Origin of the sequence: Pedobacter changchengzhani (assembly GCF_004354365.1) — a bacterium.
In the GTDB taxonomy this organism is placed as follows: Bacteria; Bacteroidota; Bacteroidia; order Sphingobacteriales; family Sphingobacteriaceae; genus Pedobacter; species Pedobacter changchengzhani.
The window spans coordinates 57,672-115,342 of sequence record NZ_SJCY01000010.1 but is presented as its reverse complement, the minus strand read 5'-3'; the positions used below and the strand labels follow the sequence as shown (position 1 = coordinate 115,342).

General features: G+C 36.3%; 41 protein-coding genes, 5 tRNA genes and 1 riboswitch (1 of these 47 only partly in view). Of the genes, 16 read left to right on the top strand and 30 right to left on the bottom strand.

Translation table 11 applies throughout. The features are described from left to right. Nucleotides 1-205: 205 nt before the first annotated feature. Nucleotides 206-2,611 (bottom strand): 3-hydroxyacyl-CoA dehydrogenase/enoyl-CoA hydratase family protein, encoded by a 2,406-nt coding sequence (locus EZJ43_RS13950; protein WP_207924631.1) that lies wholly within the window; start codon nucleotides 2,609-2,611, stop codon nucleotides 206-208. Between the two features lie 11 nt (nucleotides 2,612-2,622). Further along, nucleotides 2,623-3,057 (bottom strand): MarR family winged helix-turn-helix transcriptional regulator, encoded by a 435-nt coding sequence (locus EZJ43_RS13945; RefSeq protein WP_133263328.1) that lies wholly within the window; start codon nucleotides 3,055-3,057, stop codon nucleotides 2,623-2,625. Between the two features lie 115 nt (nucleotides 3,058-3,172). Here EZJ43_RS13945 and EZJ43_RS13940 point away from each other — a divergent pair, with 115 nt between their 5' ends. Then, complete coding sequence (locus EZJ43_RS13940; protein ID WP_133263327.1) at nucleotides 3,173-4,135, top strand: hypothetical protein; 963 nt, start codon at nucleotides 3,173-3,175, stop codon at nucleotides 4,133-4,135. 64 nt (nucleotides 4,136-4,199) lie between these two features. Here EZJ43_RS13940 and ggt read toward each other — a convergent pair whose 3' ends face one another. Both ggt and EZJ43_RS13930 read right to left on the bottom strand, forming a co-directional pair. Beyond that, nucleotides 4,200-5,921, bottom strand: a complete 1,722-nt coding sequence (gene ggt / locus EZJ43_RS13935; protein WP_133263326.1) for a gamma-glutamyltransferase — start codon at nucleotides 5,919-5,921, stop codon at nucleotides 4,200-4,202. Beyond that, on the bottom strand, nucleotides 5,899-7,668 hold the full coding sequence (locus EZJ43_RS13930) for an AMP-dependent synthetase/ligase (RefSeq protein ID WP_133263325.1): 1,770 nt from the start codon (nucleotides 7,666-7,668) through the stop codon (nucleotides 5,899-5,901). The genes ggt and EZJ43_RS13930 overlap by 23 nt, the downstream gene beginning before the upstream one ends. 295 nt (nucleotides 7,669-7,963) lie before the next feature. On the opposite strand from EZJ43_RS13930, the gene EZJ43_RS13925 reads away from it, so the two are divergent. Together EZJ43_RS13925 and EZJ43_RS13920 are read left to right on the top strand one after the other, a co-directional pair. After that, nucleotides 7,964-8,440: a hypothetical protein gene (locus tag EZJ43_RS13925; RefSeq protein ID WP_165953178.1), complete on the top strand. Its 477-nt coding sequence runs from the start codon at nucleotides 7,964-7,966 to the stop codon at nucleotides 8,438-8,440. A 224-nt stretch (nucleotides 8,441-8,664) separates the two neighbouring features. Then, complete coding sequence (locus EZJ43_RS13920) at nucleotides 8,665-9,138, top strand: ankyrin repeat domain-containing protein (RefSeq protein ID WP_133263323.1); 474 nt, start codon at nucleotides 8,665-8,667, stop codon at nucleotides 9,136-9,138. A 76-nt stretch (nucleotides 9,139-9,214) separates the two neighbouring features. On the opposite strand, the gene EZJ43_RS13915 is transcribed toward EZJ43_RS13920, so the two are convergent. From EZJ43_RS13915 to recO, 4 genes are all read right to left on the bottom strand, one after another. Continuing rightward, nucleotides 9,215-11,401, bottom strand: coding sequence for a catalase (locus EZJ43_RS13915; RefSeq protein WP_133263322.1), 2,187 nt, complete (start codon nucleotides 11,399-11,401; stop codon nucleotides 9,215-9,217). Nucleotides 11,402-11,407: 6 nt separating this feature from the next. Further along, entirely contained in the window at nucleotides 11,408-11,962 is a 555-nt protein-coding gene (locus EZJ43_RS13910; protein WP_133263321.1) for a YciE/YciF ferroxidase family protein, read from the bottom strand. Nucleotides 11,963-12,357: 395 nt separating this feature from the next. Beyond that, nucleotides 12,358-12,435 (bottom strand) — tRNA-Val (locus tag EZJ43_RS13905). 95 nt (nucleotides 12,436-12,530) lie between these two features. Then, on the bottom strand, nucleotides 12,531-13,256 hold the full coding sequence (gene recO, locus EZJ43_RS13900; protein ID WP_133263320.1) for a DNA repair protein RecO: 726 nt from the start codon (nucleotides 13,254-13,256) through the stop codon (nucleotides 12,531-12,533). A 235-nt stretch (nucleotides 13,257-13,491) separates the two neighbouring features. Between recO and EZJ43_RS13895 the strand changes: the two genes are divergently transcribed. The 8 genes from EZJ43_RS13895 (at nucleotide 13,492) to EZJ43_RS13860 (ending at nucleotide 24,541) form a co-directional block, all read left to right on the top strand. Beyond that, nucleotides 13,492-15,795: an efflux RND transporter permease subunit gene (locus tag EZJ43_RS13895; RefSeq protein ID WP_133263319.1), complete on the top strand. Its 2,304-nt coding sequence runs from the start codon at nucleotides 13,492-13,494 to the stop codon at nucleotides 15,793-15,795. Between the two features lie 156 nt (nucleotides 15,796-15,951). Further along, nucleotides 15,952-16,197, top strand: coding sequence for a DUF6364 family protein (locus tag EZJ43_RS13890; RefSeq protein ID WP_133263318.1), 246 nt, complete (start codon nucleotides 15,952-15,954; stop codon nucleotides 16,195-16,197). Next, nucleotides 16,187-16,603, top strand: coding sequence for a PIN domain-containing protein (locus EZJ43_RS13885; protein ID WP_133263317.1), 417 nt, complete (start codon nucleotides 16,187-16,189; stop codon nucleotides 16,601-16,603). Before EZJ43_RS13890 ends, EZJ43_RS13885 begins: the two co-directional genes overlap by 11 nt. 398 nt (nucleotides 16,604-17,001) lie before the next feature. Beyond that, a complete protein-coding gene (gene thrA, locus EZJ43_RS13880) occupies nucleotides 17,002-19,452 on the top strand; it encodes a bifunctional aspartate kinase/homoserine dehydrogenase I (protein ID WP_133263316.1) in 2,451 nt (816 codons plus the stop codon). A 97-nt stretch (nucleotides 19,453-19,549) separates the two neighbouring features. After that, nucleotides 19,550-20,560, top strand: a complete 1,011-nt coding sequence (locus tag EZJ43_RS13875) for a homoserine kinase (RefSeq protein ID WP_133263315.1) — start codon at nucleotides 19,550-19,552, stop codon at nucleotides 20,558-20,560. 100 nt (nucleotides 20,561-20,660) lie between these two features. After that, complete coding sequence (thrC, locus tag EZJ43_RS13870; RefSeq protein WP_133263314.1) at nucleotides 20,661-21,968, top strand: threonine synthase; 1,308 nt, start codon at nucleotides 20,661-20,663, stop codon at nucleotides 21,966-21,968. A gap of 420 nt (nucleotides 21,969-22,388) precedes the next feature. Then, nucleotides 22,389-23,447, top strand: a complete 1,059-nt coding sequence (locus tag EZJ43_RS13865) for a carboxypeptidase-like regulatory domain-containing protein (RefSeq protein ID WP_133263313.1) — start codon at nucleotides 22,389-22,391, stop codon at nucleotides 23,445-23,447. Between the two features lie 71 nt (nucleotides 23,448-23,518). Then, complete coding sequence (locus tag EZJ43_RS13860) at nucleotides 23,519-24,541, top strand: hypothetical protein (RefSeq protein WP_133263312.1); 1,023 nt, start codon at nucleotides 23,519-23,521, stop codon at nucleotides 24,539-24,541. Between the two features lie 320 nt (nucleotides 24,542-24,861). Here EZJ43_RS13860 and metF read toward each other — a convergent pair whose 3' ends face one another. The 6 genes from metF to murQ all read right to left on the bottom strand — a co-directional run bounded on the left by metF (nucleotide 24,862) and on the right by murQ (nucleotide 32,755). Next, nucleotides 24,862-25,812 (bottom strand): methylenetetrahydrofolate reductase [NAD(P)H], encoded by a 951-nt coding sequence (metF, locus tag EZJ43_RS13855; RefSeq protein WP_133263311.1) that lies wholly within the window; start codon nucleotides 25,810-25,812, stop codon nucleotides 24,862-24,864. Nucleotides 25,813-25,920: 108 nt separating this feature from the next. Beyond that, nucleotides 25,921-26,295 (bottom strand): four helix bundle protein, encoded by a 375-nt coding sequence (locus tag EZJ43_RS13850; protein ID WP_133263310.1) that lies wholly within the window; start codon nucleotides 26,293-26,295, stop codon nucleotides 25,921-25,923. A 99-nt stretch (nucleotides 26,296-26,394) separates the two neighbouring features. Beyond that, complete coding sequence (gene metH / locus EZJ43_RS13845) at nucleotides 26,395-30,099, bottom strand: methionine synthase (RefSeq protein ID WP_133263309.1); 3,705 nt, start codon at nucleotides 30,097-30,099, stop codon at nucleotides 26,395-26,397. Between the two features lie 128 nt (nucleotides 30,100-30,227). Next, nucleotides 30,228-30,345: riboswitch (SAM riboswitch) on the bottom strand. A gap of 118 nt (nucleotides 30,346-30,463) precedes the next feature. Next, a complete protein-coding gene (locus tag EZJ43_RS13840) occupies nucleotides 30,464-31,207 on the bottom strand; it encodes a Bax inhibitor-1/YccA family protein (RefSeq protein WP_133263308.1) in 744 nt (247 codons plus the stop codon). A gap of 36 nt (nucleotides 31,208-31,243) precedes the next feature. Continuing rightward, a complete protein-coding gene (locus tag EZJ43_RS13835) occupies nucleotides 31,244-31,810 on the bottom strand; it encodes a hypothetical protein (RefSeq protein ID WP_133263307.1) in 567 nt (188 codons plus the stop codon). Nucleotides 31,811-31,948: 138 nt separating this feature from the next. Beyond that, complete coding sequence (gene murQ, locus EZJ43_RS13830) at nucleotides 31,949-32,755, bottom strand: N-acetylmuramic acid 6-phosphate etherase (protein ID WP_133263306.1); 807 nt, start codon at nucleotides 32,753-32,755, stop codon at nucleotides 31,949-31,951. A gap of 178 nt (nucleotides 32,756-32,933) precedes the next feature. Here murQ and EZJ43_RS13825 point away from each other — a divergent pair, with 178 nt between their 5' ends. Next, entirely contained in the window at nucleotides 32,934-34,541 is a 1,608-nt protein-coding gene (locus EZJ43_RS13825; RefSeq protein WP_133263305.1) for a S41 family peptidase, read from the top strand. Nucleotides 34,542-35,045: 504 nt separating this feature from the next. Here the strand turns inward: EZJ43_RS13825 and der are convergent. Together der and era are read right to left on the bottom strand one after the other, a co-directional pair. Further along, nucleotides 35,046-36,347, bottom strand: coding sequence for a ribosome biogenesis GTPase Der (der, locus tag EZJ43_RS13820; RefSeq protein ID WP_133263304.1), 1,302 nt, complete (start codon nucleotides 36,345-36,347; stop codon nucleotides 35,046-35,048). A 171-nt stretch (nucleotides 36,348-36,518) separates the two neighbouring features. Continuing rightward, entirely contained in the window at nucleotides 36,519-37,415 is an 897-nt protein-coding gene (gene era / locus EZJ43_RS13815; RefSeq protein WP_133263303.1) for a GTPase Era, read from the bottom strand. A gap of 413 nt (nucleotides 37,416-37,828) precedes the next feature. On the opposite strand from era, the gene EZJ43_RS13810 reads away from it, so the two are divergent. The 4 genes from EZJ43_RS13810 to EZJ43_RS13795 all read left to right on the top strand — a co-directional run bounded on the left by EZJ43_RS13810 (nucleotide 37,829) and on the right by EZJ43_RS13795 (nucleotide 38,461). Next, nucleotides 37,829-37,904: transfer RNA gene (locus EZJ43_RS13810), tRNA-Met, on the top strand. A gap of 69 nt (nucleotides 37,905-37,973) precedes the next feature. Next, nucleotides 37,974-38,045: transfer RNA gene (locus tag EZJ43_RS13805), tRNA-Glu, on the top strand. A 237-nt stretch (nucleotides 38,046-38,282) separates the two neighbouring features. After that, a tRNA-Met gene (locus EZJ43_RS13800) sits at nucleotides 38,283-38,358 on the top strand. 31 nt (nucleotides 38,359-38,389) lie between these two features. Further along, nucleotides 38,390-38,461: transfer RNA gene (locus tag EZJ43_RS13795), tRNA-Glu, on the top strand. 66 nt (nucleotides 38,462-38,527) lie between these two features. On the opposite strand, the gene EZJ43_RS13790 is transcribed toward EZJ43_RS13795, so the two are convergent. From EZJ43_RS13790 to EZJ43_RS13725, 14 genes are all read right to left on the bottom strand, one after another. Continuing rightward, nucleotides 38,528-40,009, bottom strand: coding sequence for a class I SAM-dependent DNA methyltransferase (locus EZJ43_RS13790; RefSeq protein ID WP_133263302.1), 1,482 nt, complete (start codon nucleotides 40,007-40,009; stop codon nucleotides 38,528-38,530). A gap of 107 nt (nucleotides 40,010-40,116) precedes the next feature. Next, nucleotides 40,117-41,226, bottom strand: a complete 1,110-nt coding sequence (locus EZJ43_RS13785) for a HigA family addiction module antitoxin (RefSeq protein ID WP_133263301.1) — start codon at nucleotides 41,224-41,226, stop codon at nucleotides 40,117-40,119. A gap of 54 nt (nucleotides 41,227-41,280) precedes the next feature. Then, entirely contained in the window at nucleotides 41,281-41,601 is a 321-nt protein-coding gene (locus tag EZJ43_RS13780) for a type II toxin-antitoxin system RelE/ParE family toxin (protein WP_133263300.1), read from the bottom strand. A gap of 54 nt (nucleotides 41,602-41,655) precedes the next feature. Continuing rightward, a complete protein-coding gene (locus EZJ43_RS13775; protein WP_133263299.1) occupies nucleotides 41,656-42,999 on the bottom strand; it encodes a restriction endonuclease subunit S in 1,344 nt (447 codons plus the stop codon). 102 nt (nucleotides 43,000-43,101) lie between these two features. After that, nucleotides 43,102-43,527, bottom strand: a complete 426-nt coding sequence (locus EZJ43_RS13770; RefSeq protein ID WP_133263298.1) for a PIN-like domain-containing protein — start codon at nucleotides 43,525-43,527, stop codon at nucleotides 43,102-43,104. 1 nt (nucleotide 43,528) lies between these two features. Further along, nucleotides 43,529-44,206 carry a DUF433 domain-containing protein gene (locus EZJ43_RS13765; protein WP_133263297.1) on the bottom strand — a complete coding sequence of 226 codons (678 nt, stop codon included), beginning with the start codon at nucleotides 44,204-44,206 and terminating at the stop codon, nucleotides 43,529-43,531. Nucleotides 44,207-44,241: 35 nt separating this feature from the next. Then, nucleotides 44,242-47,022, bottom strand: a complete 2,781-nt coding sequence (locus tag EZJ43_RS13760; RefSeq protein ID WP_133263296.1) for a type I restriction endonuclease subunit R — start codon at nucleotides 47,020-47,022, stop codon at nucleotides 44,242-44,244. A 313-nt stretch (nucleotides 47,023-47,335) separates the two neighbouring features. Next, nucleotides 47,336-50,473, bottom strand: a complete 3,138-nt coding sequence (locus EZJ43_RS13755; RefSeq protein ID WP_133263295.1) for a glycoside hydrolase family 2 TIM barrel-domain containing protein — start codon at nucleotides 50,471-50,473, stop codon at nucleotides 47,336-47,338. A 60-nt stretch (nucleotides 50,474-50,533) separates the two neighbouring features. Beyond that, nucleotides 50,534-52,021, bottom strand: coding sequence for a sodium:solute symporter (locus EZJ43_RS13750; protein ID WP_133263294.1), 1,488 nt, complete (start codon nucleotides 52,019-52,021; stop codon nucleotides 50,534-50,536). Between the two features lie 172 nt (nucleotides 52,022-52,193). Continuing rightward, nucleotides 52,194-53,255, bottom strand: coding sequence for a glycoside hydrolase family protein (locus EZJ43_RS13745; protein WP_133263293.1), 1,062 nt, complete (start codon nucleotides 53,253-53,255; stop codon nucleotides 52,194-52,196). A 2-nt stretch (nucleotides 53,256-53,257) separates the two neighbouring features. Beyond that, entirely contained in the window at nucleotides 53,258-54,232 is a 975-nt protein-coding gene (locus tag EZJ43_RS13740) for an alpha/beta hydrolase (RefSeq protein WP_133263292.1), read from the bottom strand. Between the two features lie 16 nt (nucleotides 54,233-54,248). Next, nucleotides 54,249-55,475, bottom strand: coding sequence for a sialidase family protein (locus EZJ43_RS13735; protein WP_243718099.1), 1,227 nt, complete (start codon nucleotides 55,473-55,475; stop codon nucleotides 54,249-54,251). 44 nt (nucleotides 55,476-55,519) lie between these two features. Further along, nucleotides 55,520-57,061, bottom strand: a complete 1,542-nt coding sequence (locus EZJ43_RS13730; protein WP_133263291.1) for an alpha-N-arabinofuranosidase — start codon at nucleotides 57,059-57,061, stop codon at nucleotides 55,520-55,522. A gap of 382 nt (nucleotides 57,062-57,443) precedes the next feature. Then, nucleotides 57,444-57,671, bottom strand: partial view of a DUF1735 domain-containing protein gene (locus EZJ43_RS13725; RefSeq protein WP_133263290.1) — the final stretch only. 330 nt of this gene lie beyond the right edge of the window; the window shows 228 of its 558 coding nt (coding positions 331-558); the start codon falls outside the window, past its right edge; the stop codon is at nucleotides 57,444-57,446.

Below are 57,671 nucleotides of genomic sequence, written 5' to 3'. Positions count from 1 at the left end.
AACGACGTGGCAATCTTTTTTGTGAGAAGCAACAAAAAGTATTTCCACTTCTATCGGGTTTAAAAATTTAGTTCAGTGTTTAGAAACTTAAATCTGCCCCCTCCAAATGGGGAAACCCCTCAGAGTTTTTCAGCCTCGCAATCTTGATACTTGATACTTGATACTCAAATCTCATATCTCATATCTCAAATCTCATATCTCATCACTAATTCCTCAACGGTTTTCCCTTTGTAATTATACTTTGTATTCTTTCTAAAGATTTTCTTTCTCCGCAAAGCGATAAAAATGCTTCGCGTTCTAAATCAAGCAAATATTGCTCGCTTACTTCTGTTGGTGATGATAAATTACCACCACACATTACGTAACCTAACTTTTCAGAGATTTTCTTATCGTGCTCAGAAATGTAATGTCCTGCATACATACTGTTTGCACCAGCATAAACAATTCCTAATCCTTGTTTACCCAAAACTTTGATATCTGTTCGGCGTACTGGCTCGGTATATCCTGCATCTGCCAATTCAATTGCTTTCGCTTTTGCATCGGCAAGTAAACGGTTTGAATTCATCGATATAGAGAATTTACCTTTCTGCAAATAACCCAATTCATACGCTTCATAACCCGAGGTAGAAACCTTTGCCATGCCGATGGTTAAAAAACGGTCTTTTAAAGTATTTTGAACAATTTGATCGTCCCTAAATTCGTCAGATGCACGTAAAGCAAACTCTTTTGTACCGCCACCACCTGGAATTACACCGACACCAAATTCTACCAAACCCATGTAGGTTTCGGCAGAAAGTTGAACATAATCTGCATGCAAACTAAATTCGCAACCGCCACCTAGAGTTAAATTATGTGGCGCAACCACCACTGGAATTGAGGAATATCGAATGCGCATTGATGTGTTTTGGAACATACGAATGGCCATATTCAATTCATCCCACTCCTGCTCAACAGCCATCATAAAAATCATACCTACGTTTGCACCGGCAGAGAAGTTTGCCCCATTATTACCAATTACTAAACCACGATAATCCTTTTCAGCCATATCAATAGCTTTATTAATTCCGGTGATTACATCGCCACCAATGGTATTCATTTTAGTATGAAATTCTACATTTAAAATACCATCGCCTAAATCGATAATAGAAACGCCAGAATTTTTCCAAAGCGTTTTATGCTCGCGGATGTTATCCAAAATAATAAAATCAGCTGTTCCTGGTAACGCCTTGTACGATTTAGATGGAATGTCATAATATTTTTTAACACCCGCTTCTACTTTATAAAATGAGGTATTTCCAGCATCGAGCATTTCGTGGACCCACGCCGCAGCTTTGTTTCCATATTTCTCCATGCCATCAATCGCTTCTTTAACGCCAACGGCATCCCAAAGCTCAAAAGGGCCTAATTCCCATCCGAAACCAGCACGCATGGCATCATCAATACGGTACAATTCGTCCGAAATTTCTGGAATCCGATCTGAAACATATTCAAATAAACCGAAAGAAGACTGGCGAAATAACTCACCTGCTTTATCTTTTCCAACAGCAAAAACCTTCATTCGTTCACGAAGATTTTCGATAGGCTTAGTTAACTCTAAAGTTGCCGACTTTACCTTTTGTTGCGCCTTATATTCTAAAGTTTTTAAATCTAAAACGAGAATTTCAGTTTTGCCTTCAGCTGTTTTAGTTTTTTTATAAAAACCCTGTTTGGTTTTATCGCCCAACCATTTATTTTCTTCCATTTTTTGCACATAAGCAGGAAGTTTAAATAATTCGTGTGCTTTATCATCTGGGCAATTGTCATAAAGACCTTTTGCCACTTTAATCATCGTATCCAAACCAACCACATCAGACGTGCGGAAAGTTGCCGATTTCGGTCTGCCCAATGCAGGTCCCGTAAATTTATCAACCTCTTCTATTGTTAAATCTAATTTATCAACCAAATGAAGCAGGGCCATAATTGAATAAACGCCTACCCGATTGGCAATAAAAGCTGGGGTATCTTTACATAAAACGGTTGTTTTACCCAAAAACTTATCACCATAGTGCATTAAGAAATCAACAACCTCTGGCTTAGTGTAAGGCGTAGGAATAATTTCTAATAATTTTAAATATCGAGGCGGGTTAAAAAAGTGTGTTCCGCAAAAGTTTGCCTTAAAATCTTCGCTTCTACCCTCAGCCATTAAATGAATTGGAATACCAGAAGTGTTGGATGTAATTAAAGTACCCGGCTTACGAAATTGCTCCACTTGCTCGAAAACCTTTTTCTTGATGTCGAGGTTCTCAACCACCACTTCAATTACCCAATCAAAATCCTTAATTTTAGGCATATCATCATCGAAATTGCCTGTTTTGATTTTATTTAAAACACTCTTTGAGTAAATTGGAGAGGGGTTACTCTTAACTGCTGTTTGAAACGCGGTATTTACAATACGGTTTTTTACAGCAGCATTTTCTAGTGTTAATCCTTTCGACTGTTCTTCTGGAGTAAGTTCTTTAGGTGCAATATCTAATAGCAAAACCTCTGCACCAATGTTGGCAAAATGGCATGCAATACGCGAACCCATAATACCTGAACCTAAAACTGCAACTTTATTAATACTTCGTTTCATTATAAATAAGTTTAATCTACAGTATATGCTACTGTAATATCATTCAATTTTATTAATAAATTAATGAATGTTTCTTTCTCTTTTTTCGAGAAATGTTCATCAAGGTATTCATTAAACTTGCGCACAACGCCCTTTGCTAAATGTTTCTTTTCCTTACCAAAATCAGTTAGAAAAATTTTAACCGACCGCTTATCGCCAATGGCTGTTTCACGATAAATTAAATTTGCATCCTCCATATTATTTAACATACGGGAAAGGCTAGTAGCCTTAACACCTAACAAGCCCGCAAGAACAGAAACCGCAGTACCCTCATCGTCGTTTATATTGATGAGCATGTAACCAATAGCTTGGGTAATTCCAAATCCCGAGGCCATTTGATTGTACTTGTTAAACATATTTTGCCACGCAAACTTTACGTGGTAATCTATAGTTTTGGTTTGCTTCATTCTCATTAATTTATTATGCTTGCATAACAAAGCTAATGAATGTATTTTATTAAAGCAAACTTAAATTGCAAAAATTATTTTTATAATTGTGAATAAATTAACCTTATCAGCTTATATGTTTTCAATAAAAAAACTAATCGTAATTGCGATCTATATTTTCTCTTATTTTTCGAGCAAAAGTCAAGTAACATTCTATCCAAAGGATGCAGGAGAAGAAAAAATGGCCACCTTTAAAAGCACAATAACGCTATTTTCCCTTCAGTATAAAGATTATACTGAATTAGAAAAATTTAATCAAGCTATTGCGTCCGTGTGGACAATAACACCATTTTTAATCATTAAACCAGACGAGCTAAGCAAATATATCGATAAGCCAGGTTATACTTACTTTGCTTTTAGTGGTTTTAAAGAGACTAACGGCAAGACTACAGTTATTCGTTTTTTTTACGCTTTAGACCTACCAACGTTTAAAAAAAATGGCAAGAAAGGATCAAATGTAAACTTCGGAAATGTATTAATATATCCTGATGACAAAACGCTATATCAGACGGTGGGGAATACTTTTAAATTTGGAGGTTCAAAAACTAAGGATGTGGATATGATTACATTTTTATACACAGATGCTATTTTATACAACTGGTCTCCGGGCGTACTTAGAGCCTATCTCAAACAAATTAATGATGGACTTTTAACAAAGAAAAACAGAAAAAATACTTTCGAAATGGAAAACAAAATGAAACTTGCTTCTTTATTAAAGGATACGCTTTACGTACCCGAATATGTTAAGTTAAGATTTAGCATGTTTACCATGTCTGAAAAAGTTGATGAGGAAAAAGACGAAAGCCTTGCTGAGGCTTATAAGCTCCCAATTAAATTTGTAAGCACGAAGGAGTTGAATGAACTTATTTTGAAAAAGGGTTCGAACATTAATTATTTGGTTTACACTAAAAGTACTACTGATAAAGTAGTTACTATTTATAATAGTGCTAGCAATGAATTACTTTACCAAGCTTACTCCGCGATATCTTACAATTTTAATGCCAAGGATTTAAGGAAAATCAGAAATCTGATTAAGTAACTTTAAAAACATAAAGCTTCGATAATTTTTAAATCATCGAAGCTTATTTTAATAATTATTAAGGCTAATAGCCAATTGCAACATCATCCCCTCTTGGATCTGCTCCACTTTGGTAGTATCCCCATTTAGTTCTTAGAATCGCATCTACTCTGCCAATCGGCCCACGAGGTGTTATTTTGTAGCCTTTGGCTTCAAGCTTTTTAGTAGTGGTAGGATCTAATGCATCTTTCTCTACAAAAACCTCATCGGGCAACCATTGGTGATGAAACTTTTTGGCCGCTACTGCCTGTTGCATTGTCATATCGAAATCGATTACATTGATAATGGTTTGAAAAACTGAAGTGATTATCGTCGATCCGCCGGGCGTACCCACAACCATAAACAATTTCCCATCTTTTTCTATTACCGTTGGCGTCATCGAGCTTAACATCCGTTTATTCGGCGCTATCGCGTTGGCCTCTCCACCTACTAAACCGTACATATTTGGTGCGCCCGGTTTAACAGAAAAATCGTCCATTTCGTTATTTAAAAGAAACCCTGCACCGTTTACAGTTACCAACGAACCGTAAGATCCATTTAAAGTAGTTGTGATGGATACCGCATTTCCTTCTTTATCAACAATAGAAAAATGAGTTGTTTCTTCGTGCTCTTTAGCATTTACCACACCTGCCAAAACTTCGCTACTTGGCGTGGCGACATTCCAGTTAAAGGTTGCCATTCTATCCTTATTATAACTTTTTTTGATCAATTGATCTTGCGGAACATTGTAAAAATCTGGATCGCCCAAATGCTTTGCTCGATCAGCGTAAACTCTTCTTTCTGCCTCAACAACCAATTGCACTGTCGAATCGGTATTGTAACCCCAACGTTTTAATGGATAAGGCGCCACCGATTGCAATAATTGGATTAACGCAATGCCACCGCTTGATGTAGGTGGCATAGTAATTATTTTATATCCTCGGTAATTGCCAACAACAGGTTTTCTCCACGTAGCGTGATAATTTTTTAAATCATCTTTGGTCATTAAACCGTTGCCTCTTTTCATTTCGGCAACAATATTATCTGCTACTGTACCTTCATAAAAACCTGCTCTACCTTTATCTCTTATTAACTTTAACGTGTTCGCCAACTCTAATTGCACCAAAACATCATCGGGCGCCCACGTACCTTCTAATTTAATAAATGCTGCACCGTTGGGATTAAAAGTTGTAAACTTTTGGTGTAACTCATTTAATTCACCGGCCTGACGTTTGGTAATTTTGAATCCATTTTGGGCAAGATCGATCGCTGGCTGCACCACTTGCGCCCAAGTAAGTTTGCCGTACTTTTTGTGTGCCTCAACCATTCCATCAACCGAACCGGGAACGCCCGCAGCTAAATGCCCATACAAACTTTTATCAACAATAGGATTGCCAGAAGCATCCAAATACATATCCCTACTTGCATTTGCTGGTGCCTTTTCTCTATAATCTAATGCATTAACTTCTCCTTTTGCCGAACGATAAACCATAAAGCCACCGCCACCAATATTGCCTGCATTCGGATAAACCACTGCTAAAGCAAATTGCACAGCTACTGCAGCATCTACGGCGTTACCTCCTTTTTTTAAAATATCAATACCAACCTTCGAAGCTTCCGGATGGGCAGAAACCACCATGCCGTTTTTAAATTCATCGCTATTTTTTTTACCAAGCTGCCCGCTTGCACAACCATACGAAAAACCAATAACGGCTAACAAGCCTAAAGTAAGGATTCGGAAAGTTTTAAGCTTTATAATTCTCTGCATCTTTATATATTTTCTCAATTATAGCGTTATTTTTTTCGGTAATAACTTTTCGTTTTAAACTAAGTTTAGGCGTGAGTTCTCCACCATCTATGGTCCATTCTTTTGGCAACAAAGCAAATCTTTTTACTTGTTCCCACTTACCAAATTCGCTATTAAAACCTTCTAAAACTTCAGCAAATTTAGTTAACACTTTTTCATTTTGAATAATTTCTTCTTTCGTAGTAAAGGCTATTCCATGTCTTTCGCACCACGTTTTTAAAGTAACAAAATTTGGCACAATCAATGCCGAAGGAAATTTTCTATTTTCACCCAAAACCATAATCTGCTCAACAAATATAGATTCTTTGTATTTGTTTTCTAAAACTTGAGGCGCCACATATTTGCCTCCAGCTGTTTTAAACATTTCTTTTTTGCGGTCGGTTATTTTTAAAAATTTTCCATCAATCAACTCACCAATATCTCCGGTATGAAACCAGCCATCGGCATCAATTACTTCGGCAGTTAAATCAGGTTTGTTGTAATAACCCTTCATTACTTGATGACCACGCGTTAAAACTTCTCCATCGGGTGCAATTTTAACTTCCACACCTTCTATCACTTCACCAACGGTCCCGAACATTGTACCGCCAGATCGATTAACGGTAATTACAGGCGAAGTTTCTGTTAATCCATATCCTTCAAAAACAGGCATGCCCGCTGCCCAGAAAATTTTAGCCAACCTTGGGTTTAATGCGGCACCGCCAGATACGATTACAATAATTTGTCCGCCTAAAGCTTCTTGCCATTTTTTAAAAACTAACTTCCTGGCAATACCTAACTGAAAATTATACCATGCACCTGCATCAATTTTATAATTCTCGGCCAAAGCCACAGACCAAAAGAAAATAGATTTTTTGATACCTGTAAGGGCTTTACCCTTCTCCATAATTTTATCATACACTTTTTCTAAAAGCCTAGGCACAGTAGAAAATGCATTGGGTTTTACATATTGGATATCCGCAACGATAGTATCCATGCTTTCGGCATAATAAATTGATGTTCTGTTGAAAATGTACAGGTAAATAATCATCCGCTCGAAAATGTGTGATAGAGGCAGAAAACTGAGCCCTTTATCTACGTTTGGAGGCATAACAACAGCAGAATTTAAAAAATTTGCCACTAAGTTATTGTGTGTTAGCATTACACCTTTTGGTGTGCCGGTAGTGCCGGATGTGTAAATGATCGTTAATATATCCTCCGGAGAAACATTATCTTTATATTCATCGAGGTTGATTTCATCCGCAGTTGCGCCATCTTTTAATAAAACATTCCAGTTTTCGGCTCCGGCCACATCATTAAAAGTATATATTTTAATTGATGGGTTAACAGCATCTATACAAGGTTTAACCTTTTTATATAAATCCTCATCGGCAACAAAAATGATTGATATGTCTGCATCTTTTAAAATAAATTTTATATCATTTTCTGCAAGTGTTGGATAGAGCGGGATTTGATAAGCGCCGATTTGATTTGCCGCAAAATCGGCAATATTCCATTCGGGCCGATTGTGAGACATTACCGCTACACGACCCGCCTTAACGATCCCTTTCTTTATTAGTCCACGACTTAAGTTATCAACTGCGGTACAAAATTCATCAGTGCTGTACTTAGTCCATTTTCCATTTTCTTTACCACAGGCAAAATCCTCTTTAGGCTGCTCTGCACTATATTTTAAAAGATCGAATACTCTTTTTACGGTTGAAGACATAAACAAGAATTTTAATTTTGGCTAGGCAATAACTTAATTCATAACATTTGTTAGGTGCTATAAACCAAATCTAACAAATTATCTTTTCTACTGCAATAGATTTTAAATTTATTCTGCATGCATAGTAATTTATTATATTTTATTGTTGAAATAATGTTTTAACACTCAGCCAACGCGTTGAAAAATATTTTTTTTAGTTAAAAGCAGAAGATTCTCGATGGTTTCATTTGAGAAAATTGCGTAATGTGTACGACAACGGCACAGATATTGCTTTAAAGCAAAAAAAATCATTTTTATGAAAAAATTACTACTTACTATTTTTGGATGTGTAGCCTTACTTACAATTGGTGCGACGAATGTTAATGCGCAGAATTACAAGAATGCGATTGGTGGCCGTTTTGGAAATGCCAACGGAATTACCTTTAAAACTGGGCTGAATAAAGGCGCAATGCTTGAACTTGTAGGTAACTTTAGAAGTACAAAGGGTATAGATTACTTAAGATTAACAGGACTTTACGAAGTGTACAATCCTATAAATGGCGCAGCAGGCCTTACTTGGTACTACGGTGGTGGTGGTACTATCGGATCATACAAGGTAAAGGAATTAGATGGCGATGTGTACTTAGGATTAAATGGTGTTTTAGGTTTAGACTACAAATTTAAAGGTGCGCCAATCAATTTATCTTTGGATTGGATACCAACTCTGCAATTAACACCCGATGCATCTTTTTATAGTGGAGACGTAGGCTTAGGTGTACGTTTTACTTTCTAAAGACAAGTTACAAAGTATAAAAAGAGACTGTTTTAAAAAAAGCAGTCTCTTTTTTTGTGCTTAATGAAGGAAATATTTTAGTAGTGATGTTATACGTTTGCTTCATTTTTGTCGATAATGTAGGAAATCAGGCATAGATGCTCGAACTTTTTGCAGATTATCCTGTTAAGTATTTTATGAAAATCTATACAGAAAAGAATTAACTTAAGATATTATAAATTTAAATGGAAAATATAGAAGCCTTGCTCATACCAGCTGCAAGAAAAGGTGAGAATGAAGTTTTGAAGGAATTGATCCGACGGGAATGCAACATTAATTTTCAGGATGAAAAGGGCTATACACCTTTAATTATAGCTTGTTACAATAACCAATTGGAATCAGCAAAAATTTTGATCGAAGCTGGTGCTGATTTAAATGCATCAGATTTGGGGGGCAATACGGCTTTGATGGGCGCTAGTTTCAAGGGTTATTTAGAAATTGTGAATTTACTAATCAATGAATGTGCAGACCTCAACTTACAGCATGGAAATGGCGGAACCGCACTGATGTTCGCAGTTATGTTCGGCAGAAATGATGTGGCAAAACTGCTAATCGAAAAAGGAGCGAGTAGAAGTTTAAAAGACAATAGAGGCCAGTCTGCTTTAGACCTTGCGGTTATTCAGAATAATTTGGAAGCGATCGCGATTTTAGAAAGCTAAAATCATCTTTTGAGCTGTTTATAGTGATTATAAAAAAAAGGGTATACATTCAGTACACCCCTTTTTTTCTATATGATTATGCTGGAATTTTCCTCGCATTTTCCCTCTCCCAGAACCTGTGCTGGGCAATCATTTTAACAAAGAGGTTTTGGAGCTTCTTTTCATCCGCACCAACTAAAACACCTTCTCTCATCACCGTTTCTTCATCATAATTTTTTGGCAACTTTTTAAAGAAATAAGTGGATTCAAGAACCTGCATCGCATCTTCATGAGTGGCTATAGCTTTACAGTGTTTAAATGCTTGATTTAGAAAATGAACAGCGTTTTCTTCTGCCTCTAGCGTGGCCACACTATTCTTGCCTCCGGGAACATAAACGGCATCATAAAGTACAGATGCTGCAGTCAGGAAACTTTCATCTACCGAAATTTTTATACTTTCTTCACTTATTATTTCACCCAGTTTCGGTGCAATAACATGCACTGTTGCGCCTCCATCAACTAAAACAGCTTTCATACTGTTTAAAGATTTTTCGTTTACGCCATCTGCAGCAAGAATGGCAATTTTTCTTGTTTTTATGGTGTCCTTAATCGTATTTGCCATACTTAAAGCAGGAGATTCTGTCAACTTACTTTCTGTTTGAACAGGCGTATAATCGGCAGGATCAGCGTCAGCTGGTACACTACCATTCATTTCAGGTAGCGGGATTTTTGGCACATGCAACCCAAGTGCAAAAGCAATTTCAGAAGCCAACTTTGGATCTGTATGATTTAACAAGCCCAGCATTCTCTCCCGAATTTCTACACTCTTAACCTTTCCTAGCTCAAAACTAAATGCATCGATAATATGATTTTTTTCCGGCTCGCTCTGACTGTTGAAAAACAATTTCGCCTGAGAGAAATGATCGAAGAAACTTCTACTTCTTGCCCTTATTTTTCTCGCATCAATCCGCTCGTTATAGCTTACAAAACCTCCGTCTTTCGCTTTTGCCTGTTGTGGATCATTATTGGCAATGCCATTTGGGCCATAACTGGTTTTACCTCTATTTATTGTTTGGCGCATAAACCCATCACGTTGGTTATTATGCACCGGCACAACAGGACGGTTGATCGGAATTTCATGGAAATTCGGCCCTCCAAGTCGGATCAGCTGTGTATCGGTATAAGAAAATAACCTACCCTGCAATAATGGGTCGTTTGTGAAATCAATGCCCGGCACCACATGGCCAACATGAAAAGCAACCTGCTCGGTTTCTGCAAAAAAGTTATCGGGATTCCGATTTAAGGTCATTTTGCCAATCCGCTGTACAGGAACAAGTTCTTCAGGAATTAATTTTGTAGGGTCCAAAAGATCAAAATCAAATTTGAACTCATCTTCTTCAGGTACAATCTGCACACCTAATTCCCATTCGGGGAAGGCGCCAGATTCGATAGCTTCCCATAAATCTCTACGGTGAAAATCGGGGTCTTTACCTGAAATCGCCTGCGCTTCATCCCATGCAACCGAGTGGACACCCAAAAGTGGTTTCCAATGGAATTTCACAAAATGCGACACACCTTCTGCGTTAACCAGCCTGAAAGTGTGTACACCAAAGCCTTCCATCATTCTTAATGATCTAGGTATTGCCCTGTCACTCATCTGCCACATAATCATGTGGGAAGCTTCGGGCATGAAAGAGATAAAATCCCAGAAAGTATCATGAGCAGACGCAGCCTGAGGCATTTCGTTATCTGGTTCAGGTTTTACTGCATGAACAAGATCGGGAAATTTGATCGCATCCTGAATAAAGAATACGGGCATATTATTGCCGACAAGGTCAAAATTTCCTTCCTGAGTATAAAATTTTACGGCGAAACCCCTTACATCTCTGGCTAAATCGGTAGACCCCCTAGAACCTGCAACGGTTGATATCCTTACAAATACCGGAGTTTCAATATCTGGATTGCATAAAAAATGTGCTTTTGTAAGTGCAGATTGATCTTCGTAAACTTTAAAAATACCATGAGCGCCTGACCCTCTTGCATGCACCACCCGTTCGGGTATCCGTTCATGATCAAAGTGGGTAATTTTTTCTCGGAGAATAAAATCCTCAAGCAAAGTAGCGCCCCTTTCTCCTGCTTTTAGTGAGTTTTGGTCATCGTTTATTTTAAGCCCCTGATCGGTTGTCATATACTGCCCAGTAGAATCCGCAACATGTTGCTCCAACTGCGTAGCCTTATCACTGATCGGTTTAGGTGTTTCCTTTTTATTTGTTTGCTTAGCCATTATGTTTTAATTAGACTTTTTTTTCGGTTGATCATAAATAGTTTTTTTTGCCACATCACTAAGCTTATCATCAGCTTTTTGTTCTTCAGCTAAACTTTGTGCAAATAATTGGGCCACGTCATCTAAACCCAACTCTAGGGCGAGCTTGTGCAATCCGGTATAAGTGGCAATCTCGTAATGTTCTACTTTTTGCGAAGCAAGAATAATGCCCAAATCTCTTGCATCTGTACCGGCAATAGTACTTTCTATAATCCCTTCGGCTTCTTTTGTTAAGCCTTCCATCGCATCGCACTTTTTAGCGATTGCCTTTTTGCCCAACAGTTCGAAAACCTGCTCTAAGCGAGCCACTTGATTTTTCGTTTCCTGTAAATGATTTGCGATCGCATCTTTCAATTCTTTTGCTCCGGCTTCAGCGATCATTTTTGGCAGGGATTTTACCAAATGGTTTTCTGCCCAATAAATATCGCAGATGCCATCTTCGAATAATGCTTTTAAACCAGAAGAAGTTTGACCGTCAGTTTTTGAACTAAATTTAGGATCTGAGGTTGAATCTTTTTTCATAGCAATTAGTTTTATCTACATTTTAAATAGATAACCTTAAATGCTTTAAATTGGTTTTATGAAACTTAATTTTATATCTGATTTAGCTTAAATTGTCTTGAAAAAAATCGTTCTAAATGTGTGGCGGATAAAAATCAATTTTAGACTAGCACGAATTATTGCATAAAGGAGATTTAAATTTTGGAAAAAATGACTACAAAAATATGGAATATTAAAGCAGTCAGATCTCAGTTCAGAGGTATAGGAGAGATCAATTTTTTCTGTTCAGTGTAACTAAATTAGTTGCTCAGTCCACAAATTTTGGTTGTGATTCATTTTTATGCCCGATTTATATTTTCGAGCATTTCAAGAGATTTTAAAACAAAAAAGCCTCTCATTTTGCAATGAAAGGCTTTTGGTGGGAAATGAGGGGTTCGAACCCCCGACCCCCTCGGTGTAAACGAGGTGCTCTGAACCAGCTGAGCTAATTTCCCTTTTGGTTTCCCTTATAAAAAGATAAAGTTTCTTTCGTTTTGGGAATGCAAATATAGCCCGAAATAATTGCTTTGCAAATTTATTTTTGTTTTTTTTATGATAATAATGTCTCCAGTATCTTATGAGACTGTATCTCTCCGAAAGAAGCAGTATGTAAAGTATAGAAAACCAATATCTTATCGAGTAAAAATCGGCGTTGCTCATTGCTAAATTTTATTTCAATTATTTTTTCCAAAGGGGTATTAAAAAGCGAAATAAACCTTAAAGCATCGTCCAATTCTAAAAAATTTAGATGAAAGGGTTGTCGCGAAACAAATTCACCTTCGTGCAAATCGAAATAATTTTGATCCTGCCTTCTTTTATCATTTGGGTAAAAACCTAAAAATCGCGTTAGCTTTAAAAGAAATGATAGGTGAAAATTTGGGTGCAGTTGTTCTGTTTCATCAAACCAGGCTATTGTATTAAATATATAATCAAACAAACTTTCATCTGCGGCCTGTTGCCTAATACTTTTATAAAGCACTTCATTTAAAAATATAGTTACACTACTTTTAATAATATCGTAGGGAATTGTTTTAAAAACAGGCGTTTGCCTAATCTCCGAAACCCGCTGGATGTTTGCATTTACGTTATGGTACACCACCATATCCAAAAGATGTAAGGATTGGAGCATGTTCATTTTTATTTTGGCCCTCGGTTTTTTTACGCCATTAATTAAGTATGATTGCATGCCAAACTTATCGGTAAAAACCTGCACCACCACACTGGTTTCGCTATAATTTGTAGTTTTTAAAACAATACCTCGTACTTTATGCAACATTAAAATTGGTTTATTTTTGTAATCGACCGTAAACAAAGTACGAAAGAAAATTGCGGAATTTAGCCTAAATAACTCAAAAATAACTGTAATACAAATTGCGATATTTGGAAATCACTTTCAAAAACCAAACATTGTTAATTTTTTTTTGTTAAATGATAGTTAAAATCAGCAAAAAAATAATCTTCATTTGCAAATAAGGTTTAGTTTTGCTGTAAACTTTATAAAACTAAACTCAATGTGGCTTAAGTTATCGCGTTTCATCCTTAAAAACCGAATTGCACTCATATTATTCTTTGTCGTAGGTACAATTTTTATGGCTTTCCAGGCCAAAAATGTTAAATTATCTTATACAGGAAGTAAAATATTACCCGTTACAGATAGTGCTTTTATAAAATACAATAGCTTTAAAAAGACTTTTGGAGAAGACGGCAGTGTAATGGTTATCGGTATCAAATCGCCAGATATTTTTAATAAAGATGTTTATAATAAATGGGCAAAACTATCTAACGAGATTAAAGATTTACCTGGAATTAAGCAAGTTTTATCCACCGGCAAAATATTTCAACTTTATAAAGATACCGTAAACCAAAAATTTAGCTTAAAGCCTTTACCCGCTCAGCCCGTAAAAACGGATGCCGAGATGGATTCAATTAAAACGGCTTTATACAACACACCGTTTTTTGAGGGATTAGTATTTAATAAAGACAATGCAACCTTAATGGCGATTACTTTTGATACGAAGATTTTAAACACCGCAAAGAGAAACCCTATTTTAAAGCAAATTGAAGAAAAAGCAAAAGCGTTTCAAAAATCTACAAAAATCCAAGTTCATATTTCTGGTTTACCTTACATCCGCACTGCGGTAAGCAAACTGGTAAGCAACGAATTTGTACTGTTTTTGGGCTTATCCATATTAGTTTCTGCCATTATTTTATTAATCTTTTTCAGAAAATTTTACGCTGTTTTCTTCCCCATTTTAGTGGTTGTAATGGGCGTAATTTGGAGCATTGGCATATTAGTGCTATTTGGCTTTGAACTTACCATTTTAACAGGTTTAATACCTCCACTGATTGTGATTATTGGTATTCCGAATAGTATTCTTTTATTAAATAAATACCAAAAAGAGCTTAGAAAACATGGCGATAAAGAGAAAGCACTGAGTACAACTATAGAAACAATTGCTGTAACTACCTTAATTGCAAATGTTACCGCGGCAATTGGTTTTGGCGTTTTATATTTTACTGGCAGTGAGGTTTTAATGCAGTTTGGAAGTGTTGCTTCGATTAACGTAATGATTACTTGGTTGATGTGTTTGTGCTTAATACCTATTATATTTAGTTATTTACCTGTACCGAAATTAAAGCCGCAAACAGATATAAACAAAGGTTTATTGCATAGAATTTTGGTAAAAACCGATATTTTTGTGCAGCATAAAAGTGCTATGGTTTACTTGGGCACACTAATCATTTCTATAATCGCCTTTATTGGTGTTTTAAAAATTAATGTAAATGGTTATGTGGTTGATGATTTGCCAAAAAGCTCGACAATATTGCAAGACTTAAGATTTTTTGAGAAAAATTTTGATGGCATTCTCCCTTTAGAAGTTAGTGTAGATACGAAGAAAAAGAATGGCGTGTTAAACCTAACCAATCTTAAAAGGATAGAAAAAATGGAGAAAATGATTTCTGCTTATCCAGAATTTTCTCGATCTATCTCGTTAAATATGGGCTTAAAATATGCTACTCAAGCTTTTTACAATAATGATCCTGCGTATTTCAGACTTCCAGATAATATGGAAAAAAACTTCATCCTTTCATACATCGCCAATGGCGGAAAGGGAAATTCAAGTTTGTTGAGCAATTTTGTAGATAAAGATGGTCAGAAAACGCGCATTAGTTTTCAAATGGCCGATGTTGGCTCGAAACGCCTAGATGCTATTATGGCTGAGCTAAAACCTCGGATTGATAGCATTCTGCCTCCTTCAAAATTTAATGTTGAACTCACAGGATCGAGCGTAATTTTTTCTAAAGGAACAGATTACATGCTAAAACATTTATTTGAAAGTATTGGCTTAGCCATTGTTTTAATTTCATTACTTCGCTTAGCACAGTTTAAAAGTTTGGGTATAATGTTTATTTCACTACTTCCCAATATTGTACCGCTAATTATAACCGCTGGAATTATGGGATATTTCGATATTTCTTTAAAACCATCAACCATACTTATTTTTACAATAGCGTTTGGGTTGGCTTCTGATCAAACCATATACTTTTTAACCCGATATCAACAAGAGCTTAAATTAACAAACCTGAGTGTTTCTACTGTGATTACAGATACGATAACAGAAACTGGCGTGAGTATGACGCACATTGCGCTTATTTTATTTTTTGGCTTTGGAATATTTACAGCCTCAACCTTTGGCGGAACCGTTATTTTAGGCCTATTGCTGTCTATAACCTTATTTGTTGCATTGGTTTTTAACCTGACTTTGTTGCCTGCATTGGTTTTATGGTTGGATAAAAAGAAAGTTAGAAAATAGTTTCTTCTGAAGAATCGGAAAAAATGAAATTGAATTTTCATCATTAATACACCCTTTTATATCAAATTTTAACAACTTAAAGGTACTATTCGTTCGTTTATATAAAAATCAATCGGGCATGCGCATAATAAAAATTTGTGCGTATATTTGGTTATTATGAAAGCTAGAGTTAATTTAACAATCGAGGAAGACTTACTTGTAGAAGCAAAAAAACATGCTGCTAAAATAGGTACAAGTGTATCTGAATTAGTTGAAAGTTATTTTAAAAAAATAACTGAACCAAAAAAGCAGCATGTTAAACTTTTTGAAATGGTAAACAGATTAGAAAAACCAAATATTCCAGAAGATTTCGATTTTAAGAAGGAATATTATCGAGATAGAACCGACAAATATGATTTCTAATATACTATTAGACATCAACATTTTATTGAATTTCTTTTTAAAAAGACGCGATTTTGATGTAGCTGAAAAAGTGTTGATTTTAGCGAAAGATAACGAGGTTAAGGCTTTCGTGGGTATATCAATATTACAAACAACATCTTTCTATTTACAAAAAAGCTATGGAAGCAAAATTTCCAAAGAACTGCTTTTGGAGTTATTATTGATTGTAAATATTATCGAAGCCGATGAAGAAATTGTTTTACAAGCCTTAAATTCCTCGATTGCTGATATTGAGGATGCTGTTCATTTTTACACCGCAACAAAACACAAATTAGACTATATCTTATCTAGCGATATAGCGTTTCAAAAACTAAGCAACAAAAATTTACAAATTACAAGTGCTGAGAAGTTTCTAGCATTATTTTAGGACATACTACAATTTTGAAAATCGCATCGGTAGCTTTTCATTAAAAAAAGTTTATCATGTAAACCTCTTACATGCATCATATTATGTAAGTGCTGAAAATAAACTTTAAAAAACCAACCCAGTTTTTAGTCTGAAAAACTTGTTATTTCAACTATAAAGGCTTATTTACAAAAATTTAAAAATAAATCTTCCAATTTATTTGCTTTTTAAAAAAATTATATTCTACTTTACGGTGTAGAAAGTACACTAAGTAGATATGAATTTCAACTCAACAATTATTACGATTATTATTAACACCACAGGGATAAACCAGCGGGGCTAATTTTGTTGTAAAAAAAATATAAAAACAAAAAAAGCGCCCCGACAATCGGGGCGCTTTTTTTTTAAACTCAAAATAAATGAAAATACTTAAATTCGGTGGCACATCCGTAGGTTCGGCCGAGAACATTAAAACGCTATTAAGTATCGTAGCGAACGAAAAATTACAAAGCAATCCGGTAGTTGTATTATCGGCAATGAGTGGTGTAACTAATTTGCTAACCGATATGGCCGAAAAAGCCGAACGTGGCGAGGATTACAACAATGGCATCAAGGAAATTGAAAACAAACACTTTGAGGTAATTAGAGCGCTTTTACCCGCTGCTTCACAAAATCCAGTATTTACACGCTTAAAAATTTTCTTTAATGAAATTGAAGATTTACTTCAGTCTGTTGCCAACCTACAAGAGCTAAGTTTGCAAACCAAAGATCAAATTCTAAGTTATGGCGAACGTTGTTCTACTTTTATGGTTAGCCATATTGCCACACAAACTATACAAAATGCCATTTACGTAAATGGTGCCGAATATATTAAAACCGATAATAATTTTGGGCAAGCAAAGGTTAATACTGAACTAACAGAAGTACTAATTAACGACTTTTATCAGACCAACAATAGCAAAGTTTTATTTGTTACCGGATTTATATCCAGCAATAGTGCAGGCAGAATTACAACGCTTGGCCGTGGTGGATCGGATTACACCGCAGCAGTTTGGGCAGCAGCACTAAATGCCGAAGAAATACAAATTTGGACAGATGTAAATGGAATGATGACTGCAGACCCACGAATGGTGAAGAAAGCTTTCTCTTTGCCCGAATTGAGTTATACAGAAGCAATGGAGTTAAGTTATTTTGGTGCTAAAGTAATTTATCCGCCAACAATGATTCCGGCGTTTATGAAAAAGATTCCGATTGTAATAAAAAACACTTTTCAACCCGAATTTGAAGGTACGTATATAAAAAGTGATGCAAAATCTTCAAATTTACCTATAAAAGGCATCTCATCGATTGATCAAATTAGCATTATCAATTTAACCGGAAGTGGTATGGTTGGCAAGGCCGGGTTTAGTGGACGCTTGTTTTCATTGTTATCGCGTGAGCAAATTAACGTTGTGCTGATTACACAATCCTCATCCGAGCATAGTATAACTTTTGCTGTAAAACCTACAGATGCAGCACACGCCATTTCATTTATTCAAAAGGAATTTGAGTTGGAGCTTGATGCTAAAAAATTAGAGTTACCTGAAGTGGAAGGAAACTTGGCAGTTTTAGCAGTGGTTGGCGAAAACATGAAACGCACACCAGGTATGAGTGGCCGATTATTTAGTGCTTTAGGCCGAAACGGGATAAATGTGAGGGCAATTGCGCAAGGATCTTCTGAATATAACATTTCGGTAATTATTGGCAAAGACGATTTATCGAAAGCCGTAAATGCGGTGCACGATGCATTTTTTACCGATTTAAAGAGAACATTGAATATCTTTTGTTTAGGCACCGGTAATATTGGCAAAACGCTGTTCAATCAGTTGAAAGAGCAAATGCCGTTTTTGGCTTCGAATAATGATTTACAGGTTAAAGTTGCTGGCATTAGCAATACCCGAAAAATGATTTTCAATACCAACGGTTTATCGTTAGCAGATTGGGAAAGTGAATTGGATACAAATGGCGAACCGGCTGATTTGGCTAATTTTGTAGAAAGAATGAAAGGCCTTAATTTGCCCAACTGTGTCTTTGTAGATAATACAGCTAGCGAAGCGCCGATACAATATTATCAAGGCATTTTTGAGAGTAGCATTTCGATAGTAACCTGCAATAAAAAAGGAAACTCTGCTGATTTTGCTCAATACAAATCTTTTAAAAACGCAGCCCGAAAGTTTGGCGTCGATTTTTATTATGAAACCAATGTAGGTGCAGGTTTACCAATTATTAGAACGCTAAAAGAGTTGATGATGAGTGGCGATAAAGTCGCCCGTATAGAAGCGATTTTATCTGGTACAATTTCTTACATTTTTAATAATTTTAAAGGCGACGCAGGTTTTTACGAAACCGTTAAAGAAGCTCAAGACCTTGGCTATACAGAACCCGACCCGAGGGATGATTTGAACGGAAAAGATTTTATGCGAAAAATGCTCATTCTCGCACGTGATGCTGGTTATCCATTGGAGGCTTCGGACGTTAAGATTGATAATATATTACCAGAAGCTTGTTTGAATGCCTCTTCAGTTGAAGACTTTTATAAAGAGCTCCAAGCAAATGCACCTTACTTTGAAGACTTAAAAAATAAAGCCAAAAATGACGGCAAAGTATTGCGTTATATCGGCAAATTAGAAGATGGAAAAGTAAATATCAGTCTGCAAATGGTTGATGATAGCCATCCATTTTATATGCTTTCGGGAAGTGATAATATTATTTCTTTCACTACTAATCGATATAAAACCCGTCCGCTAGTTGTAAAAGGCCCGGGTGCAGGCGCAGAAGTCACCGCAGCAGGCGTATTTTCTGATATTATAAATGTTGGGCAAAATCATTAGCCCCCCAACCCCTGCCTCTCCGGCAGGCAGGCCCTAAAGGAGGAGCTGAAAAGCAAGGTGGTAAAACAAGAATAAATATAAATTCGATACAACTAAAATGTCAAATAATATAAACTCCAACGAACAATTTTTGAAATCTGAAAAAAACGATGGAAAGGAAAAAGTCCCGACTAGTCGGGATTCAAGGGTAAAAGTTTTTGCCCCAGCAACTGTAGCCAATGTAGTTTGCGGTTTCGATGTATTGGGTTTTGCCGTTAATGAACCTGGCGATGAAGTTGAAATGCAACTAACCGATACACCAGGCGTAATCATCAAACAAATAACAGGCGATGATGGAAGGTTGCCTTTAGATGCAGCGAAGAATACCGTTAGCGCTAGTGTACAGCATTATTTACAGCACATTAACCGTTTGGATATTGGTGTTGAAATTAAACTGCACAAAAAAATGCCAATTGGCAGTGGTTTAGGGTCAAGCTCGGCAAGTACTGTTGCGGGTTTATTTGCGATCAATAAGCTAATGGGCGATTTATTAACGCCAACAGAGCTTGTTCCATTTGCCATGAAAGGCGAAGAATTGGCCTGCGGTTACGGCCATGCCGACAATGTAGCGCCTGCTTTATTAGGTGGTTTTGTGTTGGTTAGAAGTTACGATCCGCTTGATGTAATATCTTTGCCAACTCCGGCTGGAATGTTTGCTGCAATCGTATATCCAGAAGTGGATGTGCCTACAAAAGATGCTCGCCAAATGATTCGCAGTAAAATTTTATTGAAAGATGCTGTTACCCAGTGGGGTAATGTTGCAGGCTTAGTTAGTGGCCTGTTTATGAATGATTTTGATTTAATTGGCAGAAGCATGAAAGATGTTTTAGTAGAACCTACACGATCAATATTAATTCCGGGCTTTGAAGATATGAGAACAATTGCAATGGAAAACGGCGCAATTGGATTTGGAATTTCAGGATCTGGACCATCAGTTTTCTCATTAACTAAAGATGAAGAAACCGCACAAAAAATTACCGAATTACAACAACAACATTTAACCAACTTAAATATAAATAGCAAGGCTTTCGTGTCATCGGTTAACGCCGAAGGACCGAGAGTATTGTAAAATGTGTTACGTGTTGTGAGTTACCAGTTACCTGGCTAGGTGCAAAGCCGGCATAATGAAACTCAAAACACGCAACTGATAACACGTAACTGACAACCCAATGGAATTATATTCAACCAACAATAAAGATTTACGCGTTTCTTTTAAAGATGCCGTTTTTAATAGTATGCCTAAAGATAAGGGCTTGTATATGCCTGTCGAAATTCCTCGATTAGATACTAATTTTATAGAAAATATTGAGGAGTATTCTTTACCAGAGATTGCTTACAAAATTGCGTCAACTTTATTAAAAGACGAAATTCCTGCTGAGGATTTGAAGGCAATTATTGAGGATGCGATAAACTTTGAAGCACCAGCGGTGAAGCTAGATGATAAAACTTTTGTTTTAGAATTATTCCACGGGCCATCACTTGCTTTTAAGGATTTTGGTGCTCGTTTTATGAGTCGTGTAATGGCTTATTTCTTAAAAGATGGCGAGCAGTTATTAGATGTTTTGGTTGCCACATCTGGCGATACTGGTGGCGCAGTGGCTTTGGGCTTTTTAGGCGTGCCAAACACGAGAGTAACCATCTTATATCCCGAAGGTAAAGTGAGCCCGATACAAGAATTACAGTTAACCACCAACGGACAAAACATAAGAGCAATTGAAGTTAAAGGCACTTTTGATGACTGCCAAGCTTTGGTTAAACAAGCGTTTGCAGATGACGAACTGAACGCGAGATTCCGTTTGACATCTGCAAATTCGATCAATATTTCTAGGCTAATTCCCCAAACTTTTTATTATTTCAACACGTATGCGCAGTTGAAAAAGCAAGGAATTAATGAAGTAATTTTTTCTGTACCAAGTGGAAATTTCGGCAATATCGGTGCAGGTTTATTGGCTCACAAATTAGGTTTGCCAGTTAAGCAATTTATCGCAGCAACCAACATAAACGATACCGTTCCTCGCTTTTTAGCAAGTGGTGTTTACGAAACAAAACCATCAACACAAACCTATTCAAACGCCATGGATGTTGGTGCGCCAAGCAATTGGGTGCGTATTATGAATTTGTTTAATGAGGATGTGAATGAACTAAAAAAAGTAATCACATCATACCGTTTTAATGATGAAGAAACGCTAGCTGGCATTAAAGAAATTGATGCTAAATTTAATTACGTGGCTTGTCCGCATACCGCAATTGCTTATTTGGCGATAGAAAAATATAGAAAAGAAAATCCATTGGATGAAAGTGCTGCTGTATTTTTATCTACTGCTCATGCTTGCAAGTTTCCTGATATTTTTCCGGAGGATATTGCTGCTAAAATAGAAATACCAGGGCAGGTAAAAACTTTAGAAAGCAAACCAAAACATGCAGATAAATTGGGGATAGATTTTGAAGGGTTTAAGGAGTATTTGATGACTAAGTAACTTTTAATGTGGATTACAAATCCACAGCTTCTGGGTTGGGATTGCAAATCCTGACCAACACCACAGTTAATGGGGATTTGTAATCCCGATTGTTGAGCTTAGGATTTGTAATCTTATTAACGACCAAGTGCTGTTTCTTAAGATGGATTTGCAGTTAATCGGGATTTGCAATCTCGATTATTGAATTTAGGATTTTTAATCTTATTAACGACCAAGTGCTTTTTCTTAAAATGGATTGCAAATCTATAGCTAAATTAGTCAGGATTGCAAATCCTGACCAACATCATGCCACACCGGATTTGCAATCCCGATTGTTGAGCTTAGGATTTGTAATCCTAAATGTGCTAACTTTAAAAATGGGATTTAGTTACAAAGTCGAAAATCAAAGATTTACCTAAAATTTCCGATATTAGGTCACTTATGAAAAAATTAATATTTCTCATCGTATTTTCGATTGTTTCATTAACCTGCTTTGCCCAAACCATTAAAGGAAAAATTATAGCTACTAAAAGTAAACAGCCAATCCCTTATGCTACGGTAAAGTTAAAGTTAGCTAATCAAACTAAATTAACAACCGAATCTGGAGATTTTAATATAATCGTAGATAAATTAAATCTTAAGGATACAATTTTTGTATCCTGCATAGGCTACTTATCAGCGAAACTGCCAATTGATAAATTACCGAAAGATGGGATTATCTATCTAGACGAAGATGAAAAAACCTTAAAAGAGGTAAGTGTTAGCGTAGGTAAGAAACGTTACGAAATAATTAATGAATTCGCCTATTCCAATATAAAATATACTATAAACAAAGATATTGCACAGTCTTACTTAAGCGCTAAGTTTCCAATTGCTAAAAAATTTACGGCCAATGTTGACAGCTTTAAGCTTGAAGAAATCCACCTCGGTAGATTTGTAGAAGCTAGCAATGAACAAACAACTATATTGACTGAGAAATATGAAATCAAATATATCAGGGCACCTTGGCTATTTTACGAATTAAAAAAGCACAATGAGCGAGCTATTTTTAATTTATATATTATATATCCAGCTGAGAACGGAGAACCCCAGCCATTAGATCAAGCTGTAAAAATACCCATCTCATTAACTAGTGCCATTACCGATACGGAAATTGATGTTCGTAACTATAACATTAGGCCTAAACAACGTAATTTCTATATTGCAATAGAGTGGCTCGCTATTTTGCCCAACCTAACTTACAGCTTAGGCAAACGTAATCAACCTAAGGTATTTAGGCAATTTACATTACCTACACAAACCAAAGATGATAAAGGTCCAGCGATGGCATTGGTTTATGAGATCGGATATGAACCCTATGTAAGTACTTACCGTATTGATAAGAAAAATTCAACAAAGAAATATGTTTGGCTAAAAGATAATTGGGTTACTGTAGAGCCTGATTCTGATGGTAAAATTGATACAGAATTTGCACTGTCTGCCAAAATATCCTACTATTAAAAACAAACACGTTGCAACAATGGAAAGATAAAAATTTGTGGCATATCATTTTTAAGAAAAAATTTATATTGATGAAAAACACCATCTTATTAATCGCATTGCTAAGTATAATTACTCCACTTTTTGCTCAAACTAATTTTAATGCTGAAATTAAGGTCGAGAATCGTAAAAATGGTAAAACCATTTTAAATGCAACATTGGCTGATAAACGCATGGGAAAATTTATCAATGCCGAAAAAGGTGTTTTCGAAATTTACTATAACCAAAAAATGTTAGGGGACACTTTATTCATAGATGCCCAAGGTTTTCAAAAACTGAAAATTCCCTTATATGAACTTTTACAAATAAAAAAAGCAAGCCTGTTACCGCAAGATACATCCATACCAGTGTTAAACTCAACTCACAACAATGTTGATTTAAATGAATATGATACACAAACTGTAAGCCAGTGGATTGGTTTACCATTAGGGGATAAACCTTTCGAATACTTGCAAGTTGGACAAATTTTTGAGAATAAATATACTGGAGCACAACTCAATAACATAAAGCTTAATCAATTATATTTTGACTTGCCACCCAATAACATTTATGATGACGGTTCGATGAATTCGGATAGTAGTATTACCTATGCTAACAAAGGGACTTCGACTGTGCTTATATACCAAGACAAGGATTATATGCATAGTTATGCGCCAAGTTATATACAGCAAAATAAATTTAAGTTAAGGATTTACCAATTGGATAAAAACAACCAACCGGCGGCCGAACTATGCATTACTCCTATATTGATTGATCGCGAACCACCAGCACAAAATATGCGTATCAATTTATCAAAGTATAAAATTGCATTACCGCAAGGAAAATTTATGGTTGCTGTAGAATGGGTGCCTAGCCTAAAAAACCTCAACTATATTACTTGGTCAAAATCGACAAACCCAATGGGTATAGCCTTAAGACCTTTTGTTGGGGTGAGTAATAAAAAAGGAGAAAGGTTAAATGTGATGGCGTTAGATTACGGGGGAAATTGGGTACCCTTTGAATATCTTTTACCTTACTATACAGATTTGGCGATTTCTTGTGAAATTGGTTATTAAAACTTACCATTAATCGGGATTTATAATTCTATTAAAGATGGCCACTTTATCAAAATGGATTGAAAATTCACAGATAAATCGATCAGGATTGCAAATCCTGACCAGCAAAGCAATGCGACAAGTTCATTGTTAATCGGGATTTGTAATCCGATTGTTGAACTTAGGATTTGTAATCCTATTAACGCCCAAGTGCTTTTTCTTAAAATGGATTGCAAATCTATAGGCATTGGAGTCAGGATTGCAAATCCTGACCAACTCGTTAATCGGGATTTGTAATCCCGACTACTGAACTTAGGATTTTGAATCCTACTCAACAAAAACTAAAATATCGCTCTAGCAATTTTCTTCGTCTGTTCTGGTCGGCCCATAGTATAAAAATGCAACACAGGCGCTCCAAAATCCATCAACTCCTTACACTGTTTAATCATCGATTCTGTACCTATTTCTTTAGCTTCAGCATTGCTTTTAGCGTGAGATAAGGCGTCTGTTAATTCTTCTGGCAAATCGATATGGAAAATTTTAGGCAAAACCGTTAACTGAGATAATGTGCTAATGGGTTTCAACCCGGGAATAATCGGCACATTAATATCATTTTCCCTACATTTTTTTACGAAGTCGAAATACTTCTGATTATCAAAAAACATTTGGGTAACAATAAATTCTGCGCCAGCATCCACTTTCTTCTTCAAGAATTTGAAATCTGCGTTTAGGTTTGGTGCTTCAAAGTGTTTTTCAGGATAACCGGCCACGCCGATACAGAAATCACTGTTAAAAGTTTCTATATCTTCGTGCAGAAATTTACCGTCGTTATGGTTTTTAATGTGCTCAATTAGATCTGTTGCGTAACAATGACCACCCTTGGTTGGAATAAAAGATTTATCAGCTGCGCGTGCATCGCCTCGTAAAGCCAACACATTATCAATCCCTAAAAATTGTAAATCAATTAGCGCATTTTCAGTTTCTTCTTTAGTAAAACCACCACAAATTAAATGTGGAACGGCATCAATATTATATTTATGAATAATCGCAGCACAAATGGCTATTGTACCTGGGCGCTTCCGATACGAAACCTTCTGCAATAAACCATTGTCTTGCTCTTTATAAATATAATCTTCCCTTAAGGAGGTTACATCAATAAAAGGCGGATTAAACTCCAACAATGGATCAATTGCATCGTATATCCATTGAATACTTTGCCCTTTTATAGGTGGCAAAAGCTCGAATGAGAATAAGGTTTTTTTGGCTTCTTGTATATGCTGAGTAATTTTCATGTTGTTGCGGGTTGTAAGTTACGTGTTACCTGTTTGGATGCCGAATCAAAAATTGATAGCTTCATGTGGGGTTACGTGTTAAGAGTTTTAGGTTATGGGGTTGGGTGTTTACTTCGCCAGTTGCTGGTAATATTTTATGAACCCGTTTAATAATTTTCTAACGATTTCTAATTTCAGAAGTATTGATTTTAAGCTTATTTCATCAATATACTTTTGGTCAAATGAAATATAAAGTTGAGTTTCTAATTCATAAATTGAACCTCTGGCTATAAAAAAGAACTGAATACTGTCCTTTGGATAATTTCTCCCACAGCCTTCTGCAATATTTGATGGAACTGAAACGGCAATCCTCCTCATTTGGCTAGTTAAACCAAATAGTTCATCTTTAGGAAATAGTTTAGTGGCATTATAAATTTCGTTTGTTAAAATTCTCGCCTCCTTCCAAACATCTAAATCTGTATATGCTTTTTTTTCTTTTTCCATTTATCTTTTCTTTCTGCTTCGAATCCCGTAACCTGTAACAGCTAATACGCATTACTAAACTTCCAAACCTACAACCCGTAACACATAACAGGTAACAACCTAGTAAGCCAAATTCGGGCTCAACCAACGCTCTGCCTCTTCCAAACTCATGCTTTTTCTATTAGCATAATCCTCTGCCTGATCTTTAGTAATTTTTCCTAGACCAAAATATTTCGATTCGGGATGTGAGAAATAAAAACCACTTACGGCAGCAGTTGGATACATGGCATAACTCTCGGTAATGTTTAAACCAATCTTATTTTCGGCATCTAAGAGTGCAAATAGAGTCCCTTTTTCGGTATGCTCCGGACAAGCAGGATAACCTGGTGCAGGACGAATACCAACATATTGCTCTTTTATTAACTCTTCGTTAGATAGTTTCTCTTCTTTTGCATAAGCCCAGTATTCTTTACGCACCATTTCATGCAGTTTTTCTGCAAACGCTTCTGCTAATCTATCCGCTAAAGCTTTGGCCATAATGCTATTGTAATCGTCGTAATCTTTTTCGAATTCAGCCACCAATTCATCACAACCAATACCAGTTGTAGCCGCAAAACCTCCAAAGTAATCTTGTACGCCACTTTCTTGCGGTGCAATAAAATCAGCCAATGCATAATAAGGTTGACCATCAGTTTTTTCAGTCTGTTGCCTTAAAGTGTGAATAACAACTTTCTCGGCGTTACCATTTTTAAGTTTCTCATCGGCGTTTAGCAACGCGCTTTCAACATCTAACTGAATATCATCATGATTAATAGTATTGGCCGGCCAAAAACCTATCACAGCTTTTGCAGTCAGTAATTTCTCTGAAACGATACGTTTTAACAAAGTTTGCGCATCATCAAATAGCTTTTTAGCTTCTACACCAACATTTTTATCATCAAATATTTTAGGGTAGCTTCCACGTAATTCCCAAGTATGAAAAAATGGCGTCCAATCGATGTAAGGAACCAAATCTTCCAACGGATAATTTTCGATAATTTTTGTGCCTGTAAAAGCTGGCGCTGGAGAAACCTGCGTTAGATCGATTTGGAACTTGTTTGCTCTTGCTTGCTCGATTGTTTTATATCGTTTATCAGAGCGTTTATTTAAATGTGCTTCTCGTGCCTTATCGTATTCTGCTTTAATTCCATCAACATAGGCTCCTTTTGTTTCAGGATTCATCAAAGTACTACAAACCGTAACACTTCGAGAGGCATCTAAAACATGTATGGTGGGGCCAGAATAACTTGGCGCAACCTTTACGGCGGCATGTATTCTTGATGTTGTGGCGCCGCCGATAATTAACGGAATGGTAAAACCTTCGCGCTCCATTTCTTTTGCAAAATGAACCATTTCATCTAACGAAGGTGTAATTAAACCGCTTAAACCAATAATATCAGCATTTATTTCTCGGGCTTTTTTAATAATTTCCTGTGCGGGAACCATTACACCCATATCTACAATTTCGAAATTATTACAAGCTAAAACAACGCCTACAATATTTTTACCAATATCATGCACATCGCCCTTCACAGTAGCCATTAAGACTCTACCTGCTGATGAACTTTGATCTTGATCGGGGTTATCTAATTTTTCTTGAGCAATAAACGGCAATAGATAAGCCACTGCTTTTTTCATTACCCTTGCCGATTTTACCACCTGAGGCAGAAACATTTTTCCAGCGCCAAATAAATCACCAACAATGTTCATTCCACCCATTAACGGGCCTTCAATTACTTGTATTGGCCGAGGATATTTCTGACGGGCTTCTTCCACATCATCATCCAAATATTCTACAATTCCTTTTACCAAAGAGTGGGATAAACGATCTTCAACCGTTCCTTTTCTCCATTCTTCATCACGAACAATTTCTTTTCCTTTACTTTTAATCGTTTCGGCAAATTCTACCAATCGCTCGGTAGCATCATCTCTACGGTTTAAAAGCACATCTTCTACCCTTACTAACAATTCTGGCGGAATTTCTTGATAAACTTCCAACATACCCGCGTTCACAATGCCCATATCTAAACCTGCCTGTATGGCGTGGTACAAAAATGCAGAGTGCATCGCTTCGCGAACGGTATTATTTCCTCTAAAAGAGAACGATATGTTTGAAACGCCACCACTTACTTTTGCGTGAGGCAGGTTTTCTTTAATCCACTTTGTGGCATTTATAAAATCAACTGCGTAATTATTGTGTTCTTCTAAACCTGTGGCAACGGTTAAAATATTTGGATCGAAAATAATATCCTGTGCCGGGAAACCAAGCTCATCAACTAAAATATCGTAACTGCGTTTACAAATTTCTTTTCTACGTTCTAAATTATCAGCTTGTCCTTTTTCATCAAAAGCCATTACCACAACTGCAGCGCCGTATTGCATAATTTTGCGAGCACTTTCTTTAAACTTCTCTTCGCCTTCTTTTAAGGATATTGAATTTACAATACCTTTTCCCTGCATACATTTTAAACCATTTTCGATAACCGTCCATTTGGAAGAATCGACCATGATTGGCAATTTTGAAATATCAGGTTCTGAAGCAATAAGGTTTAGGAATTTAGTCATCGCAGCTTCCGAATCAAGCATCCCTTCATCCATATTCACATCGATAACCTGCGCACCACCTTCTACCTGTTGCAAGGCAACGGCAAGGGCAGCTTCGTAATCGCCACCCAAAATCAATTTAGAAAATTTTGGAGATCCTGTAATGTTTGTACGCTCACCAATGTTTACGAAAATACTATCAGGTCTAATGGTTACGGGTTCTAATCCGCTTAAGCGCATAAATGGCTCAATTACAGGGATTTTTCTAGGTGTTGCTTTTTTTGCGTTTTTAGCAATGCAGGCAATGTGCTCTGGCGTAGTACCACAACAACCGCCCACAATGTTTACAAATCCTGATGCTATAAAATCATCTACTAAATGAGCAGTTTCATGTGGTTGCTCATCGTAAGCGCCAAACTCATTTGGCAAACCCGCATTTGGGTAAGCAGAAACATAACAACCAGCTTTTGTGGCAAGTTCTTCAATATGTGGGCGCATTTCTTTCGCACCCAAAGCACAATTAAAGCCAATACTTAGGGGCTTTGCATGCATTACCGAATTTAAAAAAGCCTCGGCTGTTTGTCCTGAAAGTGTTCTGCCCGAAGCATCGGTTATCGTACCAGAAATCATAATTTCTAGTTTGCGCCCAATTACTTCTTCGTATTTTTTTATGGCTACAATAGCCACTTTCGCATTTAAAGTGTCAAAAATAGTTTCAATCAATAAAATATCTGCGCCACCATCAACCAAGCCACGAACTTGCTCATAATAAGCAACTTCAAGTTCATCAAAATAAACTGCTCTATAACCAGGGTCGTTAACATTTGGCGACATAGAAAGTGTTCTATTTGTTGGACCAATTGCACCTGCAACGAAACATTTCCGATCGGGATTTGCCAACATAAATTCGTTAGCAGCTTCTTTGGCAACTCTCGAACCTTCAAAACTCATTTCGTAAGAAAGGTCTTCCATTTGGTAATCGGCCATGGAAATACGCTGTGTACTGAAGGTATTGGTTTCAATAATATCGGCACCGGCTTTTAGATATTCTAAATGTATGGCTTTAATAATATCCGGACGTGTAATGTTTAGCAAATCGTTGTTGCCTTTCACATCACATGGGTGGTTTTTAAACCGTTCGCCTCTAAAATCCTCTTCAGTTAAGGTATATCGCTGAATCATAGTGCCCATTGCACCATCAATAATCAAAATCCGCTTTTCTAATTCTTCTCTAATATCCATTTTTTCTGAGATATGAGATATGAGATATGAGATATGAGATCAATTTAGAGCGCAATGTCTCAAATCTCAAATCTAACTTCTCAAATCTCTAAAGCTTACTAAAAAGTCGGATCGGATGTACTCCTTTAAACTTATCTTCTCTTGCTCCCGAATAACCATCGGAACTAGATTAGAATTTAGCACCTTGTTTGGCACAGGTTGCTAAGACATCGTTGGGTCTAATCCCTCCGTCTTTCTTTATAAGCAGTGCAAAAATGCAACAAACGCTCGTCAATTCCAAAAATTATCGCTTTGCAACCAAATAAAATTACAAAGGCCACGCAAAAATGCATGGCCTTCGATATAATATTTTGCTAAATGATGATTATTTTCTACCTCCGAAGATACGAAGTAAGAATAAAAATATGTTAATAAAATCTAAATAGAGTGATAAAGCAGCCATGATCGCTAGTTTCTTAGTATCAGCTGATGCCATTTGCTCGCCACTTTCTTCCAAGCCCAAGCCAATTCTTTTAATCTTCTGCACATCGTAAGCAGTTAATGCAGTAAAAACAGCAATACCAATAAAAGCCATAATTAGACTAAATTGTTCACTTTGGATAAACATATTGACAATACTGGCAATTACTAAACCAACAACACCAACCATTAAAATTGGACCAAACTTGCTTAAATCTACATTGGTGGTATAGCCTAAAAACGCCATAATACCGAAAATACCTGCTGCAGCTGCAAAACAAGTTATAACTGAAGTACCGGTATAAACTAAAAGAATAAAACTTAAACTTACGCCCAACAGTAAAGAGAAAGCAACAAATACGCCCAATAAAGCAGTATAAGATAACCTACTAAACCCTGCACCCATTAGTAACACTAAACCTAGCGGTGCAAACATAGCAACATAACCTAAACCAGTTCTTTGTCCGGTTTCAAAATTGATAAGCATGTGCAGTACCGAATCGGTATTGGATACATAAAATGCTGCCAATGTTGATAAACTTAAGGCCACAAACATCCATAAAAAAACATTTGCGAAGAATTTTTTTGCAACCGAGTTTTGTTGTACAAAAACACTATTGTCTTGGTACTGATAATTTTGTTGTTCCATTTATATTATTGTGATTTAATTTATAAAAATAATTATTTAATTCAATCTTTTTGTCAGTTGTTCTTCAACTTTTTTAAAAAACTGTAAAGGCTTTAACGTGCGCCAAGGCATATCATCAATCGCGCCACCAAAGTTAATGTAATAATCAATATTATTATCTTTAAACTCTTTAATTACGTGTTCTTGAAAATTAACACCCACAATCCATCCATCTTCCACTTCCTGAAACCATTCTTCGTAATAACTATCATCTGAAGCATGAAAGTTAAGCACGTTTTCACCTATTAAAATAAACTTTGTAATGCCTTCATCCATCATCAATTCTAAAATATCGCGTTTTAGCATCATGATATCGTTATTAATGGCATCGTTCCATTCGCCAATAAATTCTATAATGGCATAACTTCTATCGTAATCGGCATACAAAACTTTTAAATAAAGCGTATTAGAGCCAAATTCGTCCCATTGGGGATGTAACAAAAAATTATAAATCTGCTTATCAAAGTACAATTCAGAATACTCGGTATTGTAAAAAGGCGAGCGATCATCTTCCGCAGAAATGTAATCATCTCTCCATTGGTAATAAGGTTCTATTTCGTGCATCTGTAAAGTTGAAGGTTATAGGTGGTAAGTTATAAGTCGGAAATTACTATTACTAGCTTAGTTTTGTAAAGATTAATATAAGTCGTTTATTTTTAAGCTTTTTTATATTTGCACTATTATAGTTAGAACTTAATACCTTCAACTTTTACTTGCTTCAACAGCTTTTCTAACACTTCCATATTTACTTAATAATTCGGCGGCGTCCTCATAATTTATTTTCAATTCATCAGCTATCATTAATGTGCCTCTATCTACAAGTTTATGGTTGGTTAACTGCATATCTACCATTTTATTGCCTACAACCCTACCCAACTGCACCATTACCGCCGTACTTAGCATATTTAAAACTAATTTTTGGGCTGTGCCCGATTTCATCCGCGTGGATCCAGTAATAAACTCTGGCCCAACTACCACCTCAACCGGGAAATCAGATCCTGCAACGATCGGGCCACCTTCGTTGCAAACAATACAACCTGTTAAAATGCCATGCTGGCGGGCAATATTTAAGCCTCCAACTACATAAGGCGTAGTGCCCGAAGCTGCTAAGCCAACTAAACAATCCTTTTCATTTATGTTAAATTCTTGTAAATCTTTCCAAGCTTGCGCCACATCGTCTTCGGCATTTTCTACCGCTTTTCTAATTGCGGTATCGCCTCCGGCAATAATGCCCACCACCCAATCAAACGGCACGCCATAAGTTGGCGGACATTCGGATGCATCTACAACGCCCAATCGGCCACTTGTACCGGCGCCAATGTAAAATAATCGGCCACCTTTTTTCATTTTATCTGCCACGGCCGTTGTAAGTTTTGCTATTTGAGGCAACGATTTTTCTACCGCAAAGGCAACCTGTTTATCTTCATTATTTATGCCCTGCAATACTTCCAAAACCGACATTTTTTCAATGTGCTTATAGTTAGATTCTTGCTCGGTAACTCTGTTCATATCAATTATAATTTTGATAAAAATCGTTAATTCCTTTTTAAAAATGAATTAAATTAATTCCTTTTTGACGGCTAAAAAATTTTAACGTCAAAAACATCAAATAATGACAAACAATTCACCTTATAATGTGGTTAAAAATATAATGAACCCACTAATTTTCATATTTTTGTAAAAATAAATGAAAAAGAACACTCGTTATAACCTTATTATTGCTTTTACTTACGCTGCTGTATTAACATTAGGCATGTTTGTTGGCATTAAGTTTATAAAAATGCAAGGTTTCGACATTCAAAAAAACACTAAATATGTTGATAACAATGGGGAGAAGCTAGATGAGATTCTTCACATCATCAATAAAAAATATGTAGATGATATTAATACTGATTCGCTGCATAATCTGCCCATCGATAGTGTTTTACATCAATTAGATCCTCATAGTGTTTACCTACCTCCTGCCGATGTAGATGATATGACCAATACCCTTGAAGGGAATTTTGAAGGTGTGGGTTTAGAGTATTATATGCTAAACGATACCATGATGGTTACCGGAGTAGTAAAAGATGGCCCCGCTTTTATGGCCGGAATTAAGCTAGGCGATAAAATTTTAAGTATCGATAGTGCTGTTGTAAGTGGAAAAAATTTACCTAAAGCGCAACTTTCTGGGCGTTTTAAAGGTAAAGCTGGCACAGGTGTAAATGTTTTGTTGTTAAGAACTGGCAGTTTGCAACCACGCCGCTTAATGGTAACAAGAGGCAAAGTAAACGTAAGCAGTATTGATGCGGCCTACCTAATTGCAGCCGAAACCGGCTACGTGCGCATTAGCAAATTTGGTGCAAATACCGATGAAGATTTCGCTAATGCCATAAATAATTTAAAAGCGAAGGGAATGAAAAAACTCATTCTGGATTTGCGCGACAATGGAGGCGGTTATTTTAGCGCAGCTACTGGCTTGGCCGATCAATTTTTGGCTGAAAATAAACTTATTGTTTATACAGAAGGCAAGCACGAGCCTCGCACCGACTATTTTGCATCGGGCACTGGCGCGTTTCTGCAAGGTAAACTCGCTGTTTTAATAAACGAAAATACGGCCTCGGCGAGCGAAATTGTTGCTGGTGCCATACAAGATTTAGGTAGGGGAATTATTGTTGGCCGCCGATCTTTTGGTAAGGGTTTGGTGCAAGAACAGTTTGCTTTTAATGATGGCTCGGCGCTAAACCTAACCATAGCAAGGTATTTTACGCCATCCGGTCGAAGTATTCAAAAATCGTACAAAAAAGGCTACGATGCCTATAAACACGAACTAGATGATAGAATGGCCGATGGCGAACTAACTGCCGATCGCACTTCGTTTCAAGATTCTGTTGAGAAAACTGAAGGTGTAAATCCATCGTCAGTTAAAACCCAAAAAACAGCAGGTGGCATTCAACCCGATGTTTTTGTTAAGTTAGATACTACTGGTTACAATAAATTTTACGGCAAATTAGTCATCAAAAAAATATTGTCCGATTTTGTTTTTGATGTGTTAACAACCCGCTATTCTTCATCGTTCATCGAACAAAATATTAACACCTTCAACATCAGCGATAACGATTTCAAAGATTTTGCAACCTATCTTCAAAATAAGAAAATTACAGTGGATCATACACAGCTCAACAGTGCTAAAATGCATATCGCGGTAGATTTAAAGGCTTTTCTTTGCCGTTATTACTTAGGCGATGTTGGTTATTACAAAGCCGTTAATCAAACCGACAACGTAGTTAAGCAAGCGTTAATCAATTTGCAATAAATTATTTTTCAGAAAAGCAGGTTCCTGTTACAAAATCAAGATTAGTCCTGCCAACCATTACAAAGCCGTTTGCGTAGAAAAAAACGCAATCCGTGTTTTCCATTCATGTCAGGTTTAGATAACTTAGGTTTGAATAAAAAACTCAAATAGCGATTAATTATTTAACAGCAAAAATAAACATACGCAGTTTCGGTCGGTGAGGACATCAACCTATAATAAAATAAATTTCCAACGACTCATTGTTGGTCAAGATTTGTAATTCTGATTCTGCTACTGATGAGTTAAAATCCTCGGCTAATAAACCAGGGAAGTATTTCTTAACTAGCGAGTTGTTACCTTTACCGAGAAGATTGTTGGTCAAGTTTTGTAGTCATCCGATGCATATAAGCGCCACGCCGATATTCAACGGATAACTGATTTATCAATTCATATCAATAAAAAAAGCAACATCTTTTGAGTGTTGCTTTCTAATAAATATAATTTTCAGCTTTTGCTATAATAACCCTATTTCTGTCTGAAGAAAATTTGAATCGGCGAACCAGAAAAATCAAAATGCTCTCTCAACTTGTTTTCTATAAAACGTTTGTATGGATCTTTAATGTACTGAGGCAAGTTGCAGAAAAACGCAAACATTGGCGAGGTGGCATTAATTTGAGTAATGTATTTAATTTTAATGTGTTTTCCTTTTAATGCTGGCGGTGGAAACTTCTCAATTAACGGCAACATTACATCATTTAATTTAGATGTAGGCACTTTCTTGCTTCTATTTTTAGCAACTTCTAAAGCCGATTCTACAGCTTTGAAAATTCTTTGTTTGTTTAAAACTGAAGTAAATACGATTGGCACATCAGTAAAAGGGCGAATGCGCTCATGAATTTCTTCTTCAAAAGCTTTCATGGTTTGGGTATTTTTTTCAATTAAATCCCATTTATTAACCAAAATAACAATACCTTTTTTGTTTTTCTCCGCTAGGTGGAAAATATTAATGTCCTGACTTTCGATACCGTCTTGCGCATCAATCATCAAAATAACAACATCAGCCTCCTCTATAGCTTTAATACTACGCATTACCGAGTAAAATTCAAGGTTTTCTTTAACCTTGGTTTTTTTACGCAATCCTGCCGTATCAATCAGCATAAATTCATGCCCAAATTGATTGTAATGAATTTTAATCGAATCGCGGGTTGTACCAGCATTTTCGGTAACAATGTTACGCTGTGCACCTACCAATGCATTTACTAAAGAAGATTTACCCACATTTGGGCGACCGGCGATTGTAATTTTTGGCAGTAAATTTTCTTCTTCAACTACATCTTCAAAGTGTTTAACCACCTCATCAAGCAACTCTCCAGTGCCCGAACCCGTCATAGAAGAAAGTGCATAAACCTCGCCTAAGCCGAAGCCATAGAAAGTATGTATTTCGCCATATAGCGCTGTATTATCAACCTTATTTGCACAAACAAATACAGGCTTTTTACTTCTGCGTAAAACCTGGGCAATGTCGTCATCTAAATCGGTAATGCCGGTAGTTACATCAACCATAAAAATAAGCACACTTGCTTCTTCAATGGCAATCATTACCTGCTCACGAATGGCAGCTTCGTAAACATCTTCAGAGTTGGCTACATAACCACCAGTATCAATTACGGTAAAATTTCTGTCTGTCCACTCGCCTACACCATAATGTCTATCGCGGGTTACACCGCTAACGTCATCAACAATTGCTTTTCTGCTTTCAGTTAATCTATTAAAAAGGGTACTTTTGCCTACGTTTGGCCTGCCTACGATGGCGATAATATTACTCATTTGTGTTTCAGATTGTAGATTTACGGTTGTAGATTTAACACAATCGTAAAAATGTTGTTAGTTTTTTGGCCAATGGTTGATGATTTTGATGTGGACTATACACCTATCAATTTGACTATCAACTATAAACTAACAGCCATTGACTTTTTATTTCAGTTTGCAAAGGTACGGTTAATTCTCGTAACCAAAGCTTTTAAGATAGTTCTTTTTACTTCTCCAATCGGGAATAACTTTTACATGCATTTCCAAAAACACCTTTTTATCTAAAAATTTCTCAATTTCTAACCTGGCTTCGGTGCCCACTTTTTTAAGCATGCTGCCTGCGGTACCAATTAAAATGTTTTTTTGCGAATCGCGCTCAACAATTATTTCTGCTGCAATGCGGATCATTTCGCCTTTACCATTTTTCATTTCCTCCTCCTTAAAACTTTTTACCACCACTTCGGTGCTGTAAGGAATTTCTTTTTGATAATTTGTAAATATTTTTTCACGAATCATTTCAGACACAAAGAAACGTTCAGAACGATCGGTATATTCTTCTTTATCGTAATACGGCGGATGAAAAGGCAACGTTTCTAAGATGCGCTCCAACAAACCATCAACATTATGTTTATGCAAGGCAGATATGGCATAAATTGCAATCGGATTTAGTTTTTCTTTCCAATAGGCTATTTTTTCTTCAACCAATTCTTGCGAAGCTTGATCAATTTTATTTATTAATACGATTGTAGGAATATTGCGATTTAAAATTTTCTCCATCACATCCTCTTCATCATGTTTCTCGTTAATGTCGTTTACAAACAAAAGCAAGTCTGCATCGGCTAAAGATCCGTTTACGAAACTCATCATACTCTCCTGTAAACTGTATTTTGGCTTAATTACGCCAGGCGTATCAGAGAAAACAATTTGATAATCGGCTTCATTTACGATACCCAAAATACGGTGACGGGTAGTTTGCGCTTTGGGGGTGATGATACTAAGTCGCTCGCCAACAAGCACATTCATCAGGGTTGATTTACCCACATTTGGTTTACCTATTATACTTACGAAACCTGCTTTATGTGTCATTTAAAAAAATCTAAAATAAATTTGCACAGCAAAGAAACGAATTATATCTTTGCATTCCAATTCAAAAACGGAGTTAAGGATTTAATAACGTATTAATTGGCACGCGGATTTGAGCTCCGATTTATGAAAAATTAACTCAAAAAGTTGATTTTTCGGACGAAAAAACGCTCAACATACAGTGCGGGGTGGAGTCCCGAATCATCGGGAGTACGCTCGAAAGAGCTCATAACCCGAAGAAGAAAAATTCTAACATACAATGCGGGGTGGAGTCCCGAATCATCGGGAGTACGCTCGAAAGAGCTCATAACCCGAAGAAGAAAAATTCTAACATACAATACGGGGTGGAGTCCCGAATCATCGGGAGTACGCTCGAAAGAGCTCATAACCCGAAGAAGAAAAATTCTAATATACAATGCGGGGTGGAGCAGTTGGTAGCTCGTCGGGCTCATAACCCGAAGGTCGCACGTTCGAGTCGTGTCCCCGCTACCACTTTAGCAGAAAGGTTAAAGCAGAAAGCTCAAAGCTTTGGTCTTTTCCCTCTTAGCTTTAAGCTTGAATGGCCCGTTCGTCTAGGGGTGAGGACGCCAGATTTTCATTCTGGAAACAGGGGTTCGATTCCCCTACGGGCTACAGGAAATACAAAAAGTTGATTTAAAGCGATAACGCTGACGATCAACTTTTTTTTGGTTTACGAGATTTTGTAAATCAATATATTTCTTTCCTTATTTATTTTCCACAATAGAGGGCAAAAAAAAAGAATTAACTGATAATCAATAATTTATAATTTATTTTAATATTTTATTTTGAAAATCGAAAATAGTGCATACCTTTGCACTCCTTCAGGTAGGATAATTTGAAGACATAAAGTGCGGGGTGGAGCAGTTGGTAGCTCGTCGGGCTCATAACCCGAAGGTCATCAGTTCGAGTCTGGTCCCCGCTACCAAAGAAGTTGAAAGACACTTCTATTATTTAATGGCCCGCTCGTCTACCGGTTAGGACGCCAGATTTTCATTCTGGAAATAGGGGTTCGATTCCCCTGCGGGCTACAAAAAAACCACCAATTATAAAAATTGGTGGTTTTTGTTTTTATAGGCTAAAATGGAATACATAATCTATTTCAACTGCATAATTATCGATCTGAAATTATCTATACTTGCTTCTAAGTTTTCCAAAATATCATTCGCCAATACATCAGGATCGGGCAGGTTATCTAAATCGGCTAATGATTTATCTTTAATCCAACTGATATCCAAAGACGTCTTATCTCGAGCCATAATCTCCTCATAACTAAACTTTCTCCACTTTCCATCTGGGTTGGTTTGGGGATGATAAGTTTCCGCTCTCTTGTTTCGATTGGCAGTTTTATACAAAGAAACGAAATCTTGCAGGTCTGCTAACTTTAATGGATTTTTCTTTAAAGTATGGTGAACGTTTGTTCTGTAATCATACACCCAAACTTCTTTTGTCCATGGGGTTTTACTGGCTGGCTTAGCATCCCAAAACAACACATTAGCTTTTACACCATTTGCATAGAATATACCGGTAGGAAGCCTTAAAATAGTGTGCAAATCTGCTGTGTCTAATAACTTCTTTCTTACGGTTTCTCCGACGCCACCTTCGAACAAAACGTTATCTGGTAAAACAACCGCAGCTTTACCTGTGCTCTTGAGCATCGATTTAATATGCTGTACAAAGTTAAGTTGCTTGTTCGATGTGGTTACCCAAAAGTCTTGACGATTATATGTTAAATCTTCTTTCTCCTGCTCTCCATCCTCATTGGTGAAGGTCATACTGCTTTTCTTACCGAAAGGCGGATTAGCCAACACATAATCGTATTTGATTCCACTATCTGCGATTAGTGCATCATTGGGAGAAATAGCTGAATCGGCATCAATATCACCAATGTTGTGTAGAAACAAATTCATTAAAGCCAATCTTCTGGTTCCGGCTACAATCTCATTGCCGTAAAACGTATTGTACTTTAAAAATTGTTTTTGTTCTTTATCTAAATCTCTATTTTCTGCCAACCAATCGTACGCAGCTAAAAAGAAACCGCCCGTACCGCAAGCTGGATCGGCAATTGTTTTACCAGCTTCTGGCTGTAAGCATTCTACCATCGCCTTTATTAAAGCTCTCGGTGTGAAATACTGACCAGCACCACTTTTAGTATCTTCAGCGTTCTTCTCTAATAAACCTTCGTAAATATCGCCCTTATCTTTAACGCCCATCAGCAACCATTGCTCGGCATTTATTAAAGCAATGAGTTTATATAATTTTGCAGGATCTTGAATTTTGTTTTGGCTCTTGGTAAAAATCTGACCCAATATACCCTTGTCTCTACCTAACTCTCTGAGCAAAACGTTGTAATGCGTCTCTAGCTCGGCACCAGACTTATTGGTTAATGTATCCCAAGCATATTCGCTTGGAATAGGCATTGTTCTGCTATACGGCGGCTTGGTATATTCATCTGCCATTTTCAAGAAAAGCAAATAGGTTAATTGCTCTAAATAATCCCCATAACCTACACCATCATCCCGCAAGGTTTGACAGAATGCCCATACTTTGTTTACTATATTCGATGCGTTGTTCGCCATTATTATATGATATTTTTTTTATTAAAGATGTAAACTAAATGCCGAGTTAGTGTACATGTTTGAAAAGATGTACACTAAAATTCAATTTTGAATTTGGCTAAACGGTATTAATTTAACGTTTTATCTATGCTTACTTTAATTTTATAATTGCCAGTTTCATTGGCATACCTACCGTAAACTATTGCCGGGTGCAAACCCAGCTGAACTGCAAAGGCAATCACCTCTTTCGAATCGTAAATAGATTTATTTTTCATAAACACTAGCCAATCTTGAAGGCTTATTAATGCATTCGCTGCAAAATCATTTGCTTCTTTCTCTTCAGTGCTTAAGCAGTAGTCTTCTGATAATTCTTGTTTATCCAAATCAATAAATTGGGCATTCTTATCATTTGCCAAATGCAAAAACACATGACCTAACTCATGCAAAATGGTAAATGCAAAATTATCAATTCGTTGATGCCTTACACTTAAACCAATTGCGGGCTTACCCTCACTCCAGAAGGAAACTCCATCTACGGCGCATTTTTCGGGATTTTTATGAATAATTAACTTGACTCCATACTTTGCCAACAGCACTTTTGTGCGACTGACCGTTTCTGCATTTTCCTTTAAAATTTCTTTTAATTCTGTAATCAATTCATCTTTTTTTGACGCATCAAAAATACCAACTTCCAATTTCTTGGCCTCAAAAGCGATTAATTTTACCCAACCAATTAAGTTAATTTTATTTGGCTCTAATTTTTCTGATTTTCGGAAACGAGCAAAATTTGGTTCATTGCAGACTGCTAATAACGCAGCAACATTATTTACAGCGTAAATTTTTTGCAACAAATACACATCTTCCAATGGATCGCCAGAAATTATTTTGTGCTTTTTGTAAAACCGATAAGGTACATATTCCTTTATCTCGTTCCAAGCGCCTAAGGCGATTAATTGTTTTTGAGTTTTTTGTTTGATATTGGCTAAATCCAAATCATAATTGTTTTGCAAATTGAGCCATAGCTTTGCATCCATCTTTAATGATTTACCAATTAATAAAGCAATATCTGCATTGATACTTCTTTTCCCTTTTATAATTTCATTAAGTATAGTTTTAGCAATACCAGTTTCTAGTGCAAAATCTTGCTGACTGATGCCTCTATCTTTTAATTCATCATTAAGAATTTCTCCGGGATGAATTGCTTTTGCTGGGGTAAGTTGATTTATGTTGGTTGACATACGGGTTAGCCGTTTTAAAGGTGGCGCTCCTTTATATTAAAATAGGTTAATTAATTAGCTGTAGTGATTGCTCAAATCTTCTATATCCAATAAAATGATTTCGAAGGGCTCGGTTTCACTAGCTATTTCTTGAAAAATGACACGGTATTGCATGTTAACACTTACCGAACTTTTTCCTTTTAAATTACCTGATAGTTTTTCATAACGTAGGGTGTTATATTGGTAGGCTTGTTCTATTTTATCTAAAGAGCGAAGTATGTTTAACGTTTTAATATATTGCTTTACAATTTGAGGCTGAAATTGAAATTTCTTGTCTTTTACCTTTTTACCCTCATATAAATTTGCCAGTAAGATATTTTTAAACGTAATCTCCATTAGTATTGGACTGGTGCAAATATATCAATTATATTCACAAATTTGTGAATTATTTTATTTAATTAATTCTCCCTCAAAAGCTTTTTTTAATATACTTTGTCTTAAACTTTCTGCTTGTAATAAACTTTGCTGTATGCTTTCTTCCATTTTATCGGCAACGGATAGGCGTCTTTCTATTTCCTCAACGATTTGGGTTTGTTCTCCTAGAGATAAATCAGGAATTAACAATTCATTTAAATTGTTAAGGGTAATTCCCAATACGGTAGTTCCACTTGCAACTTTGATACATTGTCTCTCAAGAGCATTGAAAAAGTATTTTACAAAACTTGATGTTGTTTCAAATCTAGGCTTTGCAATTTTCAGGTCTTGATTGATTGAAGTGATAATTTTCGAAATAATTGCTTTCCCTGGAGATATTCTTGTAATTAAAATAACATCGCCAATTTGTGCAAGATTGGAAGCACTATTTTTTAAACCTATTTCAGTTATATAATCTTGCGTTTTTATCAAATAATCACCTTTAACATCCTTAACAGAAGCCCAATTAATATCTCCATTCCAGTATGAAGGCTCACTTTTACTTGGCGTTCCTCCACCAACGAAATTAAACATGTCCCCTAATCGTTTATACTTCCACCCTTCAAACAATCCTGCTTGTTCGGCATTTTGATTTGCTTTGTCATTTGCAGTTTGATAAACCCCTTCAGGCTCTGCCACCATTGCTAAATCATATTCATCAGCTACATCATTAGCATCTTGATTTAGACCACTTGTTAATTTCCCCTCGAAAGCCCATTTCAAAACCGCTTGCCGATAAACTTTCAATTGTTGTTGGGCTGTTTTTAAATTTTCTACGCTTTTATCCAACTCAGAAAATAATTCTTCTATTTTGGAAACGATGGATTGTTGGGTGGTAAGTGGAGGTAGAGGGATTAAGTACTTTTTGAGCTTTATTATAGTCAGCGCATTGTAGGCTGAACCAGAAGTAAGAATTGATTGTTGGAATTTAATAAAGTGAGCAAAGTTATAATCTAAATATTTTGAAATCACATTTTTTAGATTTCTTACCCAAATCAGATTCCCGTCTTTGAAATAAAAAGTGTCTTCGTTTTTAATAATGTAAGAAACTCCAATAGTACCTACAGCAGAGAGCAAAATATCTCCTATTTTAGGCACAGGGTTTTTTGCTTTAATTAACGCATATTTTTCCGAAGATATGAAAAGCTCGATTTTTATTTCTTTGCCCTCACTTAATTCTTTTACCTCCTTTGTTCTGTAAAAAGGTATTCCCTCTTGGACATAATCGCTTTGAAATATTCTCCTACTTGAAGTTACTTCTGCAATATCTTGAAGTTCGACCCACTTCCACCCTTCTGGCAATTCTTTCAATTTGTTCATTTTTTTTGTTCAGTCAAATAACCATCAAATAAAAAGTTATTGACAATCACATAGTTACGCTGTAATTATTTAAACAATTGTTTTTCAGTCAAATAAGACTTGTTAATATTCCATAAGTTCAAAACTCTTTTTAGCAGAAGATCGAAATGCGAAAGGCGTATTGTTCTTTTTAACGATTTGTTTTATTTCTTCCCAACGGTTTACTAATAATTTAACCATTTCCCAGTATGCAAAACCACTTTTAGATGGTGGATTAAAAAAAAGTATGCCAACGCCATGTTTTTGGTACAACTCCCTTTGATGCTTTTGACTTTGTATTCTAAAATCTTGGGTAATTACGACACCATTGATAGCGCCTACTTTTGGAATCCAATCCTCGTCTTGTGTACCTCTACCAAATTCATCGGCAATGGAAAGCACTTCTACCGTAAATCCATCTTTTTTATTTTGAGGGTTTTGCAATTCGTTAAGACCAATGGCTAATTGCTTAGGTAAGTTTTCGTCTATAAAAATTTTATAGTGCCTCATTTTAGGCTGCCGTTTTATAAAACTCTATAGCGTGTTGCACTTCAGATTTGCTAAGCTCATACAATTCAGCAATAAAATCAATTGGCTCTTTAGCTAAATACATCATGTAAATTGCTTCGGCTTGTATATTTGTACCGCCAATAACAGCTTGTCCAAATTTATGATGCGGGTCGCATACGATTTCTTTTTCTTTACCCAAAGGCCAAAATCTAGAAGCAACTTTTTCTTCATCAAAATCTAATTTCCTAAAAAACAGGTTGATAAAATCAAGATTTAATTGCTTTGTACCATCCAATGTAATTGTATCGCCATTGGCACTTAAAAAGATTTTCTTACCGTCTGTTTTAATATTCTCTAAAATCGCCTTGGTTGCAAAAGGGAAATTACTTTTATTGATACTTGCGAGTTCTTTATGCGCATTTAAAACTTCTCTAATTTTGACACCAGCTTCTGCAAACTGCATCATTACATAAAATTCTACTAGTGTATGAAAGCCGACTGCTTTTGTATCAGCTACTTTCCACGAATAATTTTGCTCATAAGCTTTTCCCAATTCTCCATCCCAATACTTTGTAATCCACAAATTAATTTTGTGATAAGGTACTCTTAGGATTTGAGAAATTTCTTTAACGGTATAAATACCATTTCCGAGTTTTAGTTTATTTTCGAAGGTTTTCAAGTTTAATACAAAATTAACAAATTATACTACAAATACTAAGCCGCTAATACTTCATTTAATTCTTCAATAATTCTTTCCGTTCTGTCGCCAAACAACTGCCACATTTTGCCCAAACCACCGTTTTTGTTAAAAGGGTCAAGTTCAAAATCTTCTTTATCTACATGGAAAGAGCTGGCTACATAATCTTTAATCATCCGCAACCATTGCATTTGTTCTTCGCTAAACTTTAAAGTTCCGGCTTGTTGTTTAAACACCCAATCTTTAAAATGAGCATCCACGGTTTTATCATAAGCGGTCAGGTTTTCATCTAAACCAATTACCCGCCTAATTAAAGAGACCAAAGCCACCAATTCGTTTTTTGGCGAGCCATTTACTTTTTCTAACTGTTCGTAACTTTTCCAAACGGAAAGCGGTGCTAATGTTGGCGCATCGGTTTTTAGTTTTTCGTACAGGTTTTTAATCATTTTATAAGTCAGCTCTCTGCGTTGGTAGCTTTGCCCGTAAAATAATTGTAAAGCAGTAATTTCATCTTTATGGTTTGCAATCCACTCGCTAAAGCTATTGATTACATTTTGAGCATTTTCAGTTTGGTCTTTAACCCAACCAATATTCACAATTTCATCGATGTTGATGCCATCAATAATTTGATCGTACTTTTTACGCACGTCCATAATATAGCTTCTTAATTCGGGGTTGTGAAATACATTTACAGCATCGGCAATTAACCTTTCTGTTTGCTTGATGATTTCTTTCTCTATCGCCAATGGCGCTTGCCCTTTCATTTGTTCGTTTACTTGGTGGATGATTTCCAAATGCGTATCAGGATCGTGGGCATTTAGCAATTGTTTTACTACGTGATTAATGGTAAAGCCATTTGCATGTTCGGCGAAAGCAATTTTCTCTTTCTCGTTGATCTGCCGATCCATCCTAATTAGGCGGTTGGCCAAAGTAGATAGCACTTCTTCTTGCGTGTTACCCACGGAAACCATTTGCAGTAAATCTTTTAAAGAAATACCGGGCGCTTTCTCCAATTGGCGGCTATCAGTCTTCTGCGAGCTTTCTACACCAATGGCATCAATAATTACAAAATGATCTTTAGTAATTTTTGCCGTTGGTGTGCCTGTTAATTTTAATTGCTCTAGCGAGCAAGTACGTGTACCACGTCCTTTCATTTGCTCGTAGTAACTTTTACTCTTTACGTCACGCATAAATACCAGCACCTCTAAAGGGCGAATATCCGTACCTGTAGCAATCATATCTACGGTTACGGCAATGCGTGGGTAATAATCGTTACGAAATTGGCTTAATACCGTTTTAGGGTCTTCTACACTTTTATAGGTAATCTTTTTACAGAATTTGTTTTCTTCGTTAAATTCTTCTCTTACAATATTAATGATGTCTTCGGCGTGGGAATCTGTTTTGGCAAAGATCAAAGTTTTGGGCACTTCAAAAGCTCCGTCTTTATCAAACCGATCTGGAAACATCTGCGGTAGATTTTCTTTAATGGCTTTAACAATAGTGCGGATTTGACTTGGGTTTACAATGTCTTTATCTAGTTGCTTGCCAGCATATTCGATATCTTCATCTACACTTTCCCAAAACTTTTTACGGGTTAAGCGTTCACGTTTATCTACCTTTTCGCCCAAGCCTATTTTAGCACCGTCTTTGGTTATTTTAGTTTCTATACCGAAAACATTGTAAGGCACTAGCACACCATCTATAACGGCTTTCTCGTAGCCATAATCAGAAACTAAGTTCTGATTGAAATAACCAAAAGTACGGTTATCAGGCGTGGCGGTTAAGCCAATTTGGAAAGCATCAAAATAATCCAATACCTGTTTCCACAGATTGTAAATACTGCGGTGGCATTCATCAATTACAATGAAATCGAAAAAATCTAACGGTACTTTCTCATTATAAACTACCGGAAGCGGTTCTTTTGTTTTAAATACACTTTCGTTGGGGTTTTCTTCCTCTGCACTGTCATCTAATTCTGTACCTTTTAAAATGGCATACATTCTTTGGATAGTACTGATATAAACTTGATTATCCGTGGGAATGAAACTACTTTTTAAACGGGTGGCGCTGTAGAGTTCGGTAAACTTACGGTTATCGTCGTTCGGCAGATAAGCCATAAACTCCTGCTCTGCCTGTTCACCTAAGTTTTTTGTATCTACTAAAAATAGCACTCGCTTTGCTTTGGCATATTTAAGCAAACGGTAAATAAAAGTGATGGCTGTAAACGTTTTACCAGCACCCGTTGCCATTTGAATTAAAGCTTTCGGTCGGGCATCTTTAAAAGATTTTTCTAAATTATTGATGGCTAAAACTTGGCACTCACGCAAGCCAGCTTCTGGCAATGCCGGAATATCCTGTAACCGAGCTCTTAATGATCCATCTGCTTTTAGGAGTTCTTGAAAAGTTTCTGGCCTGTGGAAGCTAAATACTTCTCTCGAGCGTGGTTTTGGATCTTGATAATCTGTAAACCTTGTGAGTGTTCCCGTACTTTCGTAAACGAAGCGTAAAGGCTCGCTGTCTATATATTTAAGTTTGGCGTTGGCATAGTCGGTAGATTGTTCTTCAACTTTTATAAGCTGGTAACCTTCTTCCTCTTTTTTCGCTTCAATTAAACCTACAGGTTTTTTATCTACAAAAAGCACATAATCTGCAGGGCCAACATCAGTTAAATATTCCCTCACTGCTACACCTAAGCTAGCTGATAAGTTTATGTTTTTTTTGGATTGAATAACCCAACCACAGTCGATTAACTGACCGTCGATATGATCACGAGCTATTTGTTCTGGGTTTTGGTTCATTGAGTGCGAGTGGTATTCGCTAAAGTAATATTTAGTTTCCAAATATCATAAATCCTTTATTTTGTATGATTAATAAAAGTGGGCAAAAAAAATCAAATATGTATTGTTAAACTTTTAAATCTGGCATTTAGCTAAAATTAAATTCATTTTTATACTACATAATTTAGATTGGTTTAGATGGAATATTTGAATTGAATTTTGATTTTTAATGTGATCTCGTTGGAGAATTTCGTCGCCTCCTTTGTACATACCTTTCTAATTCCCAAAAAAAAGGAGCCCTTTCGAGCTCCTTTCCATATTTAACAACTGATTTCTATTTTTCCTTTTTATCTGCAGTTCCGTCAATTAAACTGATGGTGTAACTATAACTGTATTTTTTATCGAGCAATTGAAATTCTTGATGTGGAAGTGCACCCCAGCTGTCATCTCCTCCTAAACCACGTTGTTTTAAATCTACATTTAAAAACACTTCATCTCGTGGTTTTAAATCGGTGGGGTGCTGCTGTTTTTTGGTTAAACCGGGGTCTAAATCTTCGGTGCTGTGATTTATTGCAGAAAAACCTAAAGGTTGCGCACCTTCAATTTTAATGCCCATTCCCTTATTATTTGTCAATGTTAACCAACGTACATCGGTTTTATTGCCGCTTTCTTGCGGACGGATATAATCCTTAAAATATTGATTTTCGATCTTGTCCTTATAAATACCTATAAAAGAAGCGTCTTGACGGTCGATATAATTTTCGAACGGACCTCTACCATAATAATTTAAATCTGTGTACCAATTTGATAAGGTTGTCCTCATTCCAAATCTCGGCAATTCTGGCAATTGGGTATTAGAAAAATCCATCGATCCTGTTACTTTAATCGAACCATCATTCAAAATTAAATAGTTTATGTGGTAAGGCACGTTAATGTTTGCCAATAGCCAAGTCACATCAATAGATAAACCTTGTGCATTTTGTACGCCAACTTTAACATCTTTTAGCTGTTTATTTAAATGTGCAGATCGCCAAACACCTAATTTACTAGGCATTTCGTTTCCAAAATCGTTATCGGTTGGTGCTCTCCAAAAATAAGGTTCTAAAAAATTGGAGAATTTATTTTCGCCATTACTATATCCAGATATTCTTCCGGTTTTAATATTAAATTCGCCTTTTACATTACCCGCGGTAAATTTTATTTGATCATTTAATTGATTGATAATAAGACTAGTAACAATGGCTTCATCCTTTGCAAAATAATCTCCGGCATATTTAAACTGGGCTTTAGCTACTTCAAAATTGGCTGGCAACAATGGCGTTTCATTTTTAGTGGTTGCATAAATATTCAAGTAAATCTCTGTACCGGCAATCGATTTATATTTTGGTAGGTTCAACTGCACATCTTTAATTTGATGCGGATTTAAGTTGACTTCAAAAGTTCCTTCATTTACTTTTTCGCCATTTTTTAACAGTTCCCATTTAAAATTACATGCTTTTAAATTGGTAAAATCGTATATGTTTTCGATTTCCAATATCCCTTTATTCAAATCTTTTGCGGTAATGATGATGGGTTGATACACATTTTTAACTTCATACGCACCAGGATGTGGTGTTCTATCTGCAGAAATTAAACCATTCGCACAAAAATTTTCATCATTTTGGAGATAAAAACCACCTAAGTCGCCTCCATAAGCCCAAAATGATTTATTATTGGCATCTTTAGTTTTAATTCCTTGATCTACCCAATCCCAAATAAAGCCACCTTGCATATTCTTGCTTTTGCGCATAATTTCGAAATAGGTTTTAAAGTTACCGCTACTATTTCCCATGGCATGCGCATACTCGCACATAATGTAAGGGCGGGTTTTACTTTCATCAGCGGCATACTTTTTCATATTATCTATACTCGGGTACATTGGGGCAACAATATCTGTATTCCAATCGTCGCCTGCCTGTTCAAACTGCACTGGCCTTGTATTGTCTCTATTTTTTATCCATTTGTAGTTGTCGTGAAAAACAGGGCCGTTACCGCATTCGTTACCTAAAGACCAAATAATAATTGAGGGATGGTTTTTATCGCGTTCTACCATTCGCACGGTACGATTTAAATGCGCTGGTGCCCATTCTGGAAGATAAGCTGGATGCCTGCTTTTATCAATCCTTCCTTGAAATTCGGCGCCCATACCATGTGTTTCTATATTCGCTTCATCTACTAAATATAAACCATACTCATCGCATAACTTATACCAAAGCGGATCGTTAGGATAATGCGAAAGCCTAACCGAATTGATGTTAAATTCTTTCATCAATTTAATGTCTTTTAGCATTAATTCTTTTGTAGTGGTGTGGCCAGTTACTTCATCGTGCTCATGGCGATTAACCCCGTGAACAGAAATTGGCACTCCATTTACCAATAGACGCGCATTTTTGATTTCAACCTTGCGAAAACCAACCTTGTTCGAGGTGATAAACAATACCTTTCCCGCATGATCTTTTAAAGTAATTACGCAGTCGTATAAGTTGGGATTTTCTGCATTCCATTTTAGGGGATTATTAATTGTTCCACTAAAGTTTAAGGTTTGAATACTATCTTTATTTACAGTGAAATTTTGGGTTTTATCATAAATAGTTTTACCTACTTTGTTTGTTAACGAAACAGAAACGCTTGCATTTTTAATGTCATTTCCAACAAATTTGCGGATATCAATTGCGGCACTAAATAAGCCATTTTTATAGGCTACATCTAAATCTCCTTTTAAAAAGAAATCCCATATACTTAACTTCGGCAGTGCAAACAAATAAGTATCTCTCTCAATTCCGCTTAAACGCCAAAAATCCTGATCTTCTAAATAACTGCCATCGTGCCAACGAAAAACCTGAACCGATAATTTGTTTTCTCCCTTTTTTAAATGCTTAGTGATGTTAAATTCGATAGGTGTTTTAGAGGCTTTGCTTAACCCAATCTTTTTACCATTTAAATAAACAAACGCGGCACCCGTAATTGATCCAAAGTGTAAAATAACTTCCTTTTGATTCCAATTTTCGGGAATTATAAATGATTTACGATACGTACCTACAGGATTATTAGGACCTATAAACGGTGGGTTTTTGGGGAAAGGATAAACAATGTTAGTGTAGATTGGTACACCAAAGCCATTTAACTCCCAATTTGATGGCACCTTTAAATCTGCCCAGCCAGAATCATCAAAATCTGCACTTGCGAAGGTTGTTGGTCTATCTTTATATTGATCTACATAATTAAATTTCCAATTTCCATTTAACGATTTAAAATCTTTAGAGCGGGCGTAATCATTGCTTATTGCATCCTTTTGATTATCGAAAGGCATAAAAGTAACGTGGGCATTTTCCATCCCAATGCTTACCAAACTTGGGTTTTCCCAGTCGTTCACCTGTGCATTCAAACTTAAAATATTTGCAAATAGGACTACTAAAACTAATTTAATTTTCATAGGATGAATTTTAAAACTGTGTTGTAAAAATTTTAATTTATGATGATGCCTTCAATATTATTACTTCTGCCTATTGAAGATGCTATAACTTAAAAATCCCGTTAGGAAAATAATTATTGTACCAATTACAATGGCCAAATTGGTATTTAAAGTGCTTTTAAAAGAGATCCAAATTCCGTTTGTAAAATAAACTGGAGAAAGACTTACCCAACAAATAGCCAAGCAGCCTAGCGAAACGCCTATTGCAGCATCTACATTTTTTACCTTTTTAGAGAAGTAGCCTAAAAGGAAAAGGCCTAACATGCCTCCGCTAAAAACAGAAGACAAACCCCACCAAGCATCGAGCGCATTTTTTACCTGCGTCATGGCTAGTGCGGCTAACACGCCCAATATGCCCATTGTAAATGTAGATAAGTAAAGTACCCGCATCGACTTTTTATTGCTTGCGTTTTTTTGAAAGTAGCGTTCGTAGTAATCTGTTAAAATAACCGTTGCAGAACTGTTTAAACTTGTAGAAATAGAACTCATACCTGCAGCAAAAATTGCAGCGATTAATAAGCCTGTAACGCCTTTTGGCAATCCATGGGCGATAAAATAAGGAAAAACCCGATCTCCCATTCCACTGGCTTTTAAAGTTGCTGGTAGTAAATCTGGATAAACGTGGTAATATGCAAATAATGCCGTGCCAATAATAAAGAATAGCATAGAAACTGGGATGTAAAGTAAGCTACCAAACCAAGTAGAAAACTTTGCTTTTTTAAGCGATCCAGTCGTCATGTATCGTTGTACATAGCTTTGATCTATTCCAAAATTTTGAACATTAATAAACAAACCATAAATTAAAATTACCCAGAAAGTTGATTTAGAAAAATCGAGATTAAATCCTCCCAAACTTAATTTATCATACTGTTTAGCAATTTGGTAGGTTTGCATTGGTCCTTCGGGCATGGAGTAAAGCAATATAATTGCACAAATTAATGCGCCTGCAATTAAAACAATTCCTTGTATCGCATCCGTCCATATTACGGCAGTAATGCCACCCAACATAGAATATAGCAATACACATGCACCAGTAACAATGATGATGAGGTAAATATTCCAACCAAAAAGCGCATTTATTGGGAGTGCTAACAGAAACATAATGGAACCCATTCTCGCAACCTGCGTTAACATATAACAAAGTGATGCGTAAATTCTCGCCCATGGCCCGAAGCGTTTTTCTAAAAAAGTATAAGCCGATGGGCTATTTACCTCACGATATAATGGGACGAAAAATTTAACGGCCAAATATGCAGCAATCGGGATGGATAAGCTGAAAACGAAACCATTCCAGTTTTTGGCATAGGCGCTACCGGGTAATGCTAAGAAACTGATACTACTTACAAATGTAGCAAATATCGACATTCCCACTACCCAAGCCGGCATATTTCCGTCGCCAGAAGTGAATGTGTTTGAAGATTTATTTCTAAAATAAAATGAGCACCCAAAAATTAGGGTTCCGAACATATAAACTAAAAAAACGATAAGATCTGTTGTAGAAATATTCATTAATAGGTGTGTTTTATATAATCTGATGCATTTTATTAAACTTATTTTATTTCAGGCTTCACTACTTCTGCAACGTCCAATACAATTTATTATTGATGAAAGCGTAAACACTTCCATCGAAAATGAGGCTGAATTTATTCCTACAAATTGATTTTCAAGTTTCAAAAATGTACTAATTATCAATATTCAAATCAGGCAAATAAAAATTAAAAGGTGCATCTCGATCGCAAGTTAATATGCCGTTTTCTATTTTTATTTCTGCTACTTGTATAGAAGAACGCCTGTAATGGTAAGGAAGAATCCCGTCTTCATCCAACTTATCTTTTTCGTTTGCCCAGCCACCTTCCTTTTCCCATCCCGGATGGGTAAAATAAAACACATAAATCTTATCGCCCGCAACCACTACACCGGGATGACTTGCCCTAACGTTATCATCTTTTCTAATTCCCTTTTTTCCTAAAATGACACCTTGTTTTTCCCAATGATCTGAATCTTTAGACCTATAAACGCCCAAACCATCCCACTGATCGGTCAGGAGCCAATAGAAATCTTTAGCTTTAAAAACAAACGGTGCTTCGTGCTGCACGTCGTTTACAGTTGTACCAGCAATATTTTTCCAATTTTTTAAATCTTTACTTACCGCCTCTACTGTATAACCAAGTTTCGAGTTTTTATACCATAAACCCCAAGATCCATCTGGCTTTTTGTAAACCGTAGGATCAAGCAAAGCATCTTCAGACAAAGGAATGAGTTGTTTAAACTTCCAACCCCATAAATCTTTACTTGTATAGTGTGCTATTTTCCCAATTCCAGACCAATTATCGCTGATACCAGGGATATAAGTAACGAACATGTGGTAAATTCCTTTATCGTAAACCACATGAGGGGCCCAAAAAGTATTGTGGCCTTGCTCAAACGCTAAATTTAATGCCCCTTTATACACCCAAGTTTTGCCATGATCTATGCTTGTCGCTACGCCAATATCAGTACCATATACCCAATTTGTGCCTTGAGTTTTTACGTTAGCCCTCCTATTTGTATAGAACATCGACCAACATTTATCTTTATAATTGTAAATGACCATTGGATCCGCAGCGCCATCATAAATAGGATCTCGAAACAGTGGCGCTTTTGCAACTTGGCTTTTAGTTTCCTTTTCATTTTGAGCATTTACGGCATCATGTACACCAAATAGAAGTAGCAACAAACAAAAAAGAGTTAGGTAGTTCCTCATTTTTAATTTGTTGTTGAACTTGTTGCGGCAATCCAACCATTTGCCTGCATCCAGTTGATACAACGATCAAACCATCTGTCTTTTGTACTCGCATTATCAAGGCCGAAACCATGACCGCCTTTCGGATAAATGTGCATTTCCGTTGGGATTTTCTTATTATAAAGTGCTTTATAAAATTCTAGTGTATTTTTTGGAGACACCACAGGATCATCCTGCGCATGGACGATAAATGTTGGTGGCGTTTTCTCAGTTACCTGAAATTCGTTAGAAAACCATCGTTTAGTTTCTTCTGAAGGATTTTTACCTAATAAACTGTACTTCGATCCACCGTGTGTAAGACTATCCTCCATACTAATTACGGGGTAGATCAACATCATAAAATCAGGACGAATAAATTGATGTGCTTCATCTTTTATCACGCCAGAAAAATGTGTGCCCGCAGTTGAAGCTAAATGCCCGCCTGCCGAAAATCCCATTATACCAATTTTATTTGTATCTATATTCCATTCTTTTGCATGTTTTTTCACCATTAAAATTGCTTCTTGGGCATCCTGCAAAGGACCGTTCATCTTGCTTACCATAATTTTATCATTTGGTAATCGGTATTTGAGCACAAAAGCCGCAACTCCGTTTTTAACAAACTGTTCGGCAACTTTAGTGCCTTCGCTCGTCATAGATAAACCTTGATAACCGCCACCGGGACAAATAATAACCGCTGATGTTAATGCCTTTTTTGTATTGGGCAAAAATATTGTTAAAGTTGGCTTAGCAACATTGCCTACAAAAATTGTTGCATCACTATTAATTTCAATTTTTTCTTGAAGATTTGCTTCTACCGAACCCGGTATTTCTCCCTTATATAAATCCATTATGGTTTGCGCACTTAAGGATAATGAGCCAAAAAGAAAAACAGAAAGCAATACTACTTTGTGGGTTTTTCTGCATGCATTTAATGTTTGGTTAAAAAAATTACACATAACGATTTTGTTTATTTTATAAGTTTAAAGTTCTAAAATTCTTAATTCTATGAAATGTTAGATAATTAGCGTCATGGAAATTGTGTGCGCCACCTTCAGCATCATCGTAGGCAGTACGCGATACCGCAATAATATCCTGACCATCAAACTGCCAATCTACATACTGGAAACCATGTTTTTCTTTATCGGCGTGTTCCAAAATAATTGATTTAACTTCCCAAGTTGTTAGGTCTTTAGAAGTACACAGGGCGAGCACATTTCTCGTATTTCCGATATATGCAGCTTTGTTTTTTTCGGGGATATAATTGGAAAGCGTGTAATATAATTTTGTAATGGCATCGAAATGAATGGCAAACTTTTTCCCTCCGCCAGGGAAATTAATAAAGTCTTTATCGGGGTTAAAACTTGCTGTTTTGCCATCGTTGCTAATGTGGGTAATCGCTGCTTTTTCTATACCATCTTTATCGTAAGCTGTTCTTAATATATTTACGATTTTCCCGTTAGGTGCAACAACGACATTTCCTTCTAGCCAACCGCCGAAATTCCCGTTTAGGTAAGTTGGATCAAACCTCAAAATGTTACTTTTCTCCCAACTAGATGCTTTTAGCAAATCGCTGCCAATTGGTGCAGACATCATAAAAGAGCCAAACATTTTCCCCCAACCTTCTATTGGACCCATTGCATCTTCCATCGCCCTCCAAATTCTGCCATCATGTTCAATTATTGGCGTTGGGGCACAGTGATATTGGCCGGCCAATAATAATCCGTTGGACGAATCTGTTGGTACAGTCCAATTAACGCCGCCATCTACAGATTTCCTAATAACTGTGTTTCCGTATTCTTTCGAAGTGCCGAATAAGTACAAACCATTTTGATACATAAATAGCTTCGCCCAAAATTGTCCTTTCACATCTGCTATTTTAGTCCAACTTTTACCCTTGTTTTTCGAGTTAAATACTGCCGTAATACCCTGTTGACGTTCGGTTCCTTCGGGTCCAAAAAAATCATGCGAAGCAACGTAATCTCCATTGGGCAATACGGTAAGACTTGGGGAACCAATGTATAACCCCGAAGATGCGGGGCTATAATCTATCACTACTCCCGGCGGTTTTAATGCTGAGGAACTATTCTTTTTAACCACACAGGACGAGAAAACCGTAGCTGTAAGTACAAGTATAAATAGTTTATAAGGCAATCGACTACATGTTTTAGCAAAGTTGAAATCGGCAAATAGTTTAATCATAACAATTGTTTTACTAATTAAAATAATAGTATTGTAATTTAGGATTACTTCAATTCAATCATCACCACAGAAAGTGGCGGTAATGCTACAGCAAGTTGTGTTCCGCTTATCTTCACATTTTTAAAAACTACATTTTTTATTTTATATGGCTTTTCGAAGGTATTTATATCCGTAAACTTTTCTGACGTTAAAATTTGTCCATTCTGAAATTTTAGGTTTGCATTGCCCATATCAATTTTGGCTATTATTTTTTTTAATGGATCGATATTTACCAGCGAAATGTGCGTTACACCATTTTTATCTTTAGATGCAGAAGCGTTTATAGCTGGTAATTTAGCTGTTCCAAACACGTAATCTGGACTTGTTAATTTTAAAGGCAAATACTGTGCGTCTTGATGCACTTTATAAAGATCGAATACATAATAAGTTGGTGTAAGCAACATTTTCTCTTTATCGGTTAACACCAAAGCTTGTAAAACATTTACAGTTTGTGCCAAGTTTGCCATTTTCACTCGCTCACAATGGTTGTTAAAAATATTTAATGTAGATGCAGCAAGCAAAGCATCTCTCATACTATTTTGCTGATATAAAAAGCCAGGATTAGTACCCGGCTCAACATTTGTCCACACGCCCCATTCATCAACCACCAAAGCTACATTACGTTTTGGATCATACTTATCCATAATGGCGCTGTGTTTGGTAATCAATTCATCCATAAACAGGCCAGATTTTAGCGTATTAAAATATAGTTTCTCATCAAAATTGGTTGCCGATCCCTTATCGCCCCAACTTCCCTTTGGTAATGAGTAATGATGAAGTGATAAACCCCACATTTTCGTGCCTACATTTTTCATCAATGTTTGCGTCCAATTGTAGTCGTCATCGGTTGGACCAGTGGCAATTTTCTTTAATTTTGCACCAGGATAATCTCTAGCATAAACGGCATAACGCTTATATTGATCTGAATAAAACTGCGCTGTCATGTCTCCACCACAACCCCAACTTTCGTTCCCTACACCCCAAAATGTTACGTTCCAAGGTTTATCTCGCCCATTCTGCTTGCGCATTTCGGTCATAGAACTTTCTCCATCCAAGTTTAAATATTCTATCCAGTTAGACATTTCTTGTACCGTACCACTGCCTACGTTACCAGCGATATAAGGTTCGCAATTTAGCATACTGCATAAATCTAAAAATTCATGTGTACCAAAACTATTGTCTTCGGTTACATTACCCCAATTGGTGTTAATCATTTTGAGTCGATCTTTAAGTGGCCCAATTGCATCTCGCCAATGATATTCATCGGCAAAGCAACCACCCGGCCATCTTAAATTGGGAATTTTTATCTTTTTTAATGCATCGACTACATCAAGCCTGATGCGATTTTGTTTAGGCACATTTACATCATCTCCTACTACAAAACCGCCGTAAATAGAGCGACCCAAATGCTCGGAAAACTGACCGTAAATATGTCTGCTAATTACCAGGTCTGAACTTTTGGATGGCAATTCTAGAGTAGCCTCCGTTTGCGCAAATAGTTTACCAACGACTAAAATAAGTAATAAGACAAGGTTAAATTTTTTCATTTTTTCTTAATGGTTAGCTTACAAAATTCTTTATGAACCAAATCTTGCTCAAGTGCGCACATTTTACTAAAATACGAGAGACATTCTTAATTTTAAAACTTTTGAGATCGACGTTAATTGAAAAAGTAATAAAATTTGGAAGCGATTAAAATGAGATTATCTGTAAATTATTTAATTTTTAACAAAACCACCTACATTTATTAAATTTTAGAGGTGATTTTACACTTCTTAATTCACAAAAAAAAATACTATTGTTCACAGCGAGCGAAAATAGAAATTGTAGATGGCAAAAAGTAACCAAACACTTTAGTGTTTGGCTCTTTAACAACTCTATCAATTCATTTAGTTAAACCTCATTTACACCAATGCGAGTAAACGTAATTTAATTTATTTTTTTTTGAAATATAAACATGGTTAAACTCAACTTTGGATTAAGCTCAAACTTTGTAGGGTTACTGATTCTAACAGGCAATATAAAACTCTTAACCCCGTAATCAGGATCAGCCTCTAACAAAGTTTTATTTACTACTAAACCTACATAAGATTCTCTCTGACCATCATTTAAACCAATACTATTGGGCATTGTATAATAAGCTTGAGGAAGTAATTT

Excerpts from the sequence above, each read along its gene's own strand:
- EZJ43_RS13950 (WP_207924631.1), bottom strand. The coding sequence starts at position 2,611 with ATGAAACGAAGTATTAATAAAGTTGCAGTTTTAGGTTCAGGTATTATG.
- EZJ43_RS13945 (WP_133263328.1), bottom strand. The coding sequence starts at position 3,057 with ATGAAGCAAACCAAAACTATAGATTACCACGTAAAGTTTGCGTGGCAA.
- EZJ43_RS13940 (WP_133263327.1), top strand. The coding sequence starts at position 3,173 with ATGTTTTCAATAAAAAAACTAATCGTAATTGCGATCTATATTTTCTCT.
- ggt (WP_133263326.1), bottom strand. The coding sequence starts at position 5,921 with ATGCAGAGAATTATAAAGCTTAAAACTTTCCGAATCCTTACTTTAGGC.
- EZJ43_RS13930 (WP_133263325.1), bottom strand. The coding sequence starts at position 7,668 with ATGTCTTCAACCGTAAAAAGAGTATTCGATCTTTTAAAATATAGTGCA.
- EZJ43_RS13925 (WP_165953178.1), top strand. The coding sequence starts at position 7,964 with ATGAAAAAATTACTACTTACTATTTTTGGATGTGTAGCCTTACTTACA.
- EZJ43_RS13920 (WP_133263323.1), top strand. The coding sequence starts at position 8,665 with ATGGAAAATATAGAAGCCTTGCTCATACCAGCTGCAAGAAAAGGTGAG.
- EZJ43_RS13915 (WP_133263322.1), bottom strand. The coding sequence starts at position 11,401 with ATGGCTAAGCAAACAAATAAAAAGGAAACACCTAAACCGATCAGTGAT.
- EZJ43_RS13910 (WP_133263321.1), bottom strand. The coding sequence starts at position 11,962 with ATGAAAAAAGATTCAACCTCAGATCCTAAATTTAGTTCAAAAACTGAC.
- recO (WP_133263320.1), bottom strand. The coding sequence starts at position 13,256 with ATGTTGCATAAAGTACGAGGTATTGTTTTAAAAACTACAAATTATAGC.
- EZJ43_RS13895 (WP_133263319.1), top strand. The coding sequence starts at position 13,492 with ATGTGGCTTAAGTTATCGCGTTTCATCCTTAAAAACCGAATTGCACTC.
- EZJ43_RS13890 (WP_133263318.1), top strand. The coding sequence starts at position 15,952 with ATGAAAGCTAGAGTTAATTTAACAATCGAGGAAGACTTACTTGTAGAA.
- EZJ43_RS13885 (WP_133263317.1), top strand. The coding sequence starts at position 16,187 with ATGATTTCTAATATACTATTAGACATCAACATTTTATTGAATTTCTTT.
- thrA (WP_133263316.1), top strand. The coding sequence starts at position 17,002 with ATGAAAATACTTAAATTCGGTGGCACATCCGTAGGTTCGGCCGAGAAC.
- EZJ43_RS13875 (WP_133263315.1), top strand. The coding sequence starts at position 19,550 with ATGTCAAATAATATAAACTCCAACGAACAATTTTTGAAATCTGAAAAA.
- thrC (WP_133263314.1), top strand. The coding sequence starts at position 20,661 with ATGGAATTATATTCAACCAACAATAAAGATTTACGCGTTTCTTTTAAA.
- EZJ43_RS13865 (WP_133263313.1), top strand. The coding sequence starts at position 22,389 with ATGAAAAAATTAATATTTCTCATCGTATTTTCGATTGTTTCATTAACC.
- EZJ43_RS13860 (WP_133263312.1), top strand. The coding sequence starts at position 23,519 with ATGAAAAACACCATCTTATTAATCGCATTGCTAAGTATAATTACTCCA.
- metF (WP_133263311.1), bottom strand. The coding sequence starts at position 25,812 with ATGAAAATTACTCAGCATATACAAGAAGCCAAAAAAACCTTATTCTCA.
- EZJ43_RS13850 (WP_133263310.1), bottom strand. The coding sequence starts at position 26,295 with ATGGAAAAAGAAAAAAAAGCATATACAGATTTAGATGTTTGGAAGGAG.
- metH (WP_133263309.1), bottom strand. The coding sequence starts at position 30,099 with ATGGATATTAGAGAAGAATTAGAAAAGCGGATTTTGATTATTGATGGT.
- EZJ43_RS13840 (WP_133263308.1), bottom strand. The coding sequence starts at position 31,207 with ATGGAACAACAAAATTATCAGTACCAAGACAATAGTGTTTTTGTACAA.
- EZJ43_RS13835 (WP_133263307.1), bottom strand. The coding sequence starts at position 31,810 with ATGCACGAAATAGAACCTTATTACCAATGGAGAGATGATTACATTTCT.
- murQ (WP_133263306.1), bottom strand. The coding sequence starts at position 32,755 with ATGAACAGAGTTACCGAGCAAGAATCTAACTATAAGCACATTGAAAAA.
- EZJ43_RS13825 (WP_133263305.1), top strand. The coding sequence starts at position 32,934 with ATGAAAAAGAACACTCGTTATAACCTTATTATTGCTTTTACTTACGCT.
- der (WP_133263304.1), bottom strand. The coding sequence starts at position 36,347 with ATGAGTAATATTATCGCCATCGTAGGCAGGCCAAACGTAGGCAAAAGT.
- era (WP_133263303.1), bottom strand. The coding sequence starts at position 37,415 with ATGACACATAAAGCAGGTTTCGTAAGTATAATAGGTAAACCAAATGTG.
- EZJ43_RS13790 (WP_133263302.1), bottom strand. The coding sequence starts at position 40,009 with ATGGCGAACAACGCATCGAATATAGTAAACAAAGTATGGGCATTCTGT.
- EZJ43_RS13785 (WP_133263301.1), bottom strand. The coding sequence starts at position 41,226 with ATGTCAACCAACATAAATCAACTTACCCCAGCAAAAGCAATTCATCCC.
- EZJ43_RS13780 (WP_133263300.1), bottom strand. The coding sequence starts at position 41,601 with ATGGAGATTACGTTTAAAAATATCTTACTGGCAAATTTATATGAGGGT.
- EZJ43_RS13775 (WP_133263299.1), bottom strand. The coding sequence starts at position 42,999 with ATGAACAAATTGAAAGAATTGCCAGAAGGGTGGAAGTGGGTCGAACTT.
- EZJ43_RS13770 (WP_133263298.1), bottom strand. The coding sequence starts at position 43,527 with ATGAGGCACTATAAAATTTTTATAGACGAAAACTTACCTAAGCAATTA.
- EZJ43_RS13760 (WP_133263296.1), bottom strand. The coding sequence starts at position 47,022 with ATGAACCAAAACCCAGAACAAATAGCTCGTGATCATATCGACGGTCAG.
- EZJ43_RS13755 (WP_133263295.1), bottom strand. The coding sequence starts at position 50,473 with ATGAAAATTAAATTAGTTTTAGTAGTCCTATTTGCAAATATTTTAAGT.
- EZJ43_RS13750 (WP_133263294.1), bottom strand. The coding sequence starts at position 52,021 with ATGAATATTTCTACAACAGATCTTATCGTTTTTTTAGTTTATATGTTC.
- EZJ43_RS13745 (WP_133263293.1), bottom strand. The coding sequence starts at position 53,255 with ATGAGGAACTACCTAACTCTTTTTTGTTTGTTGCTACTTCTATTTGGT.
- EZJ43_RS13740 (WP_133263292.1), bottom strand. The coding sequence starts at position 54,232 with ATGTGTAATTTTTTTAACCAAACATTAAATGCATGCAGAAAAACCCAC.
- EZJ43_RS13735 (WP_243718099.1), bottom strand. The coding sequence starts at position 55,475 with ATGATTAAACTATTTGCCGATTTCAACTTTGCTAAAACATGTAGTCGA.
- EZJ43_RS13730 (WP_133263291.1), bottom strand. The coding sequence starts at position 57,061 with ATGAAAAAATTTAACCTTGTCTTATTACTTATTTTAGTCGTTGGTAAA.